At 49.7% G+C, this 57,671-nt stretch carries 56 protein-coding genes (2 of these 56 running past the window's edge); 37 read left to right on the forward strand and 19 right to left on the reverse strand.

What is annotated here, in order from left to right:
• Together MIB40_RS03780 and mfd are read right to left on the reverse strand one after the other, a co-directional pair.
• Positions 1–441, reverse strand: the start of a protein-coding gene (locus MIB40_RS03780) for a CsiV family protein (protein ID WP_249691003.1). 534 nt of this gene lie to the left of the window's left edge; 441 of the gene's 975 nt are visible here — the first part of the coding sequence; it begins with the start codon at positions 439–441; its stop codon lies off the left edge, out of view.
• The gene (gene mfd, locus MIB40_RS03785) at positions 438–3,896 is read right to left on the reverse strand and encodes a transcription-repair coupling factor (protein WP_249691006.1); all 3,459 of its coding nucleotides are present in this window, start codon (positions 3,894–3,896) and stop codon (positions 438–440) included. Before mfd ends, MIB40_RS03780 begins: the two co-directional genes overlap by 4 nt.
• 222 nt (positions 3,897–4,118) lie before the next feature.
• Here mfd and MIB40_RS03790 point away from each other — a divergent pair, with 222 nt between their 5' ends.
• The 10 genes from MIB40_RS03790 (at position 4,119) to sthA (ending at position 14,744) form a co-directional block, all read left to right on the forward strand.
• On the forward strand, positions 4,119–5,573 hold the full coding sequence (locus MIB40_RS03790; RefSeq protein ID WP_249691008.1) for a glyceraldehyde-3-phosphate dehydrogenase: 1,455 nt from the start codon (positions 4,119–4,121) through the stop codon (positions 5,571–5,573).
• 505 nt (positions 5,574–6,078) lie between these two features.
• Positions 6,079–7,413: a Na(+)-translocating NADH-quinone reductase subunit A gene (locus tag MIB40_RS03795; protein WP_249691010.1), complete on the forward strand. Its 1,335-nt coding sequence runs from the start codon at positions 6,079–6,081 to the stop codon at positions 7,411–7,413.
• Positions 7,414–7,416: 3 nt separating this feature from the next.
• Complete coding sequence (locus MIB40_RS03800) at positions 7,417–8,628, forward strand: NADH:ubiquinone reductase (Na(+)-transporting) subunit B (RefSeq protein ID WP_249691012.1); 1,212 nt, start codon at positions 7,417–7,419, stop codon at positions 8,626–8,628.
• Complete coding sequence (locus tag MIB40_RS03805) at positions 8,618–9,394, forward strand: Na(+)-translocating NADH-quinone reductase subunit C (RefSeq protein ID WP_249691014.1); 777 nt, start codon at positions 8,618–8,620, stop codon at positions 9,392–9,394. The genes MIB40_RS03800 and MIB40_RS03805 overlap by 11 nt, the downstream gene beginning before the upstream one ends.
• Positions 9,395–9,410: 16 nt before the next feature.
• Complete coding sequence (locus tag MIB40_RS03810; protein ID WP_406566431.1) at positions 9,411–10,064, forward strand: NADH:ubiquinone reductase (Na(+)-transporting) subunit D; 654 nt, start codon at positions 9,411–9,413, stop codon at positions 10,062–10,064.
• Between the two features lie 2 nt (positions 10,065–10,066).
• On the forward strand, positions 10,067–10,678 hold the full coding sequence (gene nqrE / locus MIB40_RS03815) for an NADH:ubiquinone reductase (Na(+)-transporting) subunit E (protein ID WP_249691017.1): 612 nt from the start codon (positions 10,067–10,069) through the stop codon (positions 10,676–10,678).
• Between the two features lie 17 nt (positions 10,679–10,695).
• On the forward strand, positions 10,696–11,928 hold the full coding sequence (gene nqrF / locus MIB40_RS03820; protein WP_249691019.1) for an NADH:ubiquinone reductase (Na(+)-transporting) subunit F: 1,233 nt from the start codon (positions 10,696–10,698) through the stop codon (positions 11,926–11,928).
• 73 nt (positions 11,929–12,001) lie between these two features.
• Positions 12,002–13,027, forward strand: a complete 1,026-nt coding sequence (locus MIB40_RS03825) for an FAD:protein FMN transferase (protein WP_249691022.1) — start codon at positions 12,002–12,004, stop codon at positions 13,025–13,027.
• 11 nt (positions 13,028–13,038) lie between these two features.
• On the forward strand, positions 13,039–13,275 hold the full coding sequence (nqrM, locus tag MIB40_RS03830; protein WP_249691024.1) for a (Na+)-NQR maturation NqrM: 237 nt from the start codon (positions 13,039–13,041) through the stop codon (positions 13,273–13,275).
• A 74-nt stretch (positions 13,276–13,349) separates the two neighbouring features.
• A complete protein-coding gene (gene sthA, locus MIB40_RS03835) occupies positions 13,350–14,744 on the forward strand; it encodes a Si-specific NAD(P)(+) transhydrogenase (RefSeq protein ID WP_249691026.1) in 1,395 nt (464 codons plus the stop codon).
• 67 nt (positions 14,745–14,811) lie between these two features.
• Here sthA and MIB40_RS03840 read toward each other — a convergent pair whose 3' ends face one another.
• The gene (locus tag MIB40_RS03840; protein WP_249691028.1) at positions 14,812–15,099 is read right to left on the reverse strand and encodes an outer membrane protein assembly factor BamE; all 288 of its coding nucleotides are present in this window, start codon (positions 15,097–15,099) and stop codon (positions 14,812–14,814) included.
• On the reverse strand, positions 15,096–15,680 hold the full coding sequence (locus tag MIB40_RS03845; protein ID WP_249691030.1) for a PilZ domain-containing protein: 585 nt from the start codon (positions 15,678–15,680) through the stop codon (positions 15,096–15,098). The genes MIB40_RS03840 and MIB40_RS03845 overlap by 4 nt, the downstream gene beginning before the upstream one ends.
• A gap of 92 nt (positions 15,681–15,772) precedes the next feature.
• Between MIB40_RS03845 and MIB40_RS03850 the strand changes: the two genes are divergently transcribed.
• Together MIB40_RS03850 and lolD are read left to right on the forward strand one after the other, a co-directional pair.
• Complete coding sequence (locus MIB40_RS03850; RefSeq protein ID WP_249691032.1) at positions 15,773–17,017, forward strand: lipoprotein-releasing ABC transporter permease subunit; 1,245 nt, start codon at positions 15,773–15,775, stop codon at positions 17,015–17,017.
• Complete coding sequence (gene lolD, locus MIB40_RS03855; protein WP_249691035.1) at positions 17,010–17,702, forward strand: lipoprotein-releasing ABC transporter ATP-binding protein LolD; 693 nt, start codon at positions 17,010–17,012, stop codon at positions 17,700–17,702. The genes MIB40_RS03850 and lolD overlap by 8 nt, the downstream gene beginning before the upstream one ends.
• A gap of 32 nt (positions 17,703–17,734) precedes the next feature.
• Here the strand turns inward: lolD and MIB40_RS03860 are convergent, their stop codons facing one another.
• Both MIB40_RS03860 and MIB40_RS03865 read right to left on the reverse strand, forming a co-directional pair.
• Complete coding sequence (locus tag MIB40_RS03860) at positions 17,735–18,022, reverse strand: hypothetical protein (protein ID WP_249691036.1); 288 nt, start codon at positions 18,020–18,022, stop codon at positions 17,735–17,737.
• Positions 18,019–18,567 (reverse strand): DUF2062 domain-containing protein, encoded by a 549-nt coding sequence (locus MIB40_RS03865; protein ID WP_249691038.1) that lies wholly within the window; start codon positions 18,565–18,567, stop codon positions 18,019–18,021. The genes MIB40_RS03860 and MIB40_RS03865 overlap by 4 nt, the downstream gene beginning before the upstream one ends.
• A 106-nt stretch (positions 18,568–18,673) precedes the next feature.
• Between MIB40_RS03865 and MIB40_RS03870 the strand changes: the two genes are divergently transcribed.
• The 9 genes from MIB40_RS03870 to MIB40_RS03910 all read left to right on the forward strand — a co-directional run bounded on the left by MIB40_RS03870 (position 18,674) and on the right by MIB40_RS03910 (position 26,244).
• Positions 18,674–20,953, forward strand: a complete 2,280-nt coding sequence (locus MIB40_RS03870) for a DNA internalization-related competence protein ComEC/Rec2 (protein WP_249691039.1) — start codon at positions 18,674–18,676, stop codon at positions 20,951–20,953.
• 64 nt (positions 20,954–21,017) lie between these two features.
• Entirely contained in the window at positions 21,018–21,653 is a 636-nt protein-coding gene (locus tag MIB40_RS03875; RefSeq protein ID WP_249691040.1) for a MotA/TolQ/ExbB proton channel family protein, read from the forward strand.
• Entirely contained in the window at positions 21,650–22,069 is a 420-nt protein-coding gene (locus MIB40_RS03880; protein ID WP_249691041.1) for an ExbD/TolR family protein, read from the forward strand. The genes MIB40_RS03875 and MIB40_RS03880 overlap by 4 nt, the downstream gene beginning before the upstream one ends.
• Complete coding sequence (gene lpxK / locus MIB40_RS03885) at positions 22,066–23,079, forward strand: tetraacyldisaccharide 4'-kinase (RefSeq protein ID WP_249691042.1); 1,014 nt, start codon at positions 22,066–22,068, stop codon at positions 23,077–23,079. The genes MIB40_RS03880 and lpxK overlap by 4 nt, the downstream gene beginning before the upstream one ends.
• The gene (locus MIB40_RS03890) at positions 23,072–23,251 is read left to right on the forward strand and encodes a Trm112 family protein (RefSeq protein WP_249691043.1); all 180 of its coding nucleotides are present in this window, start codon (positions 23,072–23,074) and stop codon (positions 23,249–23,251) included. Before lpxK ends, MIB40_RS03890 begins: the two co-directional genes overlap by 8 nt.
• Positions 23,251–24,015, forward strand: coding sequence for a 3-deoxy-manno-octulosonate cytidylyltransferase (kdsB, locus tag MIB40_RS03895; protein WP_249691044.1), 765 nt, complete (start codon positions 23,251–23,253; stop codon positions 24,013–24,015). The genes MIB40_RS03890 and kdsB overlap by 1 nt, the downstream gene beginning before the upstream one ends.
• Entirely contained in the window at positions 24,015–24,482 is a 468-nt protein-coding gene (locus MIB40_RS03900) for a low molecular weight protein-tyrosine-phosphatase (protein WP_249691047.1), read from the forward strand. The genes kdsB and MIB40_RS03900 overlap by 1 nt, the downstream gene beginning before the upstream one ends.
• The gene (gene murB / locus MIB40_RS03905; RefSeq protein WP_249691049.1) at positions 24,479–25,507 is read left to right on the forward strand and encodes a UDP-N-acetylmuramate dehydrogenase; all 1,029 of its coding nucleotides are present in this window, start codon (positions 24,479–24,481) and stop codon (positions 25,505–25,507) included. Before MIB40_RS03900 ends, murB begins: the two co-directional genes overlap by 4 nt.
• Before the next feature lie 68 nt (positions 25,508–25,575).
• On the forward strand, positions 25,576–26,244 hold the full coding sequence (locus MIB40_RS03910; RefSeq protein ID WP_249691051.1) for a haloacid dehalogenase type II: 669 nt from the start codon (positions 25,576–25,578) through the stop codon (positions 26,242–26,244).
• A 2-nt stretch (positions 26,245–26,246) separates the two neighbouring features.
• On the opposite strand, the gene MIB40_RS03915 is transcribed toward MIB40_RS03910, so the two are convergent.
• The 6 genes from MIB40_RS03915 to rne all read right to left on the reverse strand — a co-directional run bounded on the left by MIB40_RS03915 (position 26,247) and on the right by rne (position 34,370).
• Complete coding sequence (locus MIB40_RS03915; protein WP_249691053.1) at positions 26,247–27,104, reverse strand: ABC transporter permease; 858 nt, start codon at positions 27,102–27,104, stop codon at positions 26,247–26,249.
• Positions 27,105–27,110: 6 nt separating this feature from the next.
• Complete coding sequence (locus MIB40_RS03920) at positions 27,111–27,974, reverse strand: ABC transporter permease (protein WP_249691062.1); 864 nt, start codon at positions 27,972–27,974, stop codon at positions 27,111–27,113.
• Positions 27,964–29,085 (reverse strand): ABC transporter ATP-binding protein, encoded by a 1,122-nt coding sequence (locus tag MIB40_RS03925; RefSeq protein ID WP_249691064.1) that lies wholly within the window; start codon positions 29,083–29,085, stop codon positions 27,964–27,966. The genes MIB40_RS03920 and MIB40_RS03925 overlap by 11 nt, the downstream gene beginning before the upstream one ends.
• Before the next feature lie 76 nt (positions 29,086–29,161).
• Positions 29,162–30,235: an extracellular solute-binding protein gene (locus MIB40_RS03930; RefSeq protein WP_249691065.1), complete on the reverse strand. Its 1,074-nt coding sequence runs from the start codon at positions 30,233–30,235 to the stop codon at positions 29,162–29,164.
• 140 nt (positions 30,236–30,375) lie between these two features.
• The gene (locus tag MIB40_RS03935) at positions 30,376–31,086 is read right to left on the reverse strand and encodes a glycerophosphodiester phosphodiesterase family protein (RefSeq protein ID WP_249691067.1); all 711 of its coding nucleotides are present in this window, start codon (positions 31,084–31,086) and stop codon (positions 30,376–30,378) included.
• A gap of 230 nt (positions 31,087–31,316) precedes the next feature.
• On the reverse strand, positions 31,317–34,370 hold the full coding sequence (gene rne, locus MIB40_RS03940) for a ribonuclease E (RefSeq protein ID WP_406566432.1): 3,054 nt from the start codon (positions 34,368–34,370) through the stop codon (positions 31,317–31,319).
• 521 nt (positions 34,371–34,891) lie between these two features.
• Between rne and rluC the strand changes: the two genes are divergently transcribed.
• The 3 genes from rluC to MIB40_RS03955 all read left to right on the forward strand — a co-directional run bounded on the left by rluC (position 34,892) and on the right by MIB40_RS03955 (position 37,609).
• Positions 34,892–35,866, forward strand: a complete 975-nt coding sequence (gene rluC / locus MIB40_RS03945; protein WP_249691078.1) for a 23S rRNA pseudouridine(955/2504/2580) synthase RluC — start codon at positions 34,892–34,894, stop codon at positions 35,864–35,866.
• Complete coding sequence (locus tag MIB40_RS03950) at positions 35,859–36,518, forward strand: HAD-IA family hydrolase (RefSeq protein WP_249691080.1); 660 nt, start codon at positions 35,859–35,861, stop codon at positions 36,516–36,518. Before rluC ends, MIB40_RS03950 begins: the two co-directional genes overlap by 8 nt.
• Positions 36,519–36,598: 80 nt before the next feature.
• Positions 36,599–37,609: a S49 family peptidase gene (locus MIB40_RS03955; protein ID WP_406566433.1), complete on the forward strand. Its 1,011-nt coding sequence runs from the start codon at positions 36,599–36,601 to the stop codon at positions 37,607–37,609.
• A gap of 27 nt (positions 37,610–37,636) precedes the next feature.
• On the opposite strand, the gene MIB40_RS03960 is transcribed toward MIB40_RS03955, so the two are convergent.
• Positions 37,637–38,269, reverse strand: a complete 633-nt coding sequence (locus tag MIB40_RS03960) for a Maf family protein (RefSeq protein WP_319941618.1) — start codon at positions 38,267–38,269, stop codon at positions 37,637–37,639.
• 89 nt (positions 38,270–38,358) lie between these two features.
• Here MIB40_RS03960 and MIB40_RS03965 point away from each other — a divergent pair, with 89 nt between their 5' ends.
• The 12 genes from MIB40_RS03965 (at position 38,359) to MIB40_RS04020 (ending at position 47,615) form a co-directional block, all read left to right on the forward strand.
• The gene (locus MIB40_RS03965) at positions 38,359–38,886 is read left to right on the forward strand and encodes a YceD family protein (protein WP_249691092.1); all 528 of its coding nucleotides are present in this window, start codon (positions 38,359–38,361) and stop codon (positions 38,884–38,886) included.
• A 20-nt stretch (positions 38,887–38,906) separates the two neighbouring features.
• Positions 38,907–39,089 (forward strand): 50S ribosomal protein L32, encoded by a 183-nt coding sequence (rpmF, locus tag MIB40_RS03970; protein WP_249691094.1) that lies wholly within the window; start codon positions 38,907–38,909, stop codon positions 39,087–39,089.
• A 7-nt stretch (positions 39,090–39,096) separates the two neighbouring features.
• Positions 39,097–40,107, forward strand: a complete 1,011-nt coding sequence (gene plsX, locus MIB40_RS03975) for a phosphate acyltransferase PlsX (protein ID WP_249691096.1) — start codon at positions 39,097–39,099, stop codon at positions 40,105–40,107.
• A gap of 133 nt (positions 40,108–40,240) precedes the next feature.
• Positions 40,241–41,179 (forward strand): ACP S-malonyltransferase, encoded by a 939-nt coding sequence (gene fabD, locus MIB40_RS03980; protein ID WP_249691098.1) that lies wholly within the window; start codon positions 40,241–40,243, stop codon positions 41,177–41,179.
• A gap of 27 nt (positions 41,180–41,206) precedes the next feature.
• Positions 41,207–41,950, forward strand: coding sequence for a 3-oxoacyl-ACP reductase FabG (gene fabG / locus MIB40_RS03985; protein WP_249691100.1), 744 nt, complete (start codon positions 41,207–41,209; stop codon positions 41,948–41,950).
• Between the two features lie 162 nt (positions 41,951–42,112).
• Positions 42,113–42,346, forward strand: coding sequence for an acyl carrier protein (gene acpP / locus MIB40_RS03990; protein ID WP_125015134.1), 234 nt, complete (start codon positions 42,113–42,115; stop codon positions 42,344–42,346).
• Positions 42,347–42,452: 106 nt separating this feature from the next.
• Complete coding sequence (fabF, locus tag MIB40_RS03995; protein WP_249691102.1) at positions 42,453–43,697, forward strand: beta-ketoacyl-ACP synthase II; 1,245 nt, start codon at positions 42,453–42,455, stop codon at positions 43,695–43,697.
• On the forward strand, positions 43,697–44,521 hold the full coding sequence (gene pabC, locus MIB40_RS04000; protein WP_249691104.1) for an aminodeoxychorismate lyase: 825 nt from the start codon (positions 43,697–43,699) through the stop codon (positions 44,519–44,521). Before fabF ends, pabC begins: the two co-directional genes overlap by 1 nt.
• Entirely contained in the window at positions 44,518–45,564 is a 1,047-nt protein-coding gene (gene mltG / locus MIB40_RS04005; RefSeq protein WP_249691107.1) for an endolytic transglycosylase MltG, read from the forward strand. Before pabC ends, mltG begins: the two co-directional genes overlap by 4 nt.
• Positions 45,561–46,202 (forward strand): dTMP kinase, encoded by a 642-nt coding sequence (tmk, locus tag MIB40_RS04010; protein ID WP_249691108.1) that lies wholly within the window; start codon positions 45,561–45,563, stop codon positions 46,200–46,202. The genes mltG and tmk overlap by 4 nt, the downstream gene beginning before the upstream one ends.
• On the forward strand, positions 46,195–47,208 hold the full coding sequence (locus tag MIB40_RS04015) for a DNA polymerase III subunit delta' (RefSeq protein WP_249691110.1): 1,014 nt from the start codon (positions 46,195–46,197) through the stop codon (positions 47,206–47,208). The genes tmk and MIB40_RS04015 overlap by 8 nt, the downstream gene beginning before the upstream one ends.
• Before the next feature lie 53 nt (positions 47,209–47,261).
• A complete protein-coding gene (locus MIB40_RS04020; RefSeq protein ID WP_249691113.1) occupies positions 47,262–47,615 on the forward strand; it encodes a PilZ domain-containing protein in 354 nt (117 codons plus the stop codon).
• A 79-nt stretch (positions 47,616–47,694) separates the two neighbouring features.
• On the opposite strand, the gene MIB40_RS04025 is transcribed toward MIB40_RS04020, so the two are convergent.
• The 3 genes from MIB40_RS04025 to xthA all read right to left on the reverse strand — a co-directional run bounded on the left by MIB40_RS04025 (position 47,695) and on the right by xthA (position 51,595).
• Positions 47,695–49,647: an acetoacetate--CoA ligase gene (locus tag MIB40_RS04025; RefSeq protein WP_249691114.1), complete on the reverse strand. Its 1,953-nt coding sequence runs from the start codon at positions 49,645–49,647 to the stop codon at positions 47,695–47,697.
• 191 nt (positions 49,648–49,838) lie between these two features.
• Positions 49,839–50,765 carry a LysR family transcriptional regulator gene (locus MIB40_RS04030; protein WP_249691115.1) on the reverse strand — a complete coding sequence of 309 codons (927 nt, stop codon included), beginning with the start codon at positions 50,763–50,765 and terminating at the stop codon, positions 49,839–49,841.
• Between the two features lie 14 nt (positions 50,766–50,779).
• Positions 50,780–51,595: an exodeoxyribonuclease III gene (gene xthA, locus MIB40_RS04035; protein ID WP_249691117.1), complete on the reverse strand. Its 816-nt coding sequence runs from the start codon at positions 51,593–51,595 to the stop codon at positions 50,780–50,782.
• A 189-nt stretch (positions 51,596–51,784) separates the two neighbouring features.
• Here xthA and MIB40_RS04040 point away from each other — a divergent pair, with 189 nt between their 5' ends.
• Positions 51,785–52,429, forward strand: a complete 645-nt coding sequence (locus MIB40_RS04040) for a GNAT family N-acetyltransferase (RefSeq protein WP_249691119.1) — start codon at positions 51,785–51,787, stop codon at positions 52,427–52,429.
• A gap of 1,082 nt (positions 52,430–53,511) precedes the next feature.
• Here the strand turns inward: MIB40_RS04040 and MIB40_RS19830 are convergent.
• The 3 genes from MIB40_RS19830 to MIB40_RS04050 form a co-directional block, all read right to left on the reverse strand.
• Positions 53,512–53,712, reverse strand: a complete 201-nt coding sequence (locus tag MIB40_RS19830; protein WP_406566434.1) for a helix-turn-helix domain-containing protein — start codon at positions 53,710–53,712, stop codon at positions 53,512–53,514.
• Positions 53,713–54,812: 1,100 nt separating this feature from the next.
• Complete coding sequence (locus tag MIB40_RS19710) at positions 54,813–56,738, reverse strand: UvrD-helicase domain-containing protein (protein WP_249691121.1); 1,926 nt, start codon at positions 56,736–56,738, stop codon at positions 54,813–54,815.
• 12 nt (positions 56,739–56,750) lie between these two features.
• Positions 56,751–57,671 carry the 3' portion of an ATP-dependent nuclease gene (locus MIB40_RS04050; protein WP_249691123.1) on the reverse strand. It continues 903 nt past the right edge of the window, so the window shows 921 of its 1,824 coding nt (coding positions 904–1,824); its start codon lies off the right edge, out of view; its stop codon occupies positions 56,751–56,753.

Consider the following 57,671-nt stretch of genomic DNA (forward strand, 5'->3'; position numbering starts at 1 on the left):
TTCAGCTAGCAATACCCAGGCGGATGCTGCATTTGTACTGCCTGATCGGCCGGTATCCTGAGCGGGTATTTGAGTACTGTAGAAAGCTTGCCCGTCTGCGTGTCTCAGCTGGATGAGCGTCGATTCTTGAACCTCGGTTGCCGTTATTTGTTGCTCAGGGGCAGTGTCGGCTTCGGCTTCATATTGCGCATTGTCATGTTCGCTGACAATTACCGGCTCAACGTCCTCAGCGAAGCTTTGCTGCTCAGTGACACTGTTGTCCAGGTACCGTTCTGTCCATTGTTCATCGCTATTGGGATCCTGGTGCTCGAATACGATCAGTTCAACCTGAAACCAGCGGGCTTCATCGGTTTCTGAGGCCATCGTAGGGGCTATTCCCAGCAGGGTCGTAATGGCGATAGCAGGCAGTGAGCAGAGGATCTTGAGAAAAAATGATTTCATGATGCGGTTAATAAGCCCATTAGTTGTTCGGTGCGTTCGAAGCGCTGTTCAATGCTGTCCATATCCAGGCCGTATTTCAGCACAGTGGCGCCTTCAAGGCGATATTTCTGAGGCTGTGATTGGACCAACTTCACGATTGTTAGCGGATCGACCCTTGTCTGGCCGCCAAACTCAATGCGTCCACCTTTGGCCGAGGCCTCTATTTTCTTGATGCCCAGCGCCGCCGCTTGCAGTTTTAACTCGGTAGCTCGGAAAAGGTGTTTGGCGTTATTGGGCAATAACCCAAAGCGATCTATCATCTCTACCTGTAGTTCTCTGAGAGTGCTGTTATCCGTTGCGCTGGCGATGCGTTTGTAGAGAATCAAACGGCCATGAATGTCTCCCACATAATCATCGGGAATCAAAGCGGGTACGCGAAGATTGATTTCTGGCCCCTGGTCTGGCTCTAAGGTTGTGTCCGGTGTTTCTCCTTTGCGGATGGACTCTACGGCGCGTTCCAGCATCTCCATGTAAAGACTAAAACCTACGGTTTCAATTTGCCCACTCTGATCATCCCCGAGGAGCTCTCCGGCACCACGGATTTCCAGATCATGGGTAGCCAGGGTAAAGCCAGCGCCCAGATCCGCGGCGGCTGAAATGGCTTCAAGCCGCTTTTGTGCGTCTTTTGTCAGAGCCTTGGGGTTGGGTGTTAAAAGGTACGCATAAGCCTGGTGGTGAGAACGACCCACACGGCCTCGTAGCTGGTGCAGTTGCGCGAGCCCAAACTTGTCAGCTCGGTCGATAATAATGGTGTTGGCGCTTGGGACGTCGATACCGGTTTCAATAATGGTCGTGCAAACCAGCACATTGAAACGTTTGTGGTAAAAGTCTGACATGACTTGCTCGAGTTCACGCTCGCGCATTTGCCCGTGACCAATACCAATTCTGGCCTCTGGTACCAGCTCAGCCAGTTCGCGGGCGACCCGTTCGATGCTTTTGACTTCGTTGTGCAGGTAGTAAACCTGTCCGCCACGCAGCAGCTCTCGTAATATGGCCTCTTTAGTGACCGAATCGTCTTGCTGGCGGACAAAGGTGTTAACCGATAGACGCCTCGCGGGCGGAGTGGCAATGATCGACAGATCCCGCAAGCTGGCCATCGCCATATTAAGGGTTCGCGGAATCGGTGTTGCTGTCAGGGTCAGTATATCCACTTCGGCCCTGAGGGATTTGAGTCGTTCTTTTTGCCGAACCCCGAAGCGATGCTCTTCGTCGATGATTAGCAGGCCCAGCTGCTTAAACTTCAGTTCCGCCTGTAAAATTTTATGAGTGCCGATAACAATATCGACATTCCCCTCAGCAATCTTTTGTTGGATATCGCTGATCTGCTTCGCACTCTTGAAACGGGACATCACTTCGACATTGACCGGCCAGTCGGCAAAACGGTCGCGAAAGCTCTCATAATGCTGTTGCGCCAACAAGGTCGTCGGTACCAAAATAGCCACCTGGCGGTTGCTTTGTACCGCAAGAAATGCGGCCCGCATCGCGACTTCGGTTTTACCGAAGCCGACATCACCACAGACCAAACGGTCCATAGGGCGTTCGGCGGCCATGTCCTTAATAACCGCAGCGATCGCCGTTTGCTGGTCCGGGGTTTCTTCGAAGGGAAAGTCGGCAGCAAAGCTATGATAGCTACTGTCCGGCTCACTGAAGCGGAACCCTTGCCGTGCTGCCCGCCTTGCGTAGATATCGAGCAGCTCGGCGGCCGCATCCCGGGCTTTTTCGGCGGCTTTACGCTTGGCCTTTTCCCAATGTTCGCTACCCAGTCGGTGGAGTGGGGCAAGGCTTTCTTCCGTACCGCTGTATCGGCTGATCAAGTGCAGGGAAGAGACTGGCACATACAGCTTGGCTTCGTTAGCATAAAGCAGGGTCAGGAATTCCGCTGTCTCGCCCTCTATCTCTATCGTTTGTAGGCCCTGATAACGCCCAACACCATGGTCCAGGTGCACCACCGGTGCTCCCACCTGAAGTTCGGTCAGGTTTCGAACCATAAGTTCGGACTGGTCTTGCTGCTTGTCTCGACGCCTGCGCTGAAGCACCCGCTGTCCGTAGAGCTCATTCTCACCGAGCACCAGTAATCGATGTTCAGGTTGCCAGAAGCCACCTTCTATCGGTGCCACAGTAATACCGAAAGCTTGCTCACCGACCATGAACGCATCGAAGCTATCGTACGCAGTAGGCTGTATTCCAGATTGTGCTAACAACTCAAGCAGCTGTTCCCGACGCCCGGCCGATTCGCTGCAAAACAGAATCCGGCTGGGAGATTTATCGAGGAAGCTTTGCAGACGCTTGAAAGGGGCGTCGCTGTGGCTATCGATGGCCAGCTCCGGGGTGGCAACAAAACCGAAATTGACCGCCCCTGCTCGGCTTGCTTGCTCGCTATGAGAAACTTCAATTCGTACAAACTGCTTAATGTTTCGATGGTATTCCTCATCGGTCAAAAATACCCTGTGAGGCTCCAGTAATGGCCGTTGTCTGTCGTAGCGCCGGCTTTCATAACGCTCATGCACTTCCCCCAAAAACTGCTGTAGCTGCTGTTCGGCGCCGCCTAATGTCATTAGCAGGCTGTCTTCGGGTAGATAATCAAACAGGGTCGCGCAGCTTTCGAAAAACAACGGCAGGTAATACTCAACACCTGCTGGGCTGATACCCTGGCTGACATCCATAAAGAGGGAGCATTCCCGGTGGTCAACATCAAACTGTTCATGCCAGGCATCTTTGAATTGTCGAATAGCAGACCTGGACAGAGGGAACTCTTTGGCTGGTAGGAGCTTAATACTCTCGACGCGATCGATAGATCGCTGGGTTTCCGGGTCAAAGGTTCTAAGGCTGTCGATTTCGTCATCAAACAGATCAATGCGATAGGGGCACTGACTGCCCATCGGGAACACATCAAGAATTGAGCCTCTGAGGGCAAATTCTCCATGTTCATAGACGCTATCAACACAGCGATAACCGGCAAACTCCAGTTCGCGTCGTTTCGCTTCCAGGTCGAGCTTGTCACCCTGATTCAAGATCAGGCTGTTACCCATCAAGTAATCCACTGGAGACAGTCGGTGCATCAGGGTAGTAACGGAGACGATCATGACCCCGGAACTGACTCGGGGCAGTTGATAGAGGGTCAACAGACGTTGGGAAATGATGTCCTGGTGCGGAGAGAAGTGGTCGTAGGGCAGGGTTTCCCAGTCCGGGAAGGGCAGTATTTCGGTGTTCTTGTCGCCTCGCAGGAAAAAGTGCAGGTGGTGTTCAAGCTGTTCGGCGCTGGCCGAATCTGGAGTGATGACCAGTAGTAAGCCCTGTTGCTGGGCTACGGTTTTGGCCACCGCCAGGCCCAGAGCTGCACCATGAAGTTCGCCCCAAAAGCGCTTTTCAGTGGCTTTTACGGGCAAGTCCAGGGGGGAAGGCAATACGCTGGGCATAGATCTAATACCGGTGATAAAGGCTAAAAAGGGGAGGGAATATTAACAGGTAATGAAGGGGAAAACAGTGCATGAGGAGCGGCTTGAATTGCTGGTCATCAGACTGTGGTTTTGTAAAAAAATCATCCGATCGATGGTCTTGGGCGGTTGCTTTGACGATAGCAAGGCTGGATAATGAGCGCCCTTTTTTACCGTCATCAGCAGCTAGCAAGGGGTGTACCCGTGACTCAGGAAACAATCAGCGGAAGTTTTGATAAGTGGAAAGAGCGTGAAGCCATCGCCGAAGCGATGATTCCGCTTATCGGAAAACTGTATCGCGATTATAACGTTGTAACCTCTGTTTACAGTCGTGCGATCATTAACCGCTCGGTTATCGATATTATCAAGGCCCACCGTTTTGTTCGCCAAATGGAAAGCCGTGGCCTAAGTGTCGAAGACAGCTACCCGATTCTTAAGGCCCTGAGTGAAATGAATCTCGGACCCGCCCGCATTGATTTGGGCAAGCTGGCCATCAAATACAAAACCCAGGCTGAAGGTCGCAGCGTAGAAGAGTTCTTGCGTACCGAAGTCGCTGACATCATTGACCAGAAGGGCAATGGCGTTAATGTCGGTGGTCAGGATGTCATTCTTTATGGCTTCGGTCGTATTGGTCGGCTGATGGCGCGCATTCTTATCGAACGCGCGGGTGGTGGCGACGGTATCAACCTGAAAGCCATCGTGGTTCGTAAGGGTAAGGCGGCTGATGATTTGGCCAAGCGTGCCAGCTTGCTGCGTCGTGATTCAATTCATGGCTCATTCCAGGGCACCCTGACGATCGATCACGAAGGCGGTTATATCATTGCCAACGGTAACCCCATCAAAATCATCTACGCAAACTCCCCAGACTCTATCGACTACACCGAATATGGCATCAACGACGCTATCGTCGTTGATAACACGGGTGTGTGGCGTGATGAAGATGGTTTGGGTCAGCACCTCAAATCAAAAGGTGTTGCCAAGGTAATTCTGACCGCACCCGGCAAAGGTGATATTAAAAACATCGTCTACGGCGTTAATGACAACCTGATCTCCGAAGATGATGCTATTTTGTCTGCAGCCTCTTGCACAACCAATGCCATCACTCCGGTATTGAAGGCTTTGAACGACGAATATGGCATCAAGTCTGGCCACGTTGAAACCGTTCATGCTTACACCAACGACCAAAACCTTATCGACAACTACCACAAAGGTGATCGTCGAGGTCGCGGGGCGGCACTCAACATGGTTATCACTGAAACCGGGGCTGCCAAAGCCGTTGCCAAGGCACTGCCAGAACTTGCTGGCAAGCTAACCGGTAACGCTATTCGTGTCCCAACGCCTAATGTTTCTATGGCAATCCTGAACCTGAATCTGAATAAGAGTACTGACGCAGAGGCCCTGAACGACTTCTTGCGCCATACCTCCTTGCATTCCGACCTGCAAAAGCAGATCGATTATGTGAAGTCTCCGGAAGTGGTTTCCAGTGATTTTGTGGGTTCTCGTTATGCCGGTATTGTTGATGCCGAAGCGACCATCGTCGATGGCGATCGCTGTGTGCTTTATGTCTGGTATGACAACGAGTTTGGTTACAGCTGCCAGGTAAACCGCATCCTGCAGCATTTGGCTGGAGTGAATTATCCGGTCTTCCCGAAATCTTGATTCGAGACGCTCGTAGCTAGACTACTAAAAACCCGCTCCGGCGGGTTTTTTTATGGCTTCGTAATTCTGAGGGGGCTTTTTTGAGCTAGCCTGAAGTATTGTCTTTGGTTAGTTGCTGCCTGATCAAGGTTGGGTAGAAAATAATCCTGTTTTTGGGCTTAAGGCGGAATGATGATGCTGCCAGACGCTGAACCAGTATCGAGTGAATGCCTGAATTTCAATCGATAGTGACAAAATGACCGACTCGCCAAGCTTACACAAACGTCTAAAAATCAAATAATTTCAGCGAGATATGTAGCAAAATAGGCCCACGATCATTATAATTCTGGCGTTTTTAGTGCGGGAATTAGGCGCACTGGTCAATATAACAACAAATCGACGTGACGAGCTCAGGACACAGTTTCAAGGTTCCGAACATTGCGGTTGCACTGTATAGCGCCTCGTTGTCTATAGACCTACCAGCTAGCCTGTCCTACAGAATTTTAATCAGAAATAGGCGAGACGTATGATCAATATCAAACGGGGCCTGGATCTACCTATTGCAGGTGCTCCCAAGCAGAGCATCGAACCGGGCAACAGCGTTAACAGCGTTGCGGTGCTTGGTCCGGACTATGTGGGCATGAAGCCCAGCATGGCCGTTGCTGTGGGAGATCGCGTCAAACTAGGTCAAGTATTGTTCTCAGACAAGAAGACGCCAGGCGTGCAGTTTACTGCACCTGCTGCAGGGGTGATTTCAGCCATCAACCGTGGCGAAAAGCGAGTACTGTTATCTGTAGTTATTGATATTGAGGGCGACGAGGCTGAATCCTTTTCTAGCTATACTCCCTCCGAATTAGCAACCCTCAGTGACGAGCAAGTCGAAGAAAACCTGGTTCGTTCCGGTATGTGGACTGCGTTGCGCACCCGCCCATACTCTCGGGTTCCCGAATTGGGGAGCCGCCCGAATTCCATTTTTGTTACGGCTATGGATACTAATCCGTTGTCGGCAGATCCTCAGGTGGTTATTGCTGAGCAGTCAGAGGCCTTTGAGCAGGGCTTGCTTCTGCTGTCTCGCCTTGCTCCGACCGTCTATCTTTGCAAGGCTCCAGGTGCGGATATTCCTGCCGGAGACGCACGCGTCGAGGAGTTTTCCGGGCCCCATCCTGCCGGCTTGGCTGGAACTCATATTCATCATCTGGACCCGGTGGGCACTAACAAAACGGTATGGACGATAGGCTATCAGGACGTGATTGCTATCGCCAAACTGTTCACCACCGGGCAATTATTTACCGATCGGGTGATTGCTGTCGCGGGTCCACAGGCAAGTAATCCTCGCTTGATTCGTACCCGTCTTGGCGCAAGCCTTGAAGAGCTGGCAGCAAACGAGCAAGAAGAGGGTGGTAAGAATCGCCTTATTTCTGGCTCCGTGTTTGGCGGCCGTACCGGCCGTACCGGCCTCGCTTATTTGGGTCGTTATCATAATCAGCTCTCAATATTACTTGAGGGTACTCATCGCGAGCTGTTCGGTTGGCTGTCTCCTGGCACCAAAAAACACTCCGTCATGGGTATTTACCTGTCCAAGCTGTCTAGCAGCCTTAAGCTGCCGTTCAACACCAACTCGAATGGTAGTGAGCGTGCCATGGTGCCCATCGGTAACTACGAAAAAGTGATGCCTCTGGATATTCTGCCAACGCAGTTGCTGCGTGCTTTGATCGTTGGCGATACCGAAGTGGCACAGCTACTTGGCTGTCTGGAGCTGGATGAAGATGACCTGGCCTTGTGTACCTACGTTTGTGTAGGTAAATACGAGTATGGTCCTATCCTGCGCGATAACCTTAACCGCATATTTATCGAGGGCTGATCCATGGGTTTACGAGCGATTCTCGATAAGATCGAGCCAAATTTTGAAAAAGGTGGCAAATACGAAAAATGGTATGCCCTCTATGAGGCGGCTGATACCATTTTTTATTCCCCATCCTCTGTTACCAAAAACAACGCGCACGTCCGTGATGGTATCGACCTGAAGCGGGTCATGATCACCGTCTGGTTCTGTGTGTTCCCGGCGATGTTCTACGGTATGTACAACGTAGGCATGCAAGCCAACGACGCCATGCAGGTTCTCGGTGTTGCTGAGGCTGAAGGCTGGCGCGGCTGGGTGATCGGGCTTTTTGCCGGTTACGACTCATCCAGTGTTTGGGACAACCTGATCCACGGCGCAGCCTACTTTGTGCCCATCTATATGACGGTGTTTATCATCGGTGGCATATGGGAAGTTCTGTTCGCTATGGTCCGCGGGCATGAGGTTAATGAAGGGTTCTTCGTTACTTCTATCCTGTTTGCCCTGATTGTTCCACCAACCTTGCCTTTGTGGCAGGCCGCTCTTGGTATCAGCTTTGGTGTTGTAATTGCCAAAGAGGTATTCGGTGGCACGGGTAAGAACTTTATGAACCCGGCACTGGCTGGGCGTGCGTTCCTGTTTTTTGCTTATCCAGCAGAAATCTCCGGTGATGCTGTCTGGACCGCGGTCGATGGCTTTAGTGGCGCAACCGCGCTGAGTCTAGCCGCCAGCGGTGGTGTTGAGCAGATTCTGGCTGGCGGTATCACCTGGTGGGATGCGGCAGCAGGAAGTATCCAGGGTTCTATCGGAGAGACCTCCTTCATCGCCTGTACCATTGGCGGTGTTATCCTGATGGTTATGGGAATCGCCTCCTGGCGGATCGTAGGTGGCGTCATGATCGGCATGGTTGCTACCTCCTTGCTGTTCAATGCCATCGGTTCCGAGACCAATCCGCTGTTTAGTGTACCTTGGTACTGGCATCTGGTACTGGGTGGTTTCGCCTTCGGTATGTACTTTATGGCAACTGATCCGGTGTCTGCATCCATGACCAATACCGGCAAGCTTTTCTTCGGCGGTCTTATCGGCGTCATGGTAGTGCTGATTCGAGTGGTGAACCCTGCGTTCCCAGAAGGCATGATGCTGGCGATTCTGTTTGCCAACCTGTTCGCGCCATTGATTGACCACTTTGTGGTGCAAGCCAATATTAAACGTCGGGAGGCTCGTACCAATGTCAGCTAATAACGACACAATCCAGAAAACAGTGACGGTTACCGTACTGCTGTGCCTCGTGTGCGCCGTAGTGGTATCCAGTGCTGCCGTTTTCCTGAAGCCGCTTCAGGAAAAAAACAAACTGCTCGCCAAACAGGAGTCGATCCTGAAGATTGCGGACATTCCTTATGAGAGCAATACCGTAAGCCAGCAGTTCCAAGCGATTACCCAGCGCGTGGTGGATCTGCGTACTGGCAAGTTTACCGATGAGGTCTCAGCCGAAAGCTATGACCAACGCAGCGCAGCGAAAAACCCTGCCATGTCGGATGCCCTCGATGGGCAGACTGATATTGCTAGCATTAAACGTCGCGCCAACTTCGCTACTATTTACCTGGTAGAGAGTAACGGTCAACTGGACAAGGTCATCTTGCCAGTTCACGGCTATGGCTTATGGTCTACCATGTATGGTTTTCTGGCTCTGGAAGGAGATATGAAAACCGTGGTTGGTTTTGGCTTCTATGACCAGGGGGAAACTCCCGGGCTTGGCGGTGAAGTCGATAATCCACGCTGGACAGGCTTATGGACTGGCAAAAAGGTTTTTGACGATAACAACAACGTAAAGTTGACGTTCCCGAAAACCGGAGCCGACCGTAACAGTCCTGACTATGACCACCAGATTGATGGCCTGGCGGGTGCAACATTGACCACCCGTGGTGTAGAAAATCTGGTGAAATTCTGGCTTGGTGAGAACGGTTTCGGTTCTTTCCTGGCTAACTTGAAAGCAGGGGAGGCTTGATATGTCGGCTCCAACCATGAAAGAGGTTCTGCTAAATCCGGTTTTTGCAAACAACCCAATTGGTTTGCAAATTCTTGGGATTTGTTCCGCTTTGGCAGTAACCAGTAGCCTGCAGGTTACAATCGTAATGTGTATCGCGGTAATTGCGGTAACCGGTTTCTCCAACCTGTTCGTGTCGATTATTCGCTCACAAATTCCAAACAACATTCGCATTATCTGTCAGATGACCATCATTGCCTCGTTGGTAATTGTGGTTGACCAGACCTTGAAGGCATTTGCATACGAAATCAGTAAGCAGTTATCTGTCTTTGTCGGCTTGATCATTACCAACTGTATTGTTATGGGGCGAGCAGAAGCGTTTGCCATGAAGAATCCACCGGTGATTAGCTTCATTGACGGCATTGGTAATGGCCTCGGCTACAGTATCGTTCTGCTTGCAATGGCGTTCATTCGTGAGCTGTTCGGAGCTGGAAAGCTGTTTGGTGTGACTATTTTCCCAACCGTCAACGATGGTGGCTGGTACATCCCTAACGGCATGTTGCTGTTACCACCCAGCGCATTCTTTATCATCGCGCTGCTGATTTGGGCCTTACGCGTCTGGAAAACCGAGCAAATCGAGAGCCCGGATTTCAAGATTTGCCCGAACACTAAACCGACGGAGGCCCTGTAATCATGTTGGAGTATTACTTAAGCCTTTTCGTAAAGGCGATCTTTATTGAAAACATGGCTCTGGCCTTCTTTTTGGGAATGTGTACTTTCCTCGCAATCTCAAAGAAAGTTCAGACATCGCTTGGCCTGGGTATCGCCGTTATTGTGGTGCTTACTATAACGGTTCCAGTCAACAACCTGATCTATACCTATCTGTTGAAAGATGGTGCATTGGCCTGGGCTGGATTACCAGACGTGGACCTTAGTTTCCTCGGACTGCTGAGCTATATCGGTGTTATTGCCGCTCTGGTACAGATCCTGGAAATGGTACTCGATAAGTATGTCCCGGCGCTTTATAACGCCCTGGGCGTATTCCTGCCCCTGATCACTGTGAACTGCGCCATCATGGCGGGTTCCCTGTTTATGGTAGAGCGGGATTACAATTTTGCTGAAAGTACTGTCTATGGCATGGGAGCCGGTATCGGCTGGGCGTTAGCCATCACTGCACTGGCGGGAATTCGTGAGAAGATGAAATACAGTGATGTGCCAGAAGGCCTGCGTGGTTTAGGAATAACCTTCCTGACCGTTGGTCTGATGTCGCTTGGCTTTATGTCTTTCTCTGGCATCCAACTCTAATTGGCGGGTAATGAACTATGTCTGAAATGGGTGTAATCATAACTGGCGTGGTCATGTTTACTGTCGTGGTGCTTTCACTGGTGGCAGTAATTTTGGCGGCTCGCTCAAAGCTGGTTGCTTCGGGTGATGTCACAATCGACATCAACGATGATCCAGATAAAACAATCAAGGCAGCAGGTGGTGGCAAGTTGCTACAAACCCTTTCAGGGGAAGGGATTTTCCTTTCTTCTGCTTGCGGTGGTGGCGGCACTTGCGCGCAATGTAAGTGTAAAGTCTTCGAGGGTGGCGGTTCCATGCTGCCCACGGAAGAATCTCACTTTACCAAGCGTGAAGCGGCTGAAGGCTGGCGCCTGTCGTGCCAGGTACCTGTCAAGCAGGACATGAAAATCGAAGTCGAGGACGAGGTTTTCGGTGTTAAGAAGTGGGAATGTACAGTGCGCTCAAACCACAATGTGGCAACCTTTATCAAGGAACTCGTACTTGAGCTTCCTGAAGGTGAAAACGTGGATTTCCGAGCCGGCGGCTACGTTCAGCTGGAATGTCCCCCTCACGTCGTTGACTACAAAGACTTTGATATCGAGGAAGAATACCATCCCGATTGGGACAAGTTTGATATTTGGAAATATCAATCCAAGGTCGATGAAGAAACCATACGTGCTTACTCGATGGCTAACTATCCTGAAGAGAAGGGCATCGTTAAGTTTAATATTCGTGTTGCTTCACCGCCCCCAGGCACGGACTTCCCTCCAGGAAAAATGTCCTCCTACGTCTTTAATCTTAAGCCGGGTGACACCATTACTGTCTACGGACCTTTCGGCGAGTTCTTTGCCAAGGAAACCGATGCCGAAATGGTTTTTGTGGGCGGTGGTGCCGGTATGGCTCCCATGCGCTCGCACATATTTGATCAGTTAAAGCGCCTGAATAGCGATCGTAAGATCTCTTTCTGGTACGGAGCTCGTAGCCTGAGGGAAATGTTCTACTCGGATGAGTTTGAAACATTGGCGACAGAAAACAGTAACTTCAAATTCAATGTTGCTCTGTCTGACCCGCAACCTGAAGATAATTGGGAAGGCTATACTGGCTTTATCCATAATGTCTTACTGGAAAATTACCTTAAGGATCACCCTGCGCCTGAAGATTGCGAGTTCTATATGTGTGGACCGCCAATGATGAACGCAGCCGTTATCAAAATGCTCGAGGATCTAGGTGTAGAGCCCGAGAATATTATGCTTGATGACTTTGGTGGTTAATCCATTGCACCTCATAAGACCAGTGCGCCCCGTACTGGTCTGCCGTTTTCGGGAGCTGGTACTCTCGAGATCAATGACTCAGCCCGTAATATCTATTGTGCTGTTGGCTCAATTGTTTATTGCGGGCTGTTCGTTTGAGGAAAGGGCAGAAGTACATAGCCTGGAAGGGCTGACGATGGGGACTAGCTACAACGTCAAATATGTTGCTAACCCACAGCTGACTAAAGAACAGATCAGTTTGGCGGCCAAAACGGCACTCGACGATGTTGATCAGCGGATGTCGACCTATCGCAACGACTCTGAGTTGATGCGTTTTAATGCATTACCTTCTGGTAGCGAATTAAAAGTATCGCCGGACCTGATCGAGCTAGTCCAGATAAGCCAGTACCTTTCAGGTATCAGTGATGGGGCCTACGATGTCACGGTAGGCCCTCTGGTTAACTTATGGGGTTTTGGCCCGGATAAACGCCCCGAGAAAACACCTACAGCGGAACAGATTGCCAAGGTTAGGGGGCAGGTAGGATATCAGTATCTTATCGTCGATCCTGAACTTAATGTACTGCGCAAAGAGCGCCCATTATTTGTCGATCTCTCGGCCATTGCCAAAGGCTATGGGGTTGATCGTGTGGCAGCAGAAATCGAGCTTTTGGGTGTACAAAGCTATCTCGTCGAAGTTGGTGGAGAAGTCCGCATGAAGGGGTTAAAGCCAGACGGAAGCTCATGGAAGATTGGGGTTGAGAAACCCAGTTTGGGTGAGCGGCAGGCTTCCCTTATCATTTCTGCCGACAATAAGGGTATTGCCACCTCAGGTGATTACCGCAACTATTTCGAAGTCGATGGCACAAGGTATTCGCACACAATAGACCCTCGTACCGGTTATCCGATCAACCATACCCTGGTATCGGTCACGGTTATTGATGACTCCACAGCCATGGCCGACGGCCTTGCTACGTTGTTTATGGCTCTGGGTACTAACGAAGGTATTGCTGTGGCCCAGAAAGAAAAAATCGCGGCTCTCTTTGTAGAAAAAGAGGGCGGTGAATTCCGTTATACTAGTACTACTGACTTTGATCAGTACGTATTGAATAAGCCTGAATGAGGTAGTTTCAAATGGCCGTTTTTCTAATCACTTTTGTCGCTTTGCTGGTTATTGTCAGTGCCATGGCTCTGGGTGTGATTTTTTCTAACAAGCCGATCAAGGGCTCTTGCGGAGGGCTAGGGGCTGTCGGTATAGACTCCGAATGTGAGATTTGTGGAGGCAATCCCAGTAAATGTGAAGAACAGCAAGAGGGCGACGATAGCGCTAAAAACGCATCGACAGCCGACTTCTACGACGCTTCAAAATAACGCAACAATCAGGATGGGGTCCGCCTTAACAGACTGCGGGTCCGTATTAATTACTTGGCTCAGGGAGTTCCTAGATGGGTGTAAAGAATTACGATGTAGTCGTGCTGGGTTCAGGGCCTGCGGGTGAAGGGGCAGCCATTAACGCTGTGAAACTGGGCAAGCGAGTGGCGGTTGTTGAAATGGCGCCTATGCTAGGCGGCAATTGCACCCACCTTGGCACCATACCATCAAAGGCTTTGCGTAACTCGGTCAAGCAGATCATTAGCTTCAACACAAACCCGATGTTTCGAGAGATCGGCGAACCACGCTGGTTCAGTTTTCCGAATGTGCTGAGAAGCGCTGAGAAAGTGATAGGCAAACAGGTCAAATCCCGCACCAGTTATTACGCCCGGAACCGTGTTGATATCTTTTTCGGTCGCGGAAGTTTTGTTGACGCCAACACCATTGAAGTCATCGAGCGAACCGGCAGTGTTGAGCGGCTACAAGCCGAAAAAGTTGTTATTGCTACCGGGTCACATCCGTATCGACCAGCCGACGTTGATTTTAACCACAGTCGTATTTACGACAGCGATACCATTCTTAAGCTAAAGCACACGCCTCGACGTTTGATTATCTATGGCGCAGGGGTTATCGGTTGTGAGTATGCTTCAATATTTAGCGGCCTGGGGGTTAAGGTTGACCTGATCGATACTCGCGACAAACTGCTTTCTTTCCTTGATGTAGAAATCTCGGATGCTCTGAGTTACCACCTGCGCAATATCGGGGTCATGATTCGTCATGATGAAGAGTATGAGAAAGTTGAGGCTTTTGACGACGGTGTTGTCATGCACCTTCAGTCGGGCAAAAAAGTAAAGGCAGATGCGCTACTCTGGGCCAATGGCCGCTCCGGTAATACCGCTGGCCTGGGGCTGGAGAACATAGGCTTGGAGGCTAACGGTCGTGGCCAACTTGAGGTGAACCGTGATTATCAAACCTCCGTTGACTCTGTCTACGCTGTCGGTGATGTTATTGGTTGGCCAAGCTTGGCCAGTGCGGCATTTGATCAGGGACGTTCTGCATCTGGCAATGCCAGTGGCGGAGAAAGCTGGCGTTTTGTTGATGATGTACCTACCGGGATATACACCATTCCGGAAATCAGTTCCCTTGGTAAAACCGAGAAAGAATTGACTGATGCCAAGATTCCCTACGAAGTTGGGCGGGCCTACTTCAGCGCTATGGCGCGAGCTCAAATATCCAATGAGCCGGTCGGAATGCTGAAAATATTATTTCATGTGGATACTCTTGAGATTCTGGGTATTCACTGCTTCGGAGACCAGGCATCGGAAATCATTCATATCGGCCAGGCGATAATGACTCAGCCGGGGGAGGGCAATACACTGCGCTACTTTGTGAATACAACCTTCAACTATCCGACGATGGCGGAAACCTACCGTGTTGCCGCACTTGATGGGCTAAATCGTCTATTTTGAGTCGATATTTCTTCTACTAGCACAAAGGCCGGCAATCGCCGGCCTTTGTGTATTTACAACCCACAGATTACTTATCCATGTTCTTCTTATGCAGCACTGCACGTAAAACGCGCTCACCTTCAAAGTAAACCGTAAAACTGTCATAACGCCAGGTAGTAATGGGGGGTTCACCTACAGTATTTTCGTCTTCTGGAGAACCAAATTTCTCCTCAACTTGCTCCATAGAGCTTCCAGGCTGAGGACGCTTCATGGCACTATCTCCAGAGCTCTGCTGTCCGACCCCAATGCGAATGGTCTCTGCACCGGCAAATGAGGGCAGGGAAAGTAAACATGCCAGTAAAAGATATTTTTTCATTTTTGATCCTGTTCCGAATGAGCCGTCTGGTAGCGGCGCATAAGCGATTGATATTGAATAATATGCCTTGCGAGCAACTGTCGGTCTGGCTCTGTTATCTCTTCAAATATAATGCTGTGGCGATATCGTCCATCCTGCTCCACTGTATCCAGGACTCTCCCAGTAGCCATAATGCCAGCGTAGGAGGGGAATAGTGTCAGTTTCAGCGCTATATACTGATCCTTGGCGAAGGCTGTGTCCATAACAATGGCAAAGCCTCCTTCACTAAGATCGGCTTCGATTAGATCCGGGTTGGAACTGTTAAAGCTCATCGCGGCAATCATTCTACTCAGTAGATGGATACGTTTGTCGATGCTTTTAAGGTATTGTGACACCAGTCGATTTTCTTCGTGAATCGCGCGCAATATATGCTGGGACTCGGTTTCTATCGACTGAATTTCGCTGGCAAGCGAAAAGGCTTCCCCGGTGTGTTGAAAAGGGAATCCGCTTTCTTTGGGGTGAAATGGCTTATCAACCAGCTGATATTCCAAAGCCACTTTGTCGGTTATTCGAAAATAATTGCGCCTATCATCCTGATTCATTACTAATGCCCTCGGCCTAGCCTATGCAAGCAATCCAACTTACTTTAATATTTTAGCCTTTCCAAAGAAAGGCGTAAGCCGGATCCCCTCGGATGTTTAAACCCCTACCTCTGTTCGTTGGCCTTCGTTACACAAGAGCCAAGCGCCGGAACCATTTTATCTCTTTTATTTCACTCACCTCCATGACCGGTTTAACACTGGGCGTTATGGTGTTGATCGTCGTGCTGTCTGTAATGAACGGATTTGACCGTGAGCTCAAACAGCGGATTCTTGGCATGGTACCTCATGCCACTATTAGCGCAGCTTATGGCTCTATTGAAGATTGGCAACCCCTGATCGAGGGTCTGAAACAGCGCGAAGGCGTGCTCGAAGCGGCCCCTTTTATCAATAACCAGGGCATGCTCAGTGCCGGGGGCCGGGTTAAGGGGTCCCTGATCTATGGCATTGAACCCCGCTATGAGAAGCATGTATCTATCGTCGATGAGCATTTTAAAGAGGGTTCACTCGAGCTGTTGCAGAGTGGTGAATTTCGCATCATCCTGGGTGATATTCTTGCTCGGCAGCTGGGGCTGAGGGTAGGGGACAAGGTGACACTGGTTTTGCCCGAGGCTACAACCAGCCCGGCCGGCGTGTTCCCCCGCCTCAAGCGTTTTACCCTGGCAGGTACCTTTTCCGTCGGAGCCGAACTCGATAGCAATCTGGCCATGATCCATATCGAGGATGCGGCGCGTCTCAAGCGTATGGCCAATGGTGTCGAGGGCATACGGCTACTTACGGATAACCTGTTTAAAGCACCTCGAATTGCCTGGGATGCCGCCAATGCCATGCCAGGTCGATATTACGTACGTGACTGGACCCAGACTCATGGCAGTCTGTTTCAGGCGATCAAAATGGAAAAGACCATGGTGGGACTGCTACTGACCCTGATTATCGCCGTGGCGGCTTTCAATATTGTTGCCACTCTGGTCATGGTGGTAACTGACAAACAGTCGGATATCGCCATTTTACGGACCTTCGGAGCGACATCTAATACCATCATGGGCATATTTATGGTGCAGGGTTCGGTCATTGGAATTTTTGGCACCCTGCTGGGGGTTTTACTGGGGGTTCTACTTGCCCCCAACATACCAGAGTTGGTCAGCGGACTCGAAACGCTACTGGGCACCAACTTCCTGAGTTCGGATGTTTACTTTATCAGCTATCTACCTTCCAAATTAGAATGGTCTGATGTTGGTATGGTGGCCAGTGCAGGGCTCAGCATGAGCTTCCTGGCGACTTTATATCCGGCTTATCGAGCCTCACGAACCGAGCCAGCGGAGGCACTTCGCTATGAGTAATTCATCATCGCTTGTGCTGGAATGCCATCAGCTAGCCAAGGAATATCTGGAAGGCCCACAAAGCGTGCAGGTGCTGAGTGATGTTAACCTTTCTCTCAATGCGGGTGAGCGTATATCCATCATTGGTTCCTCAGGCTCTGGAAAAAGCACCTTATTGAACCTGCTCGCCGGCTTGGATTCTCCCAGCGCAGGTGAGGTGCGGATTCAGCAACAGGTGCTACAGGATTTGAGTGATAGCGCCAAAGCCCGATTACGAAACCGTAGCATGGGCTTCGTTTATCAATTTCACCATTTGTTGCCTGAATTCAGTGCTCTGGAGAACGTGGCAATGCCTCTTCTGTTACGCCAGGCCTGTAGCGTTAACGACGCGAAGGAAAGTGCCAGAGGGTTGTTGGAGCGAGTAGGTCTAGCACAAAGACTCTCCCACAAACCTGCCGAGCTGTCGGGTGGTGAGCGTCAACGCGTCGCTATTGCCAGAGCGTTGGTTACCCAGCCGGCGGTAGTGTTACTGGATGAGCCGACCGGTAACCTCGATCAGCGCACGGCGCAGCAGATTCATGAGTTGATGCAGGAGCTCAGTACCCAGTCCGATACGGCTTTTGTGATGGTCACCCACGACACCGAACTGGCCAAGAGTATGGATAAGGTTTACCTGCTCAGCGAAGGAAAGCTCGAAAGCCAGTAACAGGCTTTCGATAAGACCCGGCAGATTATCGGTTACTGGTTATAAGTGGCAGGGTCTATCCAGAGTCCCAGGGATCGCTTATCAATGCGTTTGTTGGCCCCTACAATCTGATACCGGAATACCACAATATCGCCCACTTTGACATCCAGTATCTCGTCAGCGCTGAGGTAGCTGTATTGGTCTTCATCCACGGTTAGGGTATGAATAAAATAATCGGGCATACCCAGCCACTCACTATGGGGCCCGTCTGTTTCGATCTGCTTAAGTTCTCCCTTGGCCTGCTGCTTTGGTGGACGCTTGGAAAAGTTACGGCGATTCATAGATGTTCTGACTCCTTGGTGTTGATTGCCTTTGCGCGGCGTAATTGCCTGGCACGCCAGCTTCGTCCAACTGACCAACGCCAGTAAAAACGGATTATGAAATAGCAAAAAGCACCGACAATAGTGCCGGTAACCAACGACCCGCCTAACAGGGGTTGCCAAATAGCTGACATCTCAGCTTCGATCCATTCGGCGGTAAATTCAAAGGTTAGGTCTCGAATGGGGGTGTCAAACAGATAACAGCCCACTTTGTAGGTAAAGTAAAAGATGGCCGGCATGGTTATCGGGTTGGAAATCCACACCAGCGCCACCGATAACGGCAGATTGCACCTGAAGATGACCGCCAGGGTCGCAGCGACCACCATCTGAAAGGGGATGGGGAGAAAGGCGCAGAAAATGCCTACAAAAAAAGCAGTCGCCGCCGATCGCCGGTTTAGGTGCCACAGGTTAGCATCGTGAATGCGATGCCCCAAAAAACTAAGATAACGGTTTCCCTTTATAGTCTGAGGGTCGGGAAGGTACCGTTTGATAAGTTTACGAGGCATATGAAAGAGCGCTAATTAACTCCATGAAGAGGCCGGTCATTATGCCTGTATTTACACGGGTTCTCTAGCAATGCAGCCAAGGATGGTTGCGCTAGTGCTAGGACTTATGAGTTCCTTGCTATGGTCCGATCTGCTTCAGGGTGGTTCGTTTCTCCTGTCAGCGGCTCTATTGACGTTATTTATTCTGCTATTTGTATCGGCCCGCTCTTGGTTAGCCGGGTTGAGTATTTTTTTTACCCTGGGCGTTTTGTACGCGTTTGCCTGGGGCCACTGGGCGCTTTCGCACCAATTACAAGAGCAATATCAGGGGTCAATACTGGCACTGGAGGCTGATGTCGACAGGGCAAAAGGCCAGGATTCTGAAATGATGTTTCTGGTTGTGTCCAACATCGCACTAAAGGATCTTAGCGGCCGACCCATTCCCCATGATCTTCGACGGGTAAAACTAAGTTGGCGACATCCAACGGGATCACCGATTCCCGGTGAGCGGTGGCGAATGAATGTGGTATTAAAACCTGCTCGCGGGTATGCCAGCCATGGCGCTTTTGATTACAAAGCGTCCCTGCTCAGGAAACAGATCGATTCTGTAGGTTATATCCATTCAAAAGCCCGGGTTAAGCGCATACAGCAGGCGCAAGGTATGTCTTTAACAGACTTACGCTGGCAGCTCGGTCAAAAGATACCGGCATTTGTACCATCGACATATACGGCCACGGCCCGTGCTCTTCTGTTAGGCGATAGTACGGAATTTAGCCATCACGAGTGGAATACCCTTAAAGCCAGTGGGACTGTCCATTTAATGGTAGTGTCCGGTCTGCACATTACTCTGTTTGCAGGTATTGGGTTTTACCTGCTTAGCCTGTTTGTGCGGTATTCAGGGCTGGGGGAAAGGGTACCCTGCTATCCCTTGGCAGCCATTGTGGCGCTGGTGCTTGCTATTGCTTATACCGCCTTAACGGGGTTCCAGTTGCCGGCGCAACGAGCGCTGGTAATGTTAAGTCTCCCCATGGTGTGCCTGTTACTGGGTATAAGCGTTCGAGGGGGGACCATTTTCCTGGCTGCGCTCTGCCTGGTTTTATTATGGGACCCGATCGCGCCCGTTAGCGCCGGGTTTTGGTACTCCTTCCTGAGTGTGGCAGCCCTGATTCTGTTATTCATTCACAGGGTCAATAATCGGGGGGCAATTTCTAGAGCGTTACAGGCACAAGGCGCTGTGTTTCTGATCGTACTCCTACTTGGCACGTTATGGGCCGGGGAATGGAATCCATTTACGCCTGTCGTCAACCTGCTGGCTATTCCACTGGTAGGCATGGTCGTCGTTCCGATGCTGATGGCGTTCCTTCTGCTCAGTATTTTGGTGCCTGGACTGGCCCCACTGCTTGACCAGCTGGTTGACCTGGTAATGAGTGTACTCTGGTGGTTGATTAACAGTGGCGCCGAACTGTCCTCTGAAACCAACATGCCTGGTCTGCCGGTATCGTTAATGCTGTTAGGTGCAATCGTTGTGTTTTTATGGCTGTTGCCAGCGACGCTTCAAGTGCGCTCTGCCTCTGTACTTTTGCTGGTATTGGCTTGGATAGGGTACTCCCATCAACGGCCTCCGCTTCGTATCGATATACTCGATGTCGGACAAGGGCTGGCGATCGTTGTGCAAACCCCCAATCATGTGTTGCTTTACGATACCGGTGGTGCGTCAAGTTCTACATTTAGTGCCGGTAATGCTGTGGTATTGCCCTTTATGCGTGATCAAGCGATCAATACAGTAGACCTGATGATGATCAGTCATGAGAATCTTGATCACCGTGGTGGTGCCGAGCATGTCATCCAAGGCACTCAGGTTAACCAGATCAGCGCAGGAGGGGACTATCAAGGACTGGGGTTACCCGTCATAACTCAGCCCTGTCTGAAGGGGCAGCAATGGCAATGGGATTCTGCTCGGTTCAGGGTGCTGTGGGGAAGTGAAGGGGGCAGGGTAGGTAATGATGGCTCCTGTGTCTTATTGATAGAAACGCTTGACTCGCGGATATTGTTAACCGGAGACATTGGCGAAATGGTTGAGCATTCACTCGTTGCAGATCCCTATTTATTATCTGCGCCGGAAGCTGACGGAAGGCTCCATTTGCTTCAGGTGCCTCATCATGGCAGCGCAAGCTCATCCTCTTGGCCTTTTATAAAATCACAGCAGCCACGGTATGCTGTCTTTTCCGCAGGCCTGAATAACCGTTTCGGGCATCCCGACAGGCGTATTGTCGAGCGTTATAAAGCAGTCGGTGCACAATTATTAAACACCGCAACGAGTGGAACCATTACCTTCGTAGAAACACCAGAAACTGGCTTAATACTGCAAAGCGAGTACCGGCTCGCAAAGCGTCACTATTGGTGGTGAAGAGGGTATACGGCGCCGTGCCTTGTTGTGATAGAGTGTGCCCATTCTATTGGGGGAGTTTACTGTGTTTGAGCTGGTAAAATCCGGTGGCTGGTTAATGCTGCCGATCATCTTATGTTCAATCTTTGCAGCGGCTGTGTGCGCTGAACGTTTTTGGACCCTTCGCGAATCTCGTATCGCACCTAAATACACATTAGCACTCGTCTGGAAGTGGATAAAAAGCAACCAGCTTGATGCCAAGAAACTGCGCGAATTAAAAAGCAGTTCACCACTCGGAGAAATTTTAGCGGCGGGACTAAGCAACTCGAAGCATGGCCGGGAGCTGATGAAAGAAAGTATCCAGGAAAGCGCTGCTCGCGTTATTCATGAAATGGAGCGCTACTTGACGGCGCTTGGTACAGTCGCCGCCATAGCGCCTCTGCTAGGTTTGCTAGGTACGGTTATCGGTATGATCAAAGTGTTTTCCGCCATTATGCTCGAAGGTACCGGCAACACCGGCGTGTTGGCCGGGGGCATTTCAGAAGCCCTGATCACCACTGCGGCGGGGCTAACTGTCGCAATTCCAGCGGTTATTTTTCACCGCTATTTCGTGCGCCGTGTGGAAGAGCTGGTTGTTACCATGGAGCAGGAAGCCACTAAGCTAGTGGAAGTGATTCATGGTGAACGTGAGGTCGAGACCAAGGGAGCCCGCAAGCGATGATGTTTCGCCGTCAAAAAACAGAGGAGGTCAGTGTTAACCTGACGCCTTTGATTGACGTGGTGTTCTTGCTGCTGATCTTTTTTATGGTGTCTACCACCTTCACCAAAGAGAGCCATCTCAGCATAGATCTGCCCGAAGCAACGGGAAAACCAGCCGTCGAGCACAAAAAACAAGTTGAGATCGTCATCGGTAAGCAAGGTAGCTATGTGGTCAACGGTAAACCCTTGATTAACAACGAAGCCAAAACCCTGCTGACTGCCCTGAGTAAAGAATCCAAGGGCGACACCAGTTTACCATTGGTAATCACCTCCGATGCCAAAACCCCTTACCAGGCGGTTGTAACGGCGATGGATACCGCTGGCCAGTTGGGCTTCGTTCACCTGACCATCACCACCATGGAGGTGGCTCCGGAGTGAGTTTTGGCGAGCGGCTGAGTAATGCCTGGTATGACGGGCAACGCTGGCCGCTGCTATTTGCCCCCCTGAGCTGGCTTGTCGGCTGCATCGCTCAACGACGACGTCGACGCTTTCTACTTCATGGTCCTCACTGGACGCCGCCTGTCCCTCTGATCATTATCGGCAATATTACGGTTGGAGGGACTGGCAAAACACCGCTGGTGCAAACCCTGGTCCCCAGACTGCAAGAGTGGGGTTACAAGCCTGGTATTATCAGTCGAGGTTACGGCGGCAAAAGTCCAGATTACCCTCTGCAGGTAACCCCGGAAACCGATGCCGCCCATTCTGGCGATGAACCTCTGTTATTAGCACGAACTTTGGATTGTCCGATTTTTGTCGATCCAGACCGTTGCGCAGCGGCTAAGGCGCTGTTGTCCCACACGGATGTTGACCTCATTATCGCCGATGATGGATTGCAGCATTATCGCTTGGGGCGGAGTATCGAATGGGCGGTGCTCGACGCTAAAAGAGGGGTTGGCAACGGCTGGATAATCCCTGCCGGCCCCCTAAGAGAGACGGCTGATCGGCTCGATACGGTTGACCAGGTGATCCTCAATGGTTTAGGTCAACCTCCGGGGTTAGTTTCGGCCGCTAACATGAGGATAACCCCCACCGCTTTGGTTAACCTTAAAACCCGGCAACAGTTCGAGCTGGGTCAGATTGCAGAGGTTTTCAAAGATTCAAAACCTTTGGCTGTGGTAGGTATTGGTAATCCTGAACGATTCTTCACAACCCTGAGTGAATTGGGGTTAACCTTCAATCGCAGGCAATTTCCCGATCATCATGCTTATAGCCAGAAAGATATTACGTATAATGGGCCGGTGATAATGACCGAAAAAGATGCGGTTAAGTGTCAGGCTATAGCCACAGCGGATCACTGGTTTTTAAAAGTTGGCGCTGAGCTGCCACCTTCTGTACTGCATAAGCTCAAGCAACAGCTCGAGACAATACGAGGAATAGCGAATGGATAAGAAACTGCTGGAAGTTTTGGCATGCCCTGTGTGCAAAAGCGACCTGAGTTACGATAAGGAGAAGCAGGAGCTGATCTGCAAAAATGATGCGATTGCTTTCCCGGTGAAAGACGGTATTCCGGTCATGCTGGAAAACGAAGCGCGCACCCTAACCGCAGAAGAGCGCCTGTAATGAGCTTCAGTGTCGTTATTCCAGCCCGCTACGCATCCAACCGTCTACCGGGCAAGCCCCTGGCTGACATTGCTGGCAAGACAATGATTGAGCGGGTTTACCTGCAAGCGGTCCGCAGCTCGGCACAGCGGGTCATTATCGCCACAGATCACCCTGAAATCGACTCGGTTGCCCGTGGTTTTGGTGCCGAAGTGGTAATGACCTCGAGCGAGCACCCGTCCGGTACCGATCGCTTACAACAGGTGGCCGCCACCCTGAAGTTTGATGAAGGCCATATTGTGGTTAACGTACAGGGCGATGAACCTTTGATTCCTCCACAATTAATCGATCAGGTTGCGGATAATCTGGCCGCAGATGATGAGGCTTCTGTTGCAACCCTTTGCGAACCAATTGCCGAAGCCAGTGAGTTGTTCAATCCTAACGCAGTTAAAGTGGTTCTGGATGCACGTTCCCATGCCATCTATTTCAGTCGTGCAGCTTTACCCTGGGCTCGTGATGCTTTTTCTGGAAACATGCAGGACCTGCCATTGGACGTGACCTTTTACCGCCATATCGGCATCTATGCTTACCGTGTGGGTTTGTTAAATCGCTTTGTCCAGTGGGGACCGAGTCCGCTCGAATCGGTAGAGTGCCTGGAACAGCTTAGAGTGCTTTATCACGGTGACCGTATTCATGTACAGCAAGCCAGGGTTAGCCCCCCAGCTGGCATTGACACCCCGGAAGATCTGGAACGTGTCAGGCGGCTCTTGATGGTTCAAACATAATGGCGAAAATCCTGTTTGTTTGCCTCGGCAATATCTGCCGATCCCCAACCGCACATGGTGTTTTCTTGAGCATGGTAGAACGTGCCGGACTTACCGATCGCATCGAGGTGGAGTCGGCTGGTACCGCAGCCTACCACGTAGGGTCCCCCCCTGATCAGCGCTCTACTGCAGCAGCCGCCAACCGTGGCTATGATTTAAGTGCAATACGAGCTCAGCAAGTTTCAGATACCGACTTTGAGTATTATGATTATTTGCTCGCGATGGATGAAGAGAACCTGACTGGACTTGAGCAAAGGTGCCCGAGTCAATATCGCCATAAGCTCAAACTCTTTCTCGATTATGGTGGTACCGCAGACCATGAGGTGCCTGATCCTTACTACGGTGGCAGCCGCGGCTTCGAGACGGTACTAGACCTGGTCGAAGACGCAGCTGAAGGCTTGCTGAAACAGGTTCGTCAGGAATTATGATCAAGCAACAGGTGTCATTGCAGCATCTGAACACCCTGCGTCTGAGCTGCATCGCCAGCCATTACTGTCAGGTCAGCTCCATTGAAGAACTGGTAGAGGCCGCCAACTATGCCCGCCTTCAGCAATTACCCCTACTGTTGCTCGGTGAGGGCAGTAATCTGGTCTTGCCTTCCAAGATCAGAGCGCTAGTGGTAAAAATCGAACTCAAGGGGGTACGACAAAAGGCCACAGACTCGGGCGTTATTGTAACTGCCGCTGCGGGTGAGTCCTGGGATTCCCTGGTTGCACAAACGGCCCGTGATGAACTCTGGGGGCTGGAGAATTTGTCGCTCATCCCCGGCACTGTGGGCGCCGCCCCGATACAGAATATCGGCGCTTACGGGGTTGAGGTCAAAGATCGCTTGTTAGAACTTCGCGCGCTTGATCTAGCCAGTGGTACGGTCGAGACATTCGATAACCGCCAGTGTGAATTTGCCTATCGGGACAGCGTATTCAAGCAACGTTTTAGTAATCGTTTTGCAATCATTGATTGTACATTCAAACTGAACAGTGTTGCTGAACCACAACTCAGCTATGGCGCTTTACAGAATGCTTTTAATCACAATCAAGGGGCTCTATCCCCACGACTTGTGCGTGACTATATCTGTCAGCTTCGGCAGTCCAAATTACCAGATCCTCGGGTAACCCCCAATGCCGGCAGTTTTTTCAAAAATCCAGTAGTATCCGAAGCCAAGGCAAAGGATATTGAAAAGCAGTTTCCAGAATTAGTGAGCTACCCGGTCGATGAGGGTCGCAAATTGGCCGCAGGCTGGATGATAGAACAGGCAGGTTTTAAGGGTGTCCAACGTGGTTCAGTCGGTGTTTATGATAAGCAAGCTCTGGTGCTAACCAGCAATGGCTGCGCCAACGCCAGTGATTTACAGCTATTGGTTGATGAGATTCGGACCCGGATCGCAGAACTTTTTGGTGTCAGCCTCGAAGTTGAGCCGCGAAGCTATGATTGTCATGGGCAGCAGGTTTCGTAGCCGACAACTTTTGACAGACGGTTTATCTCGTCGCACAATCAATTTTTGCACCACCCAAGGATAGCTCTTTGACTACCTTTGCGTTTGACGTATATGGCACCCTGATTGACACCTCTGGCGTAACTCGCCAATTGTCTCTTTATCTCGATGAAGAGGGGGCTTCGTTCGCCACCCTATGGCGAGAGAAACAGCTTGAATACTCTTTCAGGCGCGGATTGATGGAAGATTACAATACCTTCGCAGGCTGCACAGAGGATGCTTTTGACTATTGCTGCGAGCGTTTCGGTCTTGAATTATCCAGCCAGCAGCGCCATGAGATATTATCCAGTTACGAGACTCTGCCCGCCTTTGAGGATGTAGCCCCTTCCTTGCAATTGCTCTCGGAGCAGGGGCTACCTTTATGGGCTTTCTCAAACGGAACCTCGGATGCGGTCAGCCGCGTGTTGGATAACGCAGGACTGCTATCCTATTTCAAAGGGATTGTTAGTGTTGACGATGTCAAAACCTTCAAACCGGCGCCAATCGTGTACCATCATTTTTCCAAATGTAGTGGATCAGCACTTGAGGATTGTTGGCTGGTTTCTTCGAACCCATTCGACGTGATTGGCGGCATAAGCTGCAATATGAAGGCAGCCTGGATACAACGTAATCAGGAAATCGTTTTTGATCACTTTGGTATCCAACCCAACCTGATACTTCCCAGCCTATCGCATATTCCCAAGACGCTGGATTATTAGACCTATTCGGCTGGGCGACGCTGCACAAATATTGATATACCGGCTAGCAGTCCCGAGAAAAGCATCAGCAGGGTTGATGTGGCGTTAATGACAGGTGTTGAACCTTCCCTCAGGCGATCAAACATGGCAATCGTTAAGGGCGCATCTGATCCAACCAGCATCAGCGTGGTATTGAAGTTTTCGAACGACATCAAAAAGCTCACGATACCTGCCCCGATAATTGCGGGCTTCAGATAAGGCAAGGTAATGGTCATCACGGCGCCCATGCGGGTTGCCCCCAGATTTAGGGCGGCTTCTTCAAGGCTGAGATCAAACTTCCTTAACCGGGCAGAGATAACCAGTGTCGAAATCGTGGTGATAAATGCAAATTGACCCAGTACGACCAGCAGCAAGCCGGGTCGCAACGATTCAATATCGATACCAAACAGGTCATCCATGTTATTTGCCACACTACTGCTGAAAATCAGTATGGAGACCCCCAGGATAACCCCGGGGATTACCAAGGGTACCAGCATCATAATGTAGAGGAAGTTTTTACCCCAAAAATTCTCTCGTTCAAAAAGAAAGGCATTACACAATGCTACCGCTAAGCTGAGGAAGGTTGTTGCCAGAGCAACAATAACGCTCGTCCAGACACCATTTAATAATTCAGAATCGTGGAAGATACCTAAGCGGGGTTCCTGGGTGCCCAAATACCAATCAAATGTCACACCTTTCCAGGGCAGGGAAGGGAAAAGACTGTCATTGAAGGAAAACAAAATGACCACGAGCAGTGGCAGCAACAGGTATAAAAAGAATAACGCCACGTACAGGGCGTAGGTGGTTCTGAATTTGCGGCTGATGGGAATCGAAGAAATCATATTATATTAACTCATCACCTTACGGAATGACTGACCACTCAGTTTCAAACCGCCCCAAACAATAAAAGAGGAGAGCAGCAGTAACAAAATCCCCAGAGCTGAACCCTGCTCCCAGTTAAAGCGGGTAATAAACTGGGTGTAGATCTGTTCGGTAAACCAAAGACTGTCTTTCCCACCAAGCAAAACTGGAGTGAGATAATTACCAAGTGACAGCATAAACACCACAATGCAGCCACTGGTTATGCCGGGCACTGCATGTGGAATGATGACTTCTTTGAGTACATCCCAATGGCTACCTCCCAAATCATAGCCGGCTTCAACCAGGCTGTTGTCCAGGCTATCTAGCGTTGTTACCAGAGGGACAACCATAAACAGCATTGACCCGTAAACCAATCCGATCATGATGGCCACGTCGTTATACAGCATCTCCAGCGGTGCTTCGGTAATGCCAATCCAGAGCAAAGCATTACTGACGATTCCAGACTCGCGAAGCAAGATCATCCAGCCGTAGGTTCTGACGAGTTCACTGACCCAAAAAGGGATTAGGCACAGAAGGAATAAAACCTGCTTATTTCGGCCGCGCGCCATTTTGGCAATGTAATAGGCGACAGGAAAGGCGACCAGCAAAGTGATCAGGGTGGCAAAAATGCTCATCACGGCTGTACGAATAAAGGTTTTAATATAGAGCGGCTCAGAGAAAAACTCCATATAGTGAGCAAATCCCACCTCATACTGTCGAGATGCAACCCGCTCTTGAAGTGATATCAGGAGCATGTCCAGATGAGGAATAAAGATCAGCAACACCAGCCAAAGCAGCAGTGGCGTCAAGAGCAAATAGAGACCCAAAGAACCTTCAGATTTAGGCATCATGATTACCTGATTTTGAAAAAACCAGCAAAGCCTGTTTCATCCAGCCAATGGTAAGTTTTTGCCCTACCTGCAAAGTGGGGGTGCCACCACCATGGACGTAAGCAACACTAAAGGGTTGCGGCAACTGCGGGTGCCTTACCAAAACCTGGCTGCGCGCACCGTCAAAAATCACACTGTCTACGGTGACATCCAGATGATTATCGAAGGTACTTGCCTGGTCGGTGATTTTCATCGCCTCAGGTCGAACAAAAAGCATGACCTGATCATTTTCCTTAAAGCTTTCATTTTCGCAGCGACTAGGGGCATGACCAGTAAATTGTCCAATTGGGGTATCGACAATCAACGTCTGTGAAGATTGCGAATTGATGGTTCCCTCAATTTGATTGCTGTCACCAACGAATGATGCCACGAAAGGGGTTTCGGGTTGGTGGTAGAGTTCTTCCGGTGTTGCTATCTGTTCGAACTGCCCCGCATTCATCACGGCAACGCGATCGGACATCACCAAAGCTTCTGATTGGTCATGAGTAATGTAAACAAAAGTGGTGCCAAACTCTGCCTGCATCCGTTTAAGTTCCAGCTTCATCTGCTCCCTGAGCTTGAGATCCAATGCGCCGAGAGGCTCATCCAGCAATAATAAATCAGGCTCAAGCACAAGGCAGCGAGCAATGGCGACCCGTTGTTTTTGTCCGCCAGACAATTGTGAAATTGCTTTGTCAGCTGAGGTGGGTAGGTCAATACGTTCCAGAACCTGGGTGACCTTTTCTTGAATGGTGGCTGCCGGAATTTTACGGCGCTTCAGTCCATAACCAATGTTTTCAGCGACGCTCATATTTGGAAACAAAGCAAGATGCTGAAACACCATATTCACGGGGCGATGATTAGGGGGTACCTTGGTAACCGAACGCCCTTTGATGAGAATCTCTCCATTATCAGGAGTTTCAAATCCCGCGAGCATTCTTAATAAAGTGGTTTTGCCGCACCCGGAAGGGCCCAGAATTGAAAAAAAAGAGCCTTTCTCAATTTGAAAAGAAAGGTCTTTGATAGCGTTAAAATGACCGAAACTCTTGTTAAGAGAACGGCATTCCAGATCGAATAGATTTTGCTCGCTCAACGTTACCGCCTTATAGAAGAACGAAAAAGAAAAGCTGAGAACCCAGAAGTTCTCAGCTCATAAAGGTCACATCAATTTAGGGGGCAGCTTTAATACGGTCCAGCGTTTTGCCTTCCATTTCTTCGAGGCCGGCTGGCACAGGTGGATACCATTTTATGTTATCGATATCCGCTTGGGAAAAGCTTCCCTGGTACTGAGACTTCAACTTGGCATCAACAAATTTATCACCGTCTTTTGCTGCGGTGAAGTTGCCAGCCGCAGCTGTTATTTGTGCGGCGATCTCAGGGCGCATGACAAAGTTAATCCACTTGTAAGCCGCATCCTCAGCCTTGCTCTTGCGAGGAATCGCAAACGTGTCGATCCAGCCGAGAGCACCAGACTTGGGCGCAACAAAGGTCACATCGGACATTTCGTTATTCAGTTTCCAGCCGCCAGCGTCCCAGGCCATGGCTGCTACTACTTCGTTAGAGCGAAGTAGATTCATCAGTGCATCGCCACCACTCCAGTAAGCCTTCACGTTGGATTTACAATCAATCAGTTTCTTCTCTACTTTATCGAGAATGCTTTGATATTTTGCTTTGTCGCCATAGGCGGCAAAAGGATCCTCACCCATTGCATAAGCAAATCCGATCAGGGTAGGGCGCTTCAACCGATAAGAGACCTTTCCAGCCAATGCGTTATCACACAGATCGGTGTAATCGGCAGTGTTGGCGGCCATTTTGCTATTTACCACCAAGCCACTGGTACCCCAAACATGAGGAACACCATAAACCTTCCCCTCAAACATGGTGTTCTTTTGGGTATCCGCCAACATTGAAGGAATGATCTGTGCAGCATCAACACGACTCAAGTCAATGGGCTTGTAGATATCAAAATCAGCCTGGGCACTCTTGATGCGATCCTGGCTAGGCTGTGCGAGGTCGAAGCCCGCGCCTCTTGTTGCGCGTAGCTTGGAAATCATATCTTCGTTGTTGGATTTGGTAACCTGAACCTCAATACCGGTTTCTTTGGTAAAGGCTTCGATGACCGTTTGAGGGGCGTAACCACCCCAGGTTAACAAGCGTAATGTTTCTGCAGATACCAGCGGAGATGCGACGAGAAGTGCAGAGGCCAGTGTACCGGCAAGTCCTTTTTTACTCAGCTTTTTCATTGTTTACATCCAATCTATGTGTTGTTTTTTAGAAAACCATTTATAGGAGACGCTACCCTATCTGGCAAATGTGACTATTGGATTACACCGCATTCTGTAACCATGAACAAGGGAGAATCAAGGATTGTTGCCTGGTTACGCTACAACATACGATCTGGATAATCGGTAAATATCCCATCAACCCCCATCTGCAGCCATCTGTCGAACTGCTTACGTTGATTAACGGTATACAAATAAACAGGATAGCCGGCATCCTTTATTGTATTAATTTCCGCTTCTGAGGCTGTAGAAGCGCACAGATGCAAGGTGGAGGCTGAAACAGACGACACCAGCCCTTGCCAGTTATCCGGGAGTTTCTCGAACAAATAACCCAGTCTATGCTCTGGATAAACAAGGTGGTATTGCTCTAGTGCCTCATGAGAAAAGCTGGAGATTGTGAATTGATCCTGACCATTCGCCCACTGGGAGACAACACTTCCGGCAGCCATTGCTAGCTCCCTGGCCTCCTTTTTGTGCACCTTAAGCTCAAGGTTCAGGGTGAGATCCAGCTCGGTGATCAATGCTAGCAGCTCGTGCAATTGCAATATTCTACTGTCGGTAAAACGGCGATCAAACCAGCTACCATTATCCAGCGACGACAAGTAATCCCAGTTGGCTGAGCCGATATCGCCGCGCCCATTAGTGCATCTTGCAAGGCTTGAATCGTGGAAGATGGGTAAATACCCTTCATCCGTCATAGTGACATCGACTTCGACCGCAGAAACTCCAAGTTTGGCTGCCAGACGTATTCCAGCTTCGGTATTCTCTGGTGCCAGACCGGCGCAGCCTCTATGCCCTATAACTCTGTCCAAATCTTCTCTCCGCAGTAACTACCCTGTTGAGACAAGAAGTGTACGCCTGGAGGGACTCACTGTGAACTGCCAAAGGTTCTAGGGTGCGGATCAGTGGTTACTGCAATGTCGGGTGACAGGTTTATTATGATAGAGCAGTCCGTGCACTCATGAGATAGATGACAGATACAAAAAAGGCGGTGTTGATCGACTCAACACCGCCTTGGCTTTATAGCAGGATTCCAACCGCTTTAGCTATTGTCCTCAGGCTCGCTGTCAGCAGGCTTTTCAACTGGGCTGGGAACCTTTGCAGGGCTGGCCTTTGCCCTTGGGTCATTGGCAGCACGACTGTTAGTACGTCTGGCCCGGCGAGGGGCAGGTTTAGCCAACGGTTGAATGATGGCAGCTGAGCTCTGAGCAGTCCCAGCTTCAGGAGCAACCTTAGTTGCATCTTGTGCTGTCTCAGTGGCTTTAGGCTCAACAACCGCTTGCTTGGGCTTTTTACTGGCGGCCTTTCTGCGAGCTTCGCGGCGGGTCGTCTTCTTGGCGCCACCATTTTCAGTTGCACCTACATCAGAAATCGACTGTGCCGTATCAACAGCCGCTGCCGCTTTGTCCTCTGCTTTTGGAGCTTTATCCGCAGGTGAAGACTCGGCCACTGAAGCCTTGGCAGACCCTTTTTCAGTTTCCGGTGATTTAACGACCGTTTCACTAGCCTTAGAGTCGGCTTTTTCCGTTTTAACCTCTTCAGTTGGTTCAGGCTTGGACACTTTGGCTTCCGCCTCAGCCGTCTTAACAGGCTTACTCTCGGCTTTGGGAGCCGGAGTCGGCTGAACATTTTCAGTTTGCTGAGCTGCAGTGCTAGTGGCGGCCTTAGCTTCGACAGACTCTGAAGAGCCTGTGATAGCTGAAGGGCTTTGCTCTACCTTTGAAGTGGCCGCATCACGATTTTCATTGCGGCGCCCACGTCTGGAGCTACGACGACGCGATGGCTTGGCGGCTGCTGTCTCAGTGATTTCGTTTACCGTCTCGACAGCTTCTGATACAGCAGGAGTAGCCTCGGCTTTTGCTGTTGTATTTGGCTTCTCAGCAGCAACAGGCTGCTGGTCGGCATTCAGTTCGTTTGCGGCTTCAGCTTGTTGTACGTCGCGTTGTGACACCCGATTGCTGCGGCGTCCCTGAGCTGAACGAGGGCGGCGCTGACGCTTTCCTTCATCGGCTTCGGATTGAGGATTCTTCGCTTCGTCCAGCGTGTTGGATTCTGGCAAATCCTGCTCTTGCTGTTCGCGACGGCGATTACGTCCACGATTATCCTCTGAGCGGTTCTGACGGTTACCACCGCGATTGCCCTTAGGGGACGGTTGACGTGAATCGTCTTTGTTGCGCTCCTGTCGTGGTTGACGCTCATTATCCTTGCGTCCACGTTCAGAAGGTGAAGAACGTTCATTTCGGTCACGTCGAGCATTTCTATCCCCGCGGTTGTCAGAACGACCCTCACCACGGTTATCGTTGCGGTTGCTGCGTCGACCACCACGGCTTCGATTCTCATTGCCACTTTTTGGCTTCTGGTTACGGGAGCGAGTAGTCGGTGCAGGCTTTACTTCTTCCTCTTCGCTGGTAAAGATCCCGGTAAGAGAGGTCACTAACGATTTGAACAAGCCTGGCTTGTTCGGTGCCGGTGTCGGTACCGGAGCAGGCTGTGGCGGAGCAACGTTTTTAACCGCCGCCTCTGCACGCTGCTGAGGAGCTCGGGTTGGCGCTACAGGTTCAGCAACAGCTTCAACCTCTGTGCTGATTTCGTAGCTGGATTCGCCAGCCGCCACCGCTTCGTGATCATCACGTAAACGCTGGATCTCAAAGTGAGGCGTTTCCAGGTTGGCGTTAGGGATAATCACAACACGAACTCGATTGCGTGCTTCGAGCTTTTCGATCATGCGACGTTTTTCATTGAGCAAGAAGGTTGCGACAGATACAGGCACCTGGCCACGGACTTCGGAAGTGCGCTCTTTAAGGGCTTCCTCTTCAATGATTCGCATGACGGAAAGGGCGAGGGATTCTATATCCCGAATAGTGCCCTGGCCATTACAGCGCGGGCAAACAACGCCGCTGGTTTCACCCAGAGAAGGGCGCAGACGTTGGCGCGACATTTCCATCAAGCCAAAGCGTGAAATGCGACCTACCTGAACCCGAGCTCGGTCCATTTGCAGAGCATCTCGCATCCGGTTTTCAACTTCTTTCTGGTTGCGAACCGGGCCCATATCGATAAAGTCGATAACCACCAGGCCGCCAATGTCGCGCAAGCGAAGCTGGCGAGCAATCTCATCAGCCGCTTCGACGTTTGTATTGAGAGCAGTTTCCTCAATGTCACTACCACGCGTAGCACGAGCCGAGTTGATATCGATAGAGACCAGGGCTTCGGTGGGATCAATTACGATTGAACCGCCAGAAGGTAGCTTCACTTCACGCTGGAATGCGGTTTCTATCTGGCGTTCAATCTGAAACTTGTTGAACAGTGGAATACTGTCTTCATAGAGCTTGATCTTGCTTTGGTACTGCGGCATAACCTGAGAGATGAAGTCCATGGCACGCTGGTATGCTGCCGGCTTATCAATCAATACCTCGCCGATATCTTGGCGCAAGTAATCACGCACAGCACGAATGACGACATCACTTTCCTGATAAATCAAAAAGGGCGCTTTTTTGCTTTCGGCTTCGGTTTTGATCGCAGTCCAGAGGTGGAGGAGGTAGTCCAGATCCCACTGCAGTTCTTCGGCACTTCGGCCCAGGCCAGCGGTACGGACAATAACACCCATCTCTTCGGGAATATCGAGTTTGCTCAGAGCTTCGCGCAGCTCGGTTCGCTCGTCACCTTCGATTCGACGCGAGATGCCGCCGGCTCGGGGGTTGTTCGGCATGAGCACCAGATAGCGGCCAGCCAAGCTCACCATACTGGTCAGGGCGGCACCTTTATTACCACGCTCTTCCTTGTCCACCTGAACAATGATTTCCTGACCTTCTTTCACCGCATCCTTGATATTGGGACGACCCTTGGCATTGGCCGCAGCAGGCTGGAAGTAATCGCGAGAAATCTCTTTCAGGGGGAGGAAACCGTGACGCTCAGCACCAAAGTCGACAAAAGCCGCCTCAAGGCTGGGCTCGACACGGGTGATCTTGCCTTTATAAATGTTGGCTTTTTTCTGTTCACGGGCACTGGATTCAATATCCAGATCATATAAACGTTGACCATCGACCAACGCTACACGCAACTCCTCTTGCTGGGTTGCGTTAATTAACATTCTTTTCATGTAGTACCAATTAAGATCAGGGCTTCCCGATCAATGGCACCCTACATCAGTCTCGCTGTGTCAGGCACTGGCCCGGCGGCGCAACAATTAAGGCGGTGCACGGGTTGTGTGGGCTATCAGGCTTACATCGATCTATTGTGTAACGATATAGCGCTCGATTTCATGGGGATTTAAGGTCACCCAATTACGGAGGAATAGGCCATAAGTACCGGATCAGATTCTGTTTTAACCACGCGCTCAGTTATACTCTGTCCGTGGAAGTCCGGTCGGCGTTGCATCTCCACCTTACACGTCAAATCTGGTATGGGGCCGTTGACGAAAAGCGGCTGTAAATCGGTGCGCTAGGCTAAGCCTGACACCGTCCCATTCAATCCCGGGTCTTCGACCCAGGTTTTGTAATTTTTACTGCTTACGTAAGTGCGACAGTAATCTGGCTTGCACTCACTACATTCTGCAGCAGCGCGAATATAACAGGAAAAGCTAAGTGCTTCAATTACCTAGAAAACTGGTAAAATCCCGGCATGACTAAATCTCCCTCACAGACTGCGTCCGAGACAGTTGTCTCGCCTCGAGTCCAACAACATATCATCGACGATGAGCGTGCCGGCCAGCGACTGGACAACTACCTGATATCCCAGCTTAAAGGTGTGCCTAAAACGCTGGTTTATCGCATCATTCGAAAAGGAGAGGTGCGCATCAACAAGGGGCGCACCAAACCCGATTACCGACTCAAAGAGGGGGATACAGTACGCATCCCTCCTGTTCGGGTTGCGAATAAAGCCACCCCAAAAGCCGGCAAACGCCTGACAGAGAGCATCGAAGCCAGCATCCTTTATGAGGATGAGCGCATTATTGTGATCAACAAACCATCGGGTTTGGCGGTACATGGCGGTAGCGGTATCAACCTTGGGCTTATTGAGGCATTAAGAGATGCCCGGCCTGATCAGAAATACCTCGAACTGGTTCACCGGCTCGACCGCGACACCTCAGGATGTTTGATGATAGCTAAAAAGCGCAGCGCATTACGTGATTTGCACGAACAAATTCGTAACGACAGAGTCAATAAGGTTTACTGGGCATTGGTTGAAGGGCGGTGGGCTAATCGCAAACAGCAGGTAAATGCGCCCCTGAAGAAGAACACTCTACAGTCAGGAGAAAGGGTGGTTCGTGTAGACCCTGAAGGCAAACCCTCTTTAACACGCTTTCGTGTACTTGAACCACTAAAAGGCAGCACCTTGATTGAAGCGACTCCCGTTACGGGTCGAACGCACCAAATTCGTGTCCATGCCTTGCATGCAGGACATTCAATTATTGGGGATGACAAATACACTCCCCGAGAGGTCAACATGGCTTTTAGGGAGCAGGGTATCAAGCGGCTTTTTTTGCATGCAGCGGCGCTGGAAATAAATCTTCCCGGTAGCGGCAAGCGACAACGTTTTAATGCGCCGTTACCCGAAGAGCTCGAGCAGGGCTTAAAGGCTTTACGAAATGAATAAACGTTATGAATTAGTAATTTTTGATTGGGACGGCACTCTGGTTGATTCTGCAGAACGTATCAGCCATTGCCTATCCCTTGCTGCTTCAGATGTCGGCCTGGCAGTGCTCGAACATGACCAATATAAAGATATTATTGGGCTTGGCCTGCCGGAGGCTTTTCGCAAGCTTTATCCGGAAGTTGAATGTACCGACACCCTGGAGCGCATGCGCGATCGTTATTCTCATCATTTTTTAGGACAAGAACATGCGCCTTCCGATTTTTATGAGCGCGTTGAGGTTGGGCTTGAACAGATTTGGCGATCGACATTAAAAAGCGCGGTGGCTACCGGTAAAAGTCGCCGAGGATTGGACCGGGTATTAAATGTATATGGCTGGCAGAACATGTTCGACATCACCCGCTGCGCCGACGAAACACGCTCAAAGCCGCACCCGCAAATGCTGGAAGAGATACTCGAAGAAACAGGTATAGCGCCAGAAAATGCAGTAATGGTTGGGGATACCGAATACGATATGGAGATGGCCCATAGAGCGGGCGTCGATCGCATTGCGATGGGCTATGGCGCCCACGACATAAGCCGGCTTTCTCCGTTCAGCCCGGTACTGGAAGCCCACCACTTTGATGAGGTTGTGACCTTTTTAAGTCCACAATAACTTTATCTATACCGGAAATTTGAAACTACCTTTACCCTGACACACAAAAAGTGCAGAACGCATAAGGAAACCAGAAAGCAATGAGTCAAGACAACTGGAAAGAAGAGGCGGGAGCAACGCCTCAGGCAGCTACCGATGAAACTGCCGGCATGCAAAAGGCGCAACAAACTGTACTGGACAACCTGGTTAATTCGGTCGTCAAAGAGCAGCGTGCCAGTCGCCGCTGGGGCATCTTCTTTAAACTGTTGACCTTTGGCTATCTGTTTTTTTTGGCCTACTTATTTCTCGCCTCCGATAAGCTTCAGCTCGGAGACGGCGCTTCATCATTGAGCCACACAGCACTTATTGATGTGCAAGGAGTTATTGCCAATAAAGAAAATGCCAGCGCCGACAATATCGTTTCCGCGCTGCGCAACGCCTTCGAAGATAATGGCACCAAAGGTATCATTCTACGCATCAACAGCCCTGGTGGAAGCCCGGTTCAGTCGGGCTATGTCTATGATGAAATCAATCGCTTGCGCGGACTCTATCCATCTATTCCTGTATACGCTGTGATCAGCGATATTGGCGCCTCCGGCGCTTACTATATTGCAGCGGCTGCCAATGAGATTTATGCCGACAAAGCCAGTCTGGTCGGTTCCATTGGCGTGGTTTCAGCCGGCTTTGGCTTTGTCGAATTATTGGAAAAGCTCGGGGTCGATCGGCGCATTTATACATCGGGCGAGAACAAAGGCTTCCTCGACCCTTTTCAACCACAGAAAGAAAGTGAAGTTGAGTTCTGGCAGACTGTTCTCGACACCACCCACCAACAATTTATTAATAGCGTAAAGCAGGGCAGGGGAGATCGCCTGAAGCAGGATCCTGCTTTATTCTCAGGCTTGGTCTGGTCTGGTGAGCAAGCGCTTGAGGCTGGCCTCATCGACGGGCTTGGCAGCAGTAGCTATGTTGCTCGTGAAATTATTGGCGAGGACAATATTGTCAATTACACCCTCGAGGAATCCCCCCTCGAACGATTTGCGAAGCGAATCGGAGCTGGGGCGGTTGAAGCTCTGTCAACGCAGATGGGATTCAAGGGCGCACCCCTGCAATAAATAAGGCTGACCCAACTAATTAGGGAATCACCGCACTAGCGGGTCGATTCCCTCATCAAGCAATGCAGTGCATAGAGAGATAAGGGGGAGTCCAATCAGACTTGAAGGGTCTTCACCTTCATGGGAAAGAAACAGGGCCGCCCCCAAACCTTCCACTTTAAAACTTCCCGCGCAGTCGAAAGGCTGATCTCTATCGATGTAATTTTCAATTTGATTGGCCGTTAGGGCTCTGAATTGAACCCTGTATCGACTCAGGCTTATGTGTTCACGCCCGCTAAGGGTATTCAGCACGCAGAGGCTGGTGAGAAACTCTACGGAGTTGCCACTGCAACTCGTTAACTGCTCTATAGCCCGCTCACGACTGCCAGACTTGCCCATCATGCGACCAGAATTGACCGCCACCTGATCGGAGGCAATCAGCAAATGCCTTGGAAATTGCTCTTGCAGAGCAACAGCCTTTTCTTTGGCAAGCCGAATGGCGAGTGCATCGGGTGTTTCTGTAGGCAATGGGGATTCATCGATATCGGGAGCCGCCCAGTCATACTTTAAACCCAATTGGTCTAATAACTGGCGCCGGTAACGAGAGCTGGAAGCAAGGATTATAGGAGGCGGGGATAAGGTCATAAGGAGTAATAGGGTCTTAAATTGTGGTAATCCCATCTTAACACCGCCAAAACCTTGATTTTTAGTGAATTAAGGCCTTTTTTCCCTTTGACAGCAGGATCCCATATCCCTATGATTGCGCGCTTATGTTGACCGAGACCCTACCCAAGAAGATAGATCCGCGCAAACTGGCCCGCAAAGGCGCCAAGCTTGCGGGCACTATTGAGCTGGGCGATCTTAAGCGACTGCAGGATTATGTTGCAGAAAGCCAGGGCGCCATAACGGCATTGCTGGAGTTTTTTCGTGATGAGCAGGGTTTCTTTGTCATAGACGCAAAGATGAGCGCACCGGTTGCTATGATCTGCCAACGTTGTCTCGAAGCGGTCAATCTAAACGTCGAGGGTGAGTGTCAATTAGCGGTTGTCTGGACTGAGGATGACGCAAAATCACTGCCCAAGCATTACGAGCCCGTTGTGGTAGGAGAAGAGGAGCTGGAAACGGCATCCCTGATAGAGGAAGAGCTGATACTGGCACTGCCTCTTGTCCCCTACCACCGGGAGGATGAATGCAAGTCGAGTAAAGGGTATTCCACCGGAGAATTTGCTGAAGAAGCAGAGGATAACGGTAAACCAAATCCCTTTAGCGTACTTGCCAACCTTAAATCTGACAATTGATTTGATCAGGAGCAACTAGCATGGCTGTTCAGCAGAACAAAAAAACCCGTTCACGTCGCGATATGCGTCGTTCTCACGACGCTCTCGGTGGACCAACCTTGTCCGTAGACGAAACTTCTGGCGAAACCCATCTTCGCCACCACGTAACAGCTGACGGTTTCTACCGCGGCAAGAAAGTGGTAGCTAGTCAAGACGACGAGTAATTCGCCAATGGCAACAACGGTTGCCCTTGATGCGATGAGCGGGGACCTCGGTCCCCGCGAAGCAGTTTCTGCTGCAGTTAATAGCCTGCAGGAACACAGCGACCTTTCCCTTATTCTAGTAGGGGATACCCCCGTCCTGAGACAGCACCTCAGCGACTGTCCTCCTTACGACAATAACCGCCTTTCTATCGTCCACGCATCCGATGTGGTCACGATGAATGACAAACCCTCCGTTGCCCTTAGAAGCAAGCGAGCCTCGTCAATGCGCATTGCGCTGGAACAGGTATCACTTGGGGCGGCTCAAGCCTGTGTAAGCTGTGGTAATACCGGCGCCCTGATGGCACTTGGTCGCTTTTTAATCAAAACCTTTCCAGGTATTGATCGCCCGGCCATCATCACTCGCTTACCCACCGTTGCAAACTGTACCTACATGCTTGATCTTGGCGCTAATGTTGACTGCACAGCTGAGCACCTTTATCAATTTGCCGTTATGGGCGCGGCGATGCATGAGGCATTGCATGGAACTCCAAATCCCAGTGTGCGCCTGCTCAATGTTGGCGCAGAAGAGATGAAAGGTAACGAACAGGTGCGACTGAGCGCCCAGCTCATCCAGGATAACGAAGCGCTAAACTATCAAGGTTTTATTGAAGGTTCAGACCTCTTCTCGGGCTCTTGTGACCTGATCGTTTGCGATGGCTTTGTTGGTAACGTTGCTCTTAAAACCAGTGAAGGCCTCGCACGTTTGTTGCGCAGTAATATCCAGAAAATGGCAGGGCGAAATTGGTATACCCGACTGGCAAGCCGCCTACTGAAGCCATACATCAATCAACTGATGATGAGCAGCGACCCTGACCGTTACAATGGTGCCAGTCTGTTAGGTTTACAGGGCATAGTCATCAAGAGCCACGGCCAATCAGACAGTCAACGGATAGAGCAGGCCATACGCCAAGCCATTATCGAAGCTCAAAATGATGTGCCACGATTACTGAACGATCAACTTGAGCACCTTCTGGTTTAAATAAATCGTTTAAACAGAAACATATCGTTACCCTCGCTTCCGTTTCTATCCCCTATACTAGGTGGCCTTTCAGACCCTGCCTGGCAACGAGCAGCGGGCTCCGATTTAACCATTAGGGAGACACCCCAGAGCAATGAGCAACCATCTAGCGTTTGTATTCCCGGGACAGGGCTCCCAACAAGTCGGCATGCTGACCGATATCTACGAACAGGAAACCATTGTTCGCAGCACTTTTTCTGAAGCTTCCGACGCTCTTGGTGTAGATCTGACCAAACTGATATTGGAAGGCCCAGCTGAGCAGCTGAATTCCACTGAGAACACCCAGCCGGCACTATTGACTTGCAGTGTTGCTCTTTGGCGACTTTGGCAGCAGCGCGGAGGAGCCATCCCCGCTTATATGGCAGGTCACAGCCTTGGGGAATACTCGGCACTTACTTGCGCAGAAAGCCTGAGCCTTGGTGAGGCGGTAAAAATTGTTCACCTTCGCGGCCAACTGATGCAGCAGGCTGTACCTGTGGGAGAGGGTGCGATGGCAGCGATTCTTGGCTTGACCGACGAACAGGTGCGGGAGGCCTGCCAGCAGGCGGCCAACGATGGAGTTGTCAGCGCCGTTAACTACAATTCACCCGGTCAGGTTGTCATTGCAGGAAGCACCTCCGCGGTTAATCGTGCTATCAACCTCTGCAAGGAAGCTGGCGCAAAGCGTGCCTTACCGCTTCCAGTCAGCGTTCCTTCTCATTGCGATTTGATGAAACCCGCTGCGCAGCAGTTGGCTGAGACATTGAACAAGATACCGTTTGAGGCACCTCAAATTCCAGTGGTGCAAAATGTTACTGCCGACATTGCCGGCACACCTGAGCAGGTACGTAGTAACCTCCTCGAGCAGCTTTATAGCCCTGTTTTATGGGTTGATAGCGTTCAGTATTTAAACAATAAGGGCATCACTCACCTGGTTGAATGCGGCCCTGGAAAGGTGTTATCCGGACTCGCCAAACGGATAGATAGAAGCCTAAGCGCTTCATCCCTCGAAAGCTTGGATGCCTTCAATAAATCAATAGATGCAACCGCATAAAAACGTTTAACTTAAGGTGATAACTTTATGAGTTTAAATGGAAAAGTAGCTCTGGTAACCGGTGCTAGCCGAGGCATTGGTCAGGCAATTTCGCTTGAACTTGGTCGTCTCGGTGCGACCGTTATCGGCACGGCAACAAGTGATGCCGGCGCCGAGAAAATCTCTGCCACACTTCGCGAACAGGGCATTACCGGTTGCGGCATGACACTCAATGTTTGCGATGATGCTTCTATTGCAGCCATTGTCAAAGCGATCACCGAGCAATATGAGGCCCCGCAGATTCTCGTTAATAATGCCGGAATTACTCAGGACAATATCCTGATGCGCATGAAAGATGCCCAATGGGATGATGTGATTAACACAAACCTAAGTTCTATTTTCAAGCTCAGCAAAGCCTGCTTGCGCGGCATGACCAAGGCTCGCTGGGGTCGAATTATCAATATTAGCTCTGTGGTCGGTTCGATGGGAAACCTTGGGCAAACCAATTATGCCGCAGCCAAAGCGGGTGTCGAAGGCTTCAGTCGTTCGCTGGCCCGTGAAATCGGTTCTCGTGGCATAACAGTTAATTCGGTTGCACCTGGCTTTATTGACACCGATATGACCAAAGAACTACCCGATGAACACAAAGAGCATATGCTGGCGCAAATTCCAGCAGCCCGCCTGGGTAGGCCCGAAGAGATTGCCGCTGCAGTGGCTTTTCTAGCCGGTGAAGGCGGCGGATATGTAACCGGTGAAACCCTGCATGTAAATGGCGGAATGTACATGAGTTAGCCTGACCGGTGAAATTGGTTCTTATTTGATCAATTTCACCACCAAATCCAAGGATATTTGGTTAGTTTACGTAACACTGGCTTGAAATAGCCATAACCGTTTATATAAAATTAGCTCGCGACCTCAGAGTCGATCGAATTCTTAATAGGAGTTAAACAAGGTATGAGTACCATCGAAGAACGCGTCAAAAAGATTGTCTGCGAACAACTTGGCGTCAAAGAAGAAGAAGTTAATAACAGCTCATCGTTCGTAGAAGACCTTGGCGCTGACTCTCTTGATACCGTTGAACTGGTAATGGCTTTGGAAGAGGAATTCGAAACTGAAATTCCTGACGAAGAAGCAGAGAAGATTACCACTGTTCAGGAAGCTATCGATTACGTGATTGCACATCAGTAATCAGCTCTTTGCTCCTGCGAAAAGCCGCTCTACTATGTAGTGCGGCTTTTCTTGTGTTTGTGGAGTAAAAAAAATACCCTGCCATTTTTGCAAGGAGACGAACTCAGTGGCACGTCGGCGTGTAGTGGTTACCGGATTAGGCATGCTCACCCCTCTGGGAGCAACCGTACAAACAAGCTGGGATGGCATTCTTGCCGGCCGTAGCGGTATTGCTGCGATCGAGCATTTTGATGCCTCGGCCTACAATACCCGTATCTCTGGTCAAGTGGACGGCTTTGATGTTACCGACTACATGGCCGCCAAAGATGCGAGGAAGATCGATATCTTTTTGCAATATGGCATCGCTGCAGCCTCCCAGGCAATCACCGATTCTGGAGTCGAGATCAACGAGCAGAATGCTCGTCGCGCGGGTGTTGTAATGGGCTCGGGCATTGGCGGCCTTAGCATGATCGAAGAGACGGCCAGCACATTGATTAACAGTGGCCCTCGACGCATCTCACCATTTTTTGTGCCTGGCGCCATTATCAATATGATCAGCGGCAGGCTGTCGATCATGTATGGCCTTAAAGGGCCTAATTACGCTATTGCTACCGCTTGTACTACTGGAACTCATTGCATCGGTATGGCGGCACGAAATATCGCTTACGGCGAAGCAGACATCATGATTGCTGGCGGGGCCGAAAAGGCATCTTGCGAGCTGGGCATGGCCGGTTTTTCTGCGGCTCGAGCAATGTCAACTCGTAACGACGCACCCTCTGCAGCCAGTCGCCCCTGGGATCAAGATCGTGACGGCTTTGTGCTAGGCGATGGCGCCGGTGCACTGGTGCTTGAAGAGTACGAACACGCAGTGAACCGTGGCGCTCGGATTTATGCCGAACTGACCGGTTTTGGCATGAGTGGCGATGCCTTTCATATGACAGCACCGCCCGAAAATGGTGAGGGCGCCGCTGCATCCATGCTGAATGCGATAGATGATGCCGCACTCCAACCCGCTCAAATCGATTACATCAATGCCCACGGCACCTCTACGCCGGCCGGCGATATTGCCGAAAGTCAGGCCGTTGAAGCCGTTATGGGGGATCATGCCGCGCAGGTAGCGGTCAGCTCCACCAAATCGATGATAGGGCACTTGCTGGGCGCGGCTGGCGCCGTAGAAGCTATATTCAGTATTTTGTCGATTCGGGATCAAATTGCCCCCCCGACCATCAACCTGGATAACCCTGGGGAGGGTTGCCGTCTCGATTATGTGCCAAACCAGGCTCGCAAAATGAACATCACTCATGCTCTGTCTAACTCATTTGGCTTTGGTGGCACCAACGGCTCGCTACTGTTTTCCAGAATAGAGTCCTGATGCAGCCGCTCTGGCTAAACGGGAAGCCTCAGGCCGCGATCAGCGTATTGGATCGTGGTCTGGCTTACGGTGACGGAGTGTTTGAGACCCTTCGTATTCACAATACCAGCCCCAGTCTGTTTTATCTGCACATAGATCGATTATCAAGCAGCTGCGAGCGCCTCAATATTCAGCTGGATCTCGCAGTGCTATTGCGAGAAATTGAGGCCTATATCCAGCAGTATTCGATAACGTCCGGAGTGCTTAAAATCATCATCACTCGAGGTTCTGGTGGCCGGGGTTACAACCCCGCCGGCTGCGATGAGCATCGGCGAATATTGGCCTCTTTCCAAGCCCCCGAGTATCCGGAGACACATAGTAAGCAAGGCATCCGGCTTTTTGATTGCCAGACTCGCCTTGGAATCTCACCGGCAACGGCAGGCATGAAGCACCTTAATCGACTCGAACAGGTACTGGCACGCTCTGAATGGAACTCTGACGAATTCGCGGAAGGGCTTATGCAGGATATTGATCTCAAGCCTGTAGAGGGCACCATGAGCAACCTGTTCGTCGTTTCTGGTGGCACGCTTTCTACTCCCGATCTCAGCCAGAGCGGTGTTGCCGGAGTCTGCCGAGAATTTATCTTAAGGCAGGCAAAAATTGAGAAGCTGGACGTCGCAATAACATCACTATCACTGGAAGATATGTATAACGCAGAGGAAGTATTCGTCTGTAACAGCGTAGCGGGAGTTTGGCCCGTGATTAGCTATCAAAACAGGAGTTGGCCTGTCGGGAAGCTAACAAAGCGCATTCAAGGCTGGGTTAATAAGGCAATCTATAGATGATAAAACGTTTAGGTATCGCGGCTATTCTATTGTTATTAATAGGAATAGCTTCAATATTTTTAGCCAGGCAATGCATTAATAACTTTGCCACAAGCGTGCTTTCCAACCCCCAGGAGATCATTATTGAAGTCGCTCGAGGCAGCTCCATAAAGTCACTTTCACGCAAGCTAGCCGCGCAAGGACTCATTGATAACCCTCTCTGGTTTGAATGGTATGGTCGCTTAAGGGGGGATGCCGCTCGTATTCAGTCCGGCCGTTATCTGGTTCCTGCCGACACCCGGGTTTCAGAATTAATGGACATGCTGGTTAAGGGGCGTGTTCAGCAGCTCAGTCTGACTCTGGTCGAGGGCACTACCGTTAAAGATGCTCTCAATGCCATCCAGAGCCACCCCGAAATTCAAGCTAGCCAATCACCGCTTGACCCAGAAGCGTTAGCGAAAACGTTAAACATCAATGGCAATCCGGAAGGCCAGTTATTCCCGGATACCTACTTTTTTACAGCGAACACTCCAACAGCGCAATTGGCCAAGCGTGCTCATCAACGTTTGCAGTCTGTACTGGCGGAAGAGTGGTCTCAGCGGGCCGAGGATTTGCCCTATGAATCGCCGTACGAAGCACTAATCATGGCTTCCATAGTAGAGCGAGAGACCGGGGTTCCAGCGGAGCGAGGCGAGATTGCCGGTGTTTTCGTTCGGCGACTGAAGAAGGGGATGCGCCTGCAAACCGATCCTACGGTTATCTATGGTCTCGGTGATCAATATCAGGGTAATATTACCCGAAAGCACCTGAACGATTACACCCCCTATAACACCTACCGCATTAAGGGCCTGCCACCAACGCCTATCGCACTGGCTGGCCGAGAAGCGATTCATGCAGCCTTGCATCCCAAACCGGGAACCAGCCTCTACTTCGTCGCCCGCGGAGATGGCAGTCATCAGTTTTCTTCCACGTTGGAAGAACATAATCGTGCGGTCAGGCAATACCAGCTAAAGCGAAGAAAGGACTATAGATCCTCACCAGCCGACGGAGTTTCCTCTCAATGAGACGAAAACAAGCTCAATTTATCACCATCGAAGGCGGGGAAGGGGCCGGCAAAAGCACCAACATTGCGGTTATCCAGGCTTGCCTGCAAACCGCTGGTATCGACTACCTACACACAAGAGAGCCCGGTGGTACACCCTTAGCGGAAGAAATTCGTAATTTGTTGCTTACCCAGAGGACAGAGCAGGTGGCTCCCGATGCCGAGTTATTGATGGCGTTTGCTGCCAGAGCCCAGCACCTTAATCAGGTAATCTGGCCAGCCCTCGAAGCCGGCACCACGGTACTTTGCGATCGATTTACAGACGCTACCTTCGCTTATCAGGGCGCAGGTCGTGGCATCGAAGACACTAAGATTACTCAATTGGAACAGCTGGTCCAGCAAGGACTACAACCCGATCTGACCCTGCTGTTTGATCTACCCGTTGAAGTTGGGTTGGAAAGAGCCCGCCAACGGGGCGATCTGGACCGCTTTGAAAGTGAACAGCTCGCATTCTTCGAAAGGGTTCGAGAGGGCTATCTGGCCCGCGCCAGCCTAAATCCGCAACGCTTTGAGATCATTGATGCCTCCCAAGATCTGGCCGCCGTGGCCAGTCAGGTCCGAGAGGTAATGTCACGCCGCCTGAGTCAAACCAATGGATAATGACGCAGCCTCAACTCACCTGCACCCTTATCCCTGGCACGCAGAGCAGTGGCAGCGGCTTTGTAACCTACGTCATTCAGAGACATTGCCCCATGCCTACCTGCTCAAAGGAGCGCAAGGCGGCGGCAAATTCCGATTTGCCTGTGCTTTTGCAGGCTATATGCTGTGTCCTACCCCGCAGGGTGATGCTGCCTGCGGTCAGTGCAAAAGTTGTCAGCTGTACCGCTCAGGTAACCATCCCGATATTAAAGTCTTGCAGCCGGAAGAGAAGAGCAAAGTTGTTAAAGTTGACCAGGTTAGACAGGTGATAGACTTTGCCTCCAAAACTGCCCAGCAGGGTGGTTACCGCATTATCATCATCAATCCCGCGGAGGCGATGAACAGCAACGCAGCGAATGCGCTGCTGAAATCCCTTGAAGAGCCTGGTGAAAACACCTTGATATTACTGGTTACTGCGCGACAGAACTCGATGCTGGCAACCATCAACAGTCGCTGTCAGCAGCTGGCTTTTCCGCTGCCCGATCGCACTGAAACCCTGGATTGGCTATCGGGCCTATCGAAAGCGGGTCGTGAGGACCTTGAGCTCATACTGACCCTTGCCGATGGTCAACCGCTGACCGCACTGCAATATGCCAACGACCAGATATTGAAAGAGCGTGCTCGCCTGATAGAAGAGATAGGCTCCATCACCAAAGGTCAGAATTCCCCCGTTGACATCGCCCAACGCTGGAAAGACCAGAATACAACTGAGCTATTGGGCTGGGTCTCCGGCTGGTTGGTTGATATCGCCAAAATTCAGCAAGCTGGCAGCTCAGCCGTACTGAATAATCCTGACCTGGCCGCTATGGCAGGCTATATTGCCGGTAAGTCAACGCCTCAGGCACTGTTTGCATTGCAGCGCTGGGTCAATGAACAGCGCGCCTTGAGCCAAGGGTCTGCTAACCTTAATAAACAATTGATGCTGGAAGACCTGCTCGTTCGCTGGCTACATTTAACTCTGGGCTAAAATAGTGAATAATAGCTTTTATAACTGACCATTTTGACAGCTGCTGGACACCTATGAATCAAGCTAAGCCATCACCTCGTAACGGAATACTCTCACTGACCATCAAGGATAAGGCCGTTCTATACGCTGCCTACATGCCCTTTGTCAGTAACGGAGGGCTGTTTATTCCTACCAATAAAAACTACGGTTTGGGTGACGAAGTGTTTATGCTTTTAAACCTGATGGACGAGGCAGAGAAAATTCCAGTGGCTGGAAAAGTCGTCTGGGTAACACCCCGAGGGGCTCAAAGTAATCGCGCCGCAGGTATTGGGGTACAGTTTAATGAGAAAGATGAAGTGGCCCGCAATAAGATCGAGACTTACCTCGCTGGTGCCCTCGAATCGGATCGGCCTACCCACACGATGTAAAACCCGGCTTCGCACCCAATAGAAAAACCCGCTAAAAGGCGGGTTTTTTCATACGCTTTCACAATTATTTTTGAGCCTGTTAGTCGACGGTTAATTCTGGAATGCCCTTGTAAAGCTCCAACGCTTTCGGGTTCGCCAAAGCATCCGTATTCTTAACCGGCTCGTTATGTATGATGTTCCGTACTGCAAGCTCGACTATTTTTCCGCTGATAGTGCGTGGAATATCCTCGACAGCAATCACTTTGGCGGGAACATGACGAGGTGTTGTATTTTTCCGGATTGAAAGACGGATTCGATCGACCAGTGCCTTATCCAGCTGGATGCCTTCGGACAGTTTTACAAACAGCACGACTCGCACATCATCTTTCCACTCCTGGCCTACACAAATCGCCTCCAGCACTTCAGGGATTTGCTCAACTTGTCGGTAGATTTCCGCAGTACCAATACGCACACCACCAGGATTTAAGACGGCATCAGCTCGACCATGGATAATCACCCCACCATGTTCGGTTTGTTCACCATAATCGCCATGACACCACCAACCTTGAAAACGCTCAAAGTAAGCGGCGTGATATCGTTCTCCCTCAGGATCATTCCAAAAGCCGATGGGCATTGAAGGGAAGCTATTGCGACAAACGAGCTCACCTTTTTCTCCGGCACGGCTATTTCCCTGATCATCTACAAAATGAACATCCATCGCTAATCCGGGGCATTGAAGCTCGCCCCGGTACACGGGTAGCACAGGAGCACCCAAAGCAAAACAAGAGACAATGTCAGTCCCTCCGGATATTGAACTCAGGCACAGATCCTGTTTGATATCGCGATAAACATAGTCGAAGCTTTCGTGGGAAAGGGGAGAGCCGGTAGATAATATGGCTCTTAATGCGGGTAGCTGATGGGTTTGGATTGGGCTTACGCCTGCTTTTTCCAACGCTGCAATGTACTTGGCACTGGTGCCAAAAATACTGATCTTTTCTCGCTCGGCCATATCCATCAAGGAACACGGCTCCGGATAAAACGGGGATCCATCATAGAGCACCAGGGTCGCACCGCTGGCCAAACCGCTAACCAGCCAATTCCACATCATCCAGCCGCAGGTGGTGTAATAAAACAGCACATCATCCGGCTTCAAATCCACATGCAGGAGATGCTCTTTACGGTGTTGTAAAAGCGTGCCACCGACGCCATGAACGATGCATTTGGGCACTCCAGTGGTTCCGGATGAGTACATGATATATAAAGGATCATCGAATGCGAGAGGTTCAAACTCAAGTGATGGTGCTTCATTGACCAGCTCCTGCCCCCAACCAACCCCCTTGTTCAGCACCGAAAGATCCGGTGTTGAAGAGACAAAAGGAACCACAATAACGGCGTCAATAGAACCAATCAGTGATTCGATTTGCGCGACCTTCGCCAGGCTATCCAGAGTCTTACCGTTATAGTAATACCCGTCGGTGGTGAATAGGATTTTGGGCTCAATTTGACCAAAGCGATCGATCACTCCATTGATGCCAAAATCCGGAGAACAGGAGGACCACACGGCGCCGAGGCTGGTTGTTGCTAACATTGCAATGACCGTTTCCATGCAGTTGGGCATAAACCCAGCCACTCGATCGCCTTTTTCTATTCCTCTATTTTTAAGGCCCTGGGCAAGCTGGCTAACGGATTCATAGAGAGCGGCGTAGCTCAGTTCACGGCGCTCTCCATTTTCACCACAAAAAATCAGGGCAGGGTGATTGTCACGTCGTCTGAGCAAATTTTCCGCAAAATTCAGTTTTGATCCCGGGAACCATTTTGCACCTGGCATTGCATCGGAGTTCGCAAGCACGGCGTCCGCCTTCCGGGAGAATTGAACCTCATCATGCTGGACCAAATGCTCCCAAAAGTGTTCATTATGATCCACACTCCAACGATGAAGATCCCAGTAATCCTGAAGATTTTGTGAGTATTTTCTGTTCACAGCCTCACGAAACATGGTGAGATTAGCTTGCGAAACACGTTTTTCAGAGGGTGCCCAGAGTGGTTGATCCATACCATGATCCTGTTTTGCCGTGAACAACGAAGGGTTTTTTCCTTCGCATTTCTTATAATGTATCGCAGCACTTTCGACCTATCGTCATGCTGCTTGACGCCAACCAAGCGTCAAACTATTTGCTTGATTAGAGGCTGTAGTACTCTAACCAAGCTTTACCCTTACGTAAAGGTAAGGGCGGAAATGAAAACTTACTGAATAAGCGTCTCACCTTTGGCAAATGCCTCTTTAGCCATCGAAATAAGGAATTCTCGCATCCACACACCAGCGGGATCGTGTTCTGCATTGCCGTGCCAATACAGGTGGCATTGCAATGGATCCACCCCCTTGAACGGCAACTCCAACACCTTAAGGCCGGGATCGTTGGCTACCAGGCTGTAGGGGATGGTTAGTGCCATATCAGAGGCTTTAATGACATTCGCCGCCATCAGGTTGTAGTTTGCCCTCAGGGCAATTCGGCGCTGTAGTCCTAACTTGCCTAATGCAAGATCAACGTAACCCAGGCCACTGCGGCGACTGGAGACCTGGATATGGTCCAGGCTGAGGTACTGTTCCGGTGTTAACGCGTCCGTCGCTAGCGGGTGACCCTGTCGCAAAACACAGACATAGCGCTCTTCATAAAGCTGAACATGGTGCAGTTGTTCATCCAGAGGCAGATTAGCCTCAATCACAAAATCAAGTCGACCGCTGGCTAGCTCCTTGGATGCTTCACGACGCTTGACCTGGAAGCTTTCGATGCGCACCTTGGGCGCCACCTTGGCCATCCGTGAAAACATTGCGGGCAGGAAAAGGGCTTCGGTTAAATCCCCCATACTGAAGCGAAACAGCTTGTCGGTGCTGGCGGGGATAAACTCATCGCCATGCTGAACACTATTGCGCATAAGCTGCAACGATTGGCGTATTGGGCCGATAATATTCTGTGCCAACGGCGTAGGAACCATACCCTGAGAGGAACGGATAAAGAGTTGATCATCGAAGGTGTCACGTAACCGAGAAAGCGCATTACTCACAGCAGGTTGCGTTATACCAACCACCTGGCCAGCACGAGTTAGATTGCCTTCACTGTAAATAGCCTCGAAAACGACGAACAAGTTAAGGTCAATATCGCTTAGATTCATATTGAGCTCCTGGGCTAGGGGGCAAAGCGGATCAGTACCGGACAATGATCGGACGGCTTTTCCATTGCTCGGATGTCGTAATCGATCAAGGCCTCTACGCACTCTTTTCTCAACGATTCAGTGGCGAGCAGAGTATCAATTCGCAGCCCTCGTCGAGGGTTATCATTAAAACCTCGGCTTCGGTAATCAAACCAACTGTAATGGTCTTCTGCTTCCGGGTGAATGGTTCTGTAACAATCGCCGAGCCCCCATCCAAGCAGTTTCTGATACCACTCCCGTTCCTCGGGCAAAAAACTGCACTTTCCGGTTCGTAACCAACGCTTGGCATTATCAGGACCAATCCCTATGTCAGCATCCGTCGGGGATATATTAAAGTCCCCCATAACCACCAGACGCTGGTCCGGGCTTTGGTGCTGCTCAAGATACGCTTGAAGATCAGCGTAAAAACGTTGTTTGGCAGGGAATTTAGTCTCATGCTTACGGTTGTCTCCCTGTGGAAAATAACCATTTAGCACCATCACAGGTTCGTGCTCTGGTATCTGGTATTCCGCCATAATCATACGTTTTTGGGCTGACTCATCATCGGTGGGGAAGCCTTTAAGAACGCGCTTGGGAAGCAATTTACTGAGCAAAGCAACGCCATAATGGCCTTTCTGACCGTGGATCTCGGCGTGGTACCCCATATCATTAATGGCCTGATGGGGAAACTCGTTATCAACCACCTTACTTTCCTGAACCCCGATCACGTCGGGCTGATGTCGTTCAATTAAAGCCTCCAACTGATGAAGGCGAGCACGGATACCATTTACGTTAAAAGAGACCAGTTTCATAATCCTGCCAATTGCTATAACGAAGAAGAAAAGAAAAATGAAATCAGAAGCTTACCACAGACCGATGCTATAAGTTCGACGGCTGGACCTATCTCCATGATTGATCAATTGGTCATCCAGCCAAGCTTTTGCTAGCTTAAAAGTCAGGCAATCGGCTCAATAATCTGGCCCTGGAGCGGAGGTAGCTTTATGCAAAGCAATGAGATTGACCCACAGCCCCTGAATACCCAAATTGTCCCTTTGGATCATAACTGGAAGCGGGAAGCTCGATCACTGCTGTTTCACGCCTACCGGGAATGCCCTATTTATCAGCGCCTGTTTTCTTCTGAGCTCGAAGGCTTCTCACAACGACTTCGTAGTGGCATCCGTGAAATGTGCAACATCTACTTTAGTGCCGAAGACCCGGTACTGGGTATTATGGCCAACGAACGGTTAGCCGGGGTCGCCGTATTAAGCAGCCCCAACAGCAAGCGTTTAGCCGATATTCTGAGCTGGCGCTGGAAAATGATGTTAACGGCTGGATTTGGCTGCACCGATCGTGTCAGGGAATATCAGGGCAGGGTAGCCGACCATTTAATGGACTGTTATCAGGTGCCCCTGATTGGTGTCAGCGCGCAACAGCGCCATCACGGGCTGGGTAAGCTGCTACTCGATGAGATCCACAAACGGGTTGAAAGCGACAGTAACGCCCGTGGTGTTGTTATCGACACTGCCAACCCGGCATTCCTGCCTTACTATGAAGAGCTGGGCTACCAGGTGATCGACACGCTGGCCGTAGATGGCTTTGAAGAGAAGGTTCTTATGAGACCGAACCCGGTTCGCTTGGTGCAATAAGAACCTTCAGACTCTCTACCCATAAGCATTCCTCCCACACTTATGGGTAGATTCACGAATATCCAACAGGGCCTATTCAGGTAATCATGGCAGCTCTTATCGAGGACGCCGCCATGATCGTTTATACAATACTATTCTTTGCCGTTACCTTCGCTCTAATGAGCACCGGAGGGCCAGCGCTGGCAGTTCTTTCACGCCGTGATTGAAAATCGACCTGTTTGGTATTGGTAACTTTATACCTTGCAGGGCAGGCAGCCCGAATTGCTCCCGAAACCATCCATTCGAGTACAGATATGAATGAACGCATAATTTAACATAATATACATTATGCGCTATTGGGTTTGGTGGGATGGGGTGATCATCTGAGGTGTTGGTGGACGTCCACACAAAGTACGAAAGCTTTCCACGCAAAGTGTAAAAGTTGTCGTCCAGAGTGTTTGTTGACAGATTAATGAGAATGACCTGCACTTTCAAAACACCTATAAGTAGTGAAATGGCAGAATTAATCTGTGTGGAAGGATTCTTTAATAGCCTCCTCGTTACCTTAAAGATTCACATAACATGAATAGTGTTAACTCAAGTCTCGGCATGTTGGCGAAATTATTAAAGCTATGGGTCATAACCAACATCTATAGATATGATCCTGCACGATGCGCTGTGATGTAATCATGGATCAAGCACTAACATCTCGGGGCAGCCAATGTTAACTGAACTATGCGAGTTAGATGAGTTTCTAGGTAAACAACACTACAAGAAGTGGGTTTTATGCACCTTATAAGCTCCCAAATTGATAACCTTAGAACAGGATATATATACGATTGGCAGGCACCTAGGTTCTTAAAACACCAATAATCCGTTAAAATAACATTAGTACGGATTATTAATCCCCCCCGCTATATAGGTTTCTCATGGCAAAATCCGGTCAGGCACGTGTTCCCACTACCCGTCAGCAGCGCCACCTCTTTAGTGTTATCCCGAAATATCGCCATCCAGAAAAGAACACTGCGATTCCAGTGTTTTCGAAGTAGCTTACGGACCAGTTTGAAGTCGTCATCCATGTAGTGACGATTGCGCCTGGACCTTCACCTTCGTCCTCGTGCCATGCTATCAGCTTCAAAAGGTCTGTAGCACCATTTTCTGGGGCTTAGATTACGTTGAACCTCAGGATAAATGGTGCTTCTATGCCGCCCTAATATACGAGCGATTTTGGCAATAGGCAGCCTTTCTTTTCTAAGGGCTGAGAAGGTATATCTTTCTTCTGAGGTGATCTGTCGATACTTCACTATTGCTTTTCACTTCTTGGCGGGAGTAAAAAAGCCTTAGTATCGTAGATCGCCTCTCTTAATAATGGATTTGTCGCACTTAGTATATGAATTCGGCATGGATAATTTATACTCCGTACTCAACCTTTTAAAAGCCGGCTCGTTAAAACCTTCAAATCCGTTATTCATCACTCAGAACGGTGGCCCCTACTCCCCCAATAGACTCCAGGAGCATATGGACTTAATGCATCGCGGATGGGCAGGCATAGAGAAAAGATCTTCACATATTGGGCGTAGAACACTGATAACCGATGTCATTCATAAGTAGAAAAAGTCAGTCAAAGTTGCCCAGAAGATAGCGGGTCATGGGGCCTCCTCCACAACCTTGATCTACGAGGGTCCACTCGAAGAGTGGAATTTATGAAGCCCTGAGTCAGGTTGATAAATAAGCTAGCTAAAAGCTGTCTGACATAGGCAAGCAAATTGAAAGGCTCTAGTTACGATAATTAAACACATTTACGGGTTAAACGGAATTTACCCAATTACGCAGCATGGCTGTATTGCCTACCTTTTATCTTGCTATCTCTATGTAGTGGTCAACTAATTCCAGACAGTAATTAGTTGACCACTACACTGCGACTTAATGAAAATCTATCTAGCATGCGCCTTAACACACGTACCTAAAGTTTACTTTGAAGACTATACCAAACTAATAATCAATATTGCCGAGCATCTGTCAGCTTGTGGGCATGAAGTAAATAATGTGTTTTAAGAAGCACCAAAAAAAAACAAAGCAAGCCCAAAAAGATATCATGGGGTAGACCATATTGAGCATGAATTACAGGTCGGATATGGTTATATTTCCTTAATAGCTTTTGGGTTACCATCATTGAAAAAAGTACTTAAATACAGCTTTCAGTCTGATCCCTGTAGTCAGCTTTCACCCTTAAATGAATAGAAAGCCAACCTAAAAGGTTTAAGTTTAGAGCTGGAAAATTCGAATAACAAACCAAGCTTGCATACTTAACGATTGATGCGGCGGCTATTAATAACAGTTTCCGCATTAACTCCCTCATGATTTCATAAAGAATTAATTCTCATCAGCTTTTGGACGGCACTCTTTACTTTGAAATATTTTCATTATTAATTAACTCGATACAGCGAGGGCAATCAACTTTGTTCTGATCGAAGTCATAATGGAATGGCCAAATTACGTGACCATCTTTGATTTGTGTTTTATGGGTTATTGGAATACAAAGTTTTTCTTGGGATGCCACCTTTGGAAACTGGAATCCATTCCCTTCAAACACCAATTTCTTTATACCTACCTCCTCTAGCATTGGTGATAAATCATTTATGTGAGCGTCAGGTATGCCGAGCACAAAAAAATTCCTTGCACGTGTTAATGCAACATAACCAATTCGCCCCAATTCAGTCTCTACGCCCTCCAACAGACTTTCAACATGCTTTTTTTCTGTAGCCATATAGAGAACCGCATCCAAGCTTTCCCCTTTAGCCTGATGCACTGTATCCACCCTGATACTTGGTTGCCTCTCAACTATAAAATCAGGTGGAGGAGCTATTGGGGCGTCAATCAAGTTGGTTTTTGCTAATTTATTTCCAAGCTTGTCAGCGATCGTAATTCCATGCTGTACGCTAATATTCGAAAGCAAATTGATAAGCCTATCTTTTACTAGATTATGCCATTCAGACTTAGCTTTTAAGTGGCCTGAGGGTAAACCCTCTTCTTTGGATCTAATGAACTTCCATATGTCTTGTCTTATAGGCTTAACTTCCGGAAAGTATTCTGGATTGGCTAGCATTGTCATTATGTTATTTGGAGCGTTTAGCATTAGGCTCACAACACATCTGGTTACTAACGTAAAAGCCTTATGATAATTTGCATTAACGTCACGTTCAAAAGTCGCAGACGCTAGCTGTAAAATTCTTCCTTGTCCGAAGTTCTTTGGTTTCCCTCGTAACTTTTCGATCCCAATATTGCTTCGGTATAAAACAGCAGAGTTTTCTGTTTGCAGATCGAGTTCAAGCAACTTGCTACTGAAAGCATCAACGATGCTACTATGATTCTTTGGGTTGTAGGCCGTAAAATACGCACCGTGTAGAGGGTTAGTTGTTTTTTTAAGCGATTTGTCTTCTCGTCCCGATAACGCATTTGCAACATTTACGATCCCTGAAACAGAACGAAAGTTTACAGTTAAAGCTTGGCTGTCATTAGCTTCATCCTCGTCAAACGAACGAATGTACTGGCCGGTTGCTCCGGCAAACTCGAAAATAGCCTGATTGGGATCACCTATCAAGGATACGCATGCCCCGTTTTTAATCAGCACCTCCAAAATTTTTTGATGTAGAACACCAAGATCTTGCGCTTCATCAACAAGAATGTGAGGATAGCGATTGACCATCACCCTTAAAATTTCAGGCTGATTTAATAAAGTAGATAGCGACCAAAGCTTGCCCAATTCATGGGTATAGGCGCCTAACCTCCCTAGCTGTTTTGTTACTTTGAACCCATTGTCAATCGGATATAGGTTTTGGTGCAGGCGATAATAGAAAACAAATCTATCACTCTCAATACTTACTACAACATCATCTAGCTTGTTTGGCTGAACTGACCTGGTTTCACCATTTGGCAAGTCGTACCAATATGTGTATTTCTTATTTTTCAAAAATGATTCATTGCCACTTAAAAGAAAAGGTGTCTGCTTACAACACATGGTCCGGTAAGCGTGAGGCCTTAAAATATGGCTTGTAATGAAACCGTCAAAAGTATCGATGGTTACTCGTGAATCAATTACACCATTCTGTACAGATAACGCCGTTGAGAAAGCGGTTCTAAAAGTATCGACCGCTATATTTGAAAAGGAAAGCAATGCAATATGCGATCTTGCTCGACTGAGATCCCCTCTAATCTTTATTAATCTTTTAACTGCTGTTTTAGTCTTGCCGCTACCAGCACAGGCTACAACCGACATTGAACAAAGGGGAGCTTGTACAATGTCTTGTTGCTCATCAGATAAATCACTCACAAAACATCCTTATCATTGGCATACGTGCTTAATCGCACCTTCAATATAACTTGGAACTTTGAATCCGATCTCAACCTCAGATATAGCTTGCGCAAGGACCTGGCCGTAACGTCCTTTTTGGATGTTTTTTTCGTTCTCGCCCCTTTCAAACATACCGCAGAACAAAGTTTTGGCTGCAGCTTGATTGGTTGGGGCAGCGAGAACCTGTTTCTCAAGCTGATCACCGATTTTTGGGTGCATTTCTTTTAAAGCAGAGAGCATTACTTTACGGTTTTCTTCGTAGAGCGCTAGATCGTATTCGAGAGTCTTCAGCCCATGAAATACTTTTACTAATTCGTCCTCCCTACTCAACAGATTGCGTGTATTATCCGAGAAATTTACGTTGTCCTTCAAGTCAGGATAAATAGGGATTCTCTTCGGCTTTTCCATACCTGGCTCTTCTAGAACCTCATAGGGATCTCCATCTGTTATAACTGCGACTGGAATCTGCAATGCATTCTTACCAAACAACGGAAGAAACGCATCAAAATTTAGCCCCTCTACACTTAATAGACTTATTGCATTCCTTCTCAGATCGTATTCTTTATCAAGTTTTTTAACCAAAACGCTGAGAAGCATTAATTCTGCAGCACCTTCTACAAATATGACTCGACGCGCAAAAAAAATCTCTGCTCTCGTCACATCAAGATAACGCTCCAATTTTTGCTTTGTTTTTTTGTGCTTTTTGGGAGTCTCATCAAACAATATATCCCTTGGAAAAAAAGCCTCTACTTCGTTTTTAGTATCGATTAAGCAAACAGTAGAATCTAGGTTTGCAAGGCTGGCAAAATTCGGGGAGTGACTGGTAACAAATACTTGAACCGCGCCCTCTCCCTCTTCAGCCTTAACTTCCTGGAGATAATCCAGTAGCACGGATTGGAGTTGCGGGTGAAG

This window comes from Aestuariirhabdus haliotis, from assembly GCF_023509475.1.
GTDB classification, from domain to species: domain Bacteria; phylum Pseudomonadota; class Gammaproteobacteria; order Pseudomonadales; family Aestuariirhabdaceae; genus Aestuariirhabdus; species Aestuariirhabdus haliotis.

Bases quoted from the DNA above. Each gene is read 5' to 3' on its own strand.
- MIB40_RS03890 (WP_249691043.1), top strand. From the start codon at position 23,072: ATGGATAAGAAACTGCTGGAAGTTTTGGCATGCCCTGTGTGCAAAAGC.
- fabG (WP_249691100.1), top strand. From the start codon at position 41,207: ATGAGTTTAAATGGAAAAGTAGCTCTGGTAACCGGTGCTAGCCGAGGC.
- mltG (WP_249691107.1), top strand. From the start codon at position 44,518: ATGATAAAACGTTTAGGTATCGCGGCTATTCTATTGTTATTAATAGGA.
- pabC (WP_249691104.1), top strand. From the start codon at position 43,697: ATGCAGCCGCTCTGGCTAAACGGGAAGCCTCAGGCCGCGATCAGCGTA.
- rpmF (WP_249691094.1), top strand. From the start codon at position 38,907: ATGGCTGTTCAGCAGAACAAAAAAACCCGTTCACGTCGCGATATGCGT.
- MIB40_RS04030 (WP_249691115.1), bottom strand. From the start codon at position 50,765: ATGAATCTAAGCGATATTGACCTTAACTTGTTCGTCGTTTTCGAGGCT.
- MIB40_RS03805 (WP_249691014.1), top strand. From the start codon at position 8,618: ATGTCAGCTAATAACGACACAATCCAGAAAACAGTGACGGTTACCGTA.
- MIB40_RS03960 (WP_319941618.1), bottom strand. From the start codon at position 38,269: ATGGGATTACCACAATTTAAGACCCTATTACTCCTTATGACCTTATCC.
- kdsB (WP_249691044.1), top strand. From the start codon at position 23,251: ATGAGCTTCAGTGTCGTTATTCCAGCCCGCTACGCATCCAACCGTCTA.
- MIB40_RS03810 (WP_406566431.1), top strand. From the start codon at position 9,411: ATGAAAGAGGTTCTGCTAAATCCGGTTTTTGCAAACAACCCAATTGGT.
- nqrF (WP_249691019.1), top strand. From the start codon at position 10,696: ATGTCTGAAATGGGTGTAATCATAACTGGCGTGGTCATGTTTACTGTC.
- MIB40_RS03800 (WP_249691012.1), top strand. From the start codon at position 7,417: ATGGGTTTACGAGCGATTCTCGATAAGATCGAGCCAAATTTTGAAAAA.
- MIB40_RS04040 (WP_249691119.1), top strand. From the start codon at position 51,785: ATGCAAAGCAATGAGATTGACCCACAGCCCCTGAATACCCAAATTGTC.
- MIB40_RS04025 (WP_249691114.1), bottom strand. From the start codon at position 49,647: ATGGATCAACCACTCTGGGCACCCTCTGAAAAACGTGTTTCGCAAGCT.
- tmk (WP_249691108.1), top strand. From the start codon at position 45,561: ATGAGACGAAAACAAGCTCAATTTATCACCATCGAAGGCGGGGAAGGG.
- acpP (WP_125015134.1), top strand. From the start codon at position 42,113: ATGAGTACCATCGAAGAACGCGTCAAAAAGATTGTCTGCGAACAACTT.
- MIB40_RS03900 (WP_249691047.1), top strand. From the start codon at position 24,015: ATGGCGAAAATCCTGTTTGTTTGCCTCGGCAATATCTGCCGATCCCCA.
- MIB40_RS03795 (WP_249691010.1), top strand. From the start codon at position 6,079: ATGATCAATATCAAACGGGGCCTGGATCTACCTATTGCAGGTGCTCCC.
- rluC (WP_249691078.1), top strand. From the start codon at position 34,892: ATGACTAAATCTCCCTCACAGACTGCGTCCGAGACAGTTGTCTCGCCT.
- nqrE (WP_249691017.1), top strand. From the start codon at position 10,067: ATGTTGGAGTATTACTTAAGCCTTTTCGTAAAGGCGATCTTTATTGAA.
- sthA (WP_249691026.1), top strand. From the start codon at position 13,350: ATGGGTGTAAAGAATTACGATGTAGTCGTGCTGGGTTCAGGGCCTGCG.
- MIB40_RS03915 (WP_249691053.1), bottom strand. From the start codon at position 27,104: ATGATTTCTTCGATTCCCATCAGCCGCAAATTCAGAACCACCTACGCC.
- MIB40_RS03865 (WP_249691038.1), bottom strand. From the start codon at position 18,567: ATGCCTCGTAAACTTATCAAACGGTACCTTCCCGACCCTCAGACTATA.
- MIB40_RS03870 (WP_249691039.1), top strand. From the start codon at position 18,674: ATGAGTTCCTTGCTATGGTCCGATCTGCTTCAGGGTGGTTCGTTTCTC.
- nqrM (WP_249691024.1), top strand. From the start codon at position 13,039: ATGGCCGTTTTTCTAATCACTTTTGTCGCTTTGCTGGTTATTGTCAGT.
- fabD (WP_249691098.1), top strand. From the start codon at position 40,241: ATGAGCAACCATCTAGCGTTTGTATTCCCGGGACAGGGCTCCCAACAA.
- MIB40_RS03825 (WP_249691022.1), top strand. From the start codon at position 12,002: ATGACTCAGCCCGTAATATCTATTGTGCTGTTGGCTCAATTGTTTATT.
- MIB40_RS03860 (WP_249691036.1), bottom strand. From the start codon at position 18,022: ATGAATCGCCGTAACTTTTCCAAGCGTCCACCAAAGCAGCAGGCCAAG.
- MIB40_RS03880 (WP_249691041.1), top strand. From the start codon at position 21,650: ATGATGTTTCGCCGTCAAAAAACAGAGGAGGTCAGTGTTAACCTGACG.
- plsX (WP_249691096.1), top strand. From the start codon at position 39,097: ATGGCAACAACGGTTGCCCTTGATGCGATGAGCGGGGACCTCGGTCCC.
- rne (WP_406566432.1), bottom strand. From the start codon at position 34,370: ATGAAAAGAATGTTAATTAACGCAACCCAGCAAGAGGAGTTGCGTGTA.
- MIB40_RS04015 (WP_249691110.1), top strand. From the start codon at position 46,195: ATGGATAATGACGCAGCCTCAACTCACCTGCACCCTTATCCCTGGCAC.
- murB (WP_249691049.1), top strand. From the start codon at position 24,479: ATGATCAAGCAACAGGTGTCATTGCAGCATCTGAACACCCTGCGTCTG.
- MIB40_RS03840 (WP_249691028.1), bottom strand. From the start codon at position 15,099: ATGAAAAAATATCTTTTACTGGCATGTTTACTTTCCCTGCCCTCATTT.
- MIB40_RS03845 (WP_249691030.1), bottom strand. From the start codon at position 15,680: ATGAATCAGGATGATAGGCGCAATTATTTTCGAATAACCGACAAAGTG.
- xthA (WP_249691117.1), bottom strand. From the start codon at position 51,595: ATGAAACTGGTCTCTTTTAACGTAAATGGTATCCGTGCTCGCCTTCAT.
- MIB40_RS03955 (WP_406566433.1), top strand. From the start codon at position 36,599: ATGAGTCAAGACAACTGGAAAGAAGAGGCGGGAGCAACGCCTCAGGCA.
- MIB40_RS03950 (WP_249691080.1), top strand. From the start codon at position 35,859: ATGAATAAACGTTATGAATTAGTAATTTTTGATTGGGACGGCACTCTG.
- MIB40_RS04020 (WP_249691113.1), top strand. From the start codon at position 47,262: ATGAATCAAGCTAAGCCATCACCTCGTAACGGAATACTCTCACTGACC.
- MIB40_RS03920 (WP_249691062.1), bottom strand. From the start codon at position 27,974: ATGATGCCTAAATCTGAAGGTTCTTTGGGTCTCTATTTGCTCTTGACG.
- lolD (WP_249691035.1), top strand. From the start codon at position 17,010: ATGAGTAATTCATCATCGCTTGTGCTGGAATGCCATCAGCTAGCCAAG.
- MIB40_RS03965 (WP_249691092.1), top strand. From the start codon at position 38,359: ATGTTGACCGAGACCCTACCCAAGAAGATAGATCCGCGCAAACTGGCC.
- MIB40_RS03850 (WP_249691032.1), top strand. From the start codon at position 15,773: ATGTTTAAACCCCTACCTCTGTTCGTTGGCCTTCGTTACACAAGAGCC.
- MIB40_RS03930 (WP_249691065.1), bottom strand. From the start codon at position 30,235: ATGAAAAAGCTGAGTAAAAAAGGACTTGCCGGTACACTGGCCTCTGCA.
- mfd (WP_249691006.1), bottom strand. From the start codon at position 3,896: ATGCCCAGCGTATTGCCTTCCCCCCTGGACTTGCCCGTAAAAGCCACT.